Below are 56,519 nucleotides of genomic sequence, written 5' to 3'. Positions count from 1 at the left end.
GGTGAGCGCGTTCGACATCGACGGGTTCGACCTGCTGTCGGTCACCCACCGCGTCGTGGCCCGGATCGCCTCACTGGTGCCGGGGATGCGGCGGACCGCGGTGTTCTACCGGCTGGAGTTCTGAAAGGCGCCGCCATCTAGCTGCGCTCCAGCCGCGCTCTAGCCGGGTTCTAGCCCTGTTCTACTGCCCGGAGCTCTGCGGAGCGCCGCCGTTGTCGCGCCGGTCCAGTGCCATCTGCACGGCCTCGACCGCCTCGTCCTCGTGGTCGTCGGCACGGTTCCAGGCATACATCTCGTACATGTCACTCATCTCATTTCGCGGACGTCGTTCGACTGGGAAGCCGGACTCCGGTCGGGAATCCGACCGGGCCTGATCGCGTGGTCCGGGTCACGGACCGGACGGAGGGACTTGACGGCCGACGCACACGCCGCACACCGCGACGGGTCGTCGACCTGCCCTAACAGGCCCCGCCGCGGCAGGTAATAAGTACGAGAACCTGGCGCATCACCGACAACAGTACCTGAGCATTCTGCTCGGATGTCCTACTATCTCGCATGGTGAGACGCGAAGGGCCGCCCCGTGGAACGGAACGGCCCTTTTCCGCTGATATCAGAAGAGACGCAGGTGTGTCAGTCCGCTGTGTCAGTCCTCCAGGTCCACCGAACGGCCGCTCTCGGCCCCGATCTCGGCGCCGATCTGCTCGACGACCTCGGCCGGGATGGCGGAGTCGACGGTCAGCGCGATGAGCGCCTTGCCGCCCTTGACGTCACGGGCCACCTGCATCGAGGCGATGTTGATGCCGTGCTCGCCGAGGAGGCGGCCCACCACGCCGACGATGCCGGGGCGGTCGGCGTAGGTGAGGAAGCAGAGGTGGGCCGTCGGCTCGATCTCCATCTCGTAGCCGTTGACCTCGACGATCTTGGTGATCTGCCGGGGGCCGGACAGCGTGCCGGAGACCGAGACCGTGCGGCCGTCGGCCAGCACACCGCGCACGGTCACCACGTTGCGCCAGTCGGGGCTCTCGGCGCTGGTCACCAGCTCGACGGCGATGCCGCGGTCCTTGGCCAGCAGCGGCGCGTTGACGTAGGTGACCTGCTCCTCGACCACGTCGGCGAAGACGCCCTTGAGCGCGGCCAGCTCGATCACCCGCACGTCCTGGGCGGCGATCTCGCCGCGCACCTCGATGTCGAGCTTGGTGGCCACCTCGCCCGCGAGCGCGGTGAAGACCCGGCCGAGCTTCTCGGCCAGCGGCAGGCCCGGCTTGACGTCCTCGGCCACGGCGCCGCCCTGGACGTTGACGGCGTCGGGCACGAACTCGCCCGCGAGCGCCAGCTTCACGCTGCGCGCGACCTGGGTGCCGGCCTTCTCCTGGGCCTCGTGGGTGGAGGCGCCCAGGTGCGGCGTGACGACGACCTGGTCCAGCTCGAACAGCGGGCTGTCGGTGCACGGCTCCTTGGAGAACACGTCCAGGCCGGCTCCCGCGACCCGGCCCTCCTTGAGGGCCGAGTAGAGCGCGGCCTCGTCCACGATGCCGCCGCGGGCGACGTTGATGATGCGCACGTTCGGCTTGACCTTGTGCAGCGCCTCGTCGCCGATGATTCCCAGGGTCTCCTTGGTCTTCGGCAGGTGCACCGTGATGAAGTCGGCCTGCTTGAACACCTCGTCGAGGCTCACCAGCTTGACGCCGAGCTGCGCGGCGCGGGCCGGCGGCAGGTAGGGGTCGTGGGCGATGATCTCGACGCCGAACGGCTGCAGCCGCTGCGCCACCAGCTGGCCGATCTTGCCGAAGCCGAGGATGCCGACGACCTTCTCGTCCAGCTCGACACCGGTGTACTTGGACCGCTTCCACTCCCCGTTCTTCAGCGCGGCGTGCGCCTGGGCCGTGTTGCGGGCGCTGGCCAGGACGAGGGCGACGGTCTGCTCGGCGGCGCTGGTGATGTTGGAGGTCGGCGCGTTGACGACCATGACACCGGCCTTGGTCGCCGCCTCGACGTCGACGTTGTCGAGACCGACGCCGGCGCGGGCGACCACCCGCAGCTTGGGCGCCGCGGCGATGGCCTCGGCGTCGACCTGCGTGGCGGAGCGGACGATCAGCGCGTCCACGTCGGCGAGGGCGGGCAGGAACTGGGACCGGTCGGCGCCGTCGGTGTGGCGGACCTCGAAATCCGCACCGAGTACGGCGAGGCCAGCCTCGGACAGCTCCTCTGCGACCAGAACGACGGGCTTGTTCACAGGTGTGGATCCTTTTGGTCACGGCGGCTTGGGAGGGTTCACGTCCATGGATCCCCCCGGCGGTCCCACAGAGTCTAACCGTCGCTTGTGAACGCGTTCACGAGGGACCCACCATGTGAGACGGGGACCGGCGTACCCACCGCGCGGCAAACTCATCCACTCTGGATGCATCTTTGTCTTGATCGGGAGATTTATTGGCCATTAGCCTGATAAGCCGTGGCCGACTACCTATGGTTCGTCATATGAGCATCGGGAATCCTGCGCTTGCCGACGTGCTCGCCCAGCATGGCGCTCCGCATCGCCTGCTGGGCGCTCTTGCCGACGGTGGAGTCCTGGTGGCAGTGCGACCAGATCGTTCCGTCGTCCTGGGGACGACGCAGGCGGGCGACCGAGTGCTGCTCGGATACACCAGCCCCGCTACCTATGCCAGGCACCGCGGCAGCCATTCCCTCTCGGCGTGCGATGCCGACACCATCCTGGACATCCAGCGCGTCACCGGCGTGCGCGAGATCGTCATCGACGCGGCCGGTCCAGCCGCCGCGGCCGTGCCCATCGACGATCTCCAGCGCTTCATCACCACGACGCGCACGGGACCGACGCCCGTCCTGTCGGGGGCCGTGCCGGCCGCCTACGCGACGGGCGCCATGGCCACCGTGTCGCGCGGTGCCGCGCTGGCCCAGGTGGCCCCGCCGACGCCGCACGCCCCCACGCTGCCCTGGGTGCCCGCGCCCAGGCCGCACCTGTCGGGGCCGATGCAGCAGGTGGACCCGGGATACCGGCGGTGCACGCATCCGATCCTGCCCGCGCTGCGGAAGGCGATCGGGTACCTGCTCATGGACTTCCCGCTGGTGCACCACGTCTGGATCTCCGAGGCCCGCACGGCGTCCGGGGCGCCGGGGATCATGCTGCATGTGAAGGTGCACATGTCGGCGGCCGAGGACGTCGTACGCGACCTGCACCGCCTGGTACGCGCCCGGCTGCCGCAGTTCGCCGCCTCCGGCGCGCCGATCCTCATGGCCAGGGTGGCCGACTCGCGCAGCGAGCAGCGGATGATCGAGATCGGCGCGCACGTGGTCTGCGCCAACGTCTCGGACTGAACCTGCCGTCCTGAACGGGCGGGCCCGCGAAAAGTGGGCCCTCCCGAACAAGGCCTCGCTCGGCTTCAATGAGGGAATGATCACACCGGCGACCGGCACGGCCACCGTTCCGAAGGGCGTGCGCCTCGGTTACGGGGTGGGCTCGTTCTGCACCGCCACGGTCAACGCCGTGCCGGGCCTGCTGCTGCTGTTCTACATGACCAACTTCCTGGCCGTGCCCGCATGGCTGGCCGGCGTGGTCGTCACCGCGCCCAAAATCTGGGACCTGATCATCAACCCGCTGGTCGGACGCTGGTCCGACCGGACCACCTCGCGCTGGGGGCCGCGCCGGCCGTGGCTGCTGGCCGGGGCGTGCACGCTGCCGGTCGCGTTCTTCCTGGTCTTCGCCGGGCCGCCGCTGACCGGGGTGCCGGCCGCGCTGTACGTCGGGCTCTGCTTCCTGGCCACGGCGACCGCGTACGCGCTGTTCGAGGTGCCGTACAAGGCGATGCCCGGCGAGATGACGCACGACTACCACGAGCGCACGTCGCTGCTGCAGTGGCGGATGGTGTTCATCGGCGCGGCCACCGCCATCAGCGGCGTGCTGGCCCCGGCCATCGCCCACAGCGAGGGCACGGACGGCACGCTGAACAGCTACCGGCTGATGGCGCTGACGATCGCGATCGTGCTGTTCGCGGCCATGCTCGGCTCCTTCTTCGGCACCGCCCGCGCCCCCATGACCGGCGCCCCGGAAGGGGATCGGGGCACGTGGCGGGAGCAGTTCGCCGCGATCAAGGGCAATTCGGCGTTCTTGTGGCTGACCGTGCTGGCCTGCGTCCAGATGCTGGCGGTCAGCATGATGCTGGCGGCGGCGCCGTACTTCGCCACGTACACGCTGGGCTCGTCGGCGGCCACGCAGACGCTCTTCGCCGTGCTGGTGGGGCCGATCCTGCTGACGATGCCGCTCTGGGTGCGGGTGGCCAAGCGCCTGGACAAGCGCGGCGCGATGGTGGTGGCGGCGCTGCTGTTCGGGGCCGGCACGACGGCCGCCATGGCGACGCCGCTGTTCGGCCCGATCTGGGCGCACGTCACGATCCTGGTGGTGGGCATCGGGTACGCGGGCGTGCAGCTCATGCAGTTCTCCATGCTCGCCGACGTGATCGCGGTGGACGCGGCCAAGACGGGCAAGCGGCGGGCCGGCGTGCTGACCGGGCTGTGGACGGCCATCGAGAGCGGGTTCAGCTCGTTCGGCGCGCTGATCTTCGGGGTGATCCTGTCGATCAGCGGCTTCGTCGAGTCCCAGCCGAGCAAGCCGGTCGAGCAGCCGGACAGCGCGGTGACCGCGGTCCTCATCGGGCAGACCACGGTCCCCGCGCTGATCATCTTCGCGTCGGTGCTGATAACGCTGAAGTACCGCCTCACGCCACCCGTCGCGCCGGAGCCGGCCGCGTCCGAGTGAACGCCCCGGCGATCAGCGCCGCCAGCAGGGGCAGCCCCAGCACGAGCGCGGCCAGGAACGGCCACGGCAGGGCGAGGTCGCCGGACCCGCGCACCATCCGCATGCCCCGCGTCACGGCCGTGGCGGTCACCAGGCCCGCCACCAGGCCCGTGACCGCGCCCAGCCCCGCGATGTAACCGGCCTGGGCCGCCACCACCAGCCTGCGGGTCAGGGGACGGCCGCCGACGGCCGACAGGGTGTCGAGATCGCGGCGCATGTCCGCCGCGGCCAGCCCCGTGGCCGCGAACGTGCCGCCGAGCACCAGGATCACGGCCGCGGCCAGCAGCGCCCCGAGCATGAGGGCGTACTCTTCGTCGCTGCCGTCCTCGACGACGACGACATACGCGCCGATCGTCAGCTCCTGCAGCTCCGGCCCCAGACGATCCGGCACGGGCCGGAGCAGCGTGGCGTACAGCCTCCGCTCGACGGTCTCGAACCCGGCCTGCTTCAGCGCCGACGCGGGGATCACGGCGCCGCCCTGGCCTGCCTGGGCGCCCTCGGCGGGCACCGCCGGGACGCGGATCCGGACCTCGTCGGCGTCCTCTCCTCCCACGACGCCCACGTCTATGGCACCGTCGCTGATCAGCCGGGAGTCGAACACCACCGCCCGGCCGGCCGCCAGCGCGGCCTCGGCTGACGGGTCTCGCCGCCCCTGGAGGAGGGCGAGCAGCCGGGCGTCGCCGGTGATCGGGAAGTCGAGCGGAGATCCGTAGGAGGTGGGGGAGGTCGCATCCGCCGGTGAGCGCACGGAGATCGCCAGCTCCCGTCCCTGGTCGTCCACCGCCGCGAGCGCGGGGACGAAGGTCGCCGCCGGCAACCGCGCGCGCATGGCGGCGCGCACCTCCGACCAGCCGTGATCGTCGACGTTCTCACCGTGGACGATCAGGGTGCCTTCGGGCGCCGTGAGTCTGAAGTCCTCGCGGCGCTCGACGTACGCCGAGTTGTACGCGATGCCGACCGTGACCGCCCCCATCGTGGCCGCCATGACGGCCGCCACCGCCGAGGCCGTACGGCCGCCATGACGGCCGCCACCGCCGAGGCCGTACGGCCGCGATGGCGGGCGCCGTCACGGATCGACAGCCGGGCCGGCAGCGGCAGCCGGGCGGCGAGCCGTCCGGTGCGGCCCACGAGCCACGGCGTCAGCGCGATCAGCCCGAAGAGCGTCACCGTGGCCGAGGCCACCACGCCGAGGTCGTCCCTCGACGCGACGGTGAACATCAGGGCCACGCCCAGCAGCACCAGCACGAGCCCGAGCACCGGAACGCCCGCACGCTCACGCGCCTTCGCCGCGCCCGGCGAGCACCTGGGCCGGGCTCTGCCGCGCCGCGCCGACGGCCGGGGCCACGGCCGCCACCAGGGCGCTGACCAGGCCGAGCGCGGCCACACCGAGCACCTGCCACCACGGAATGTCCGGTGACCCGCTGGTCCAGTCGAGCTGCCTGGCCACGACCGACACCACGGCCAGGCCCGTGCCGGCGCCCAGGCCAGCGCCGATCAGGGCCGCGGCGCCGCCCAGGAGCAGGCCGTCGGCCAGCACGATCGTGCGCAGGTGACGCGGCGAGCCGCCCTGCGCGGCGACGGTGACCAGCTCCCTGGCGCGCCGGCGCAGCCCGACGGCGAACGCGGGCCCGGCCAGCAGCACCGTCTGCGTGACGACGAGCAGGACGGCGATGGCCAGCCACAACCGCTGGTCAGGGCGGATGGGAGCCGCGTCGAAGGCGTCCGCGCGCGGGCTCTCGACGACGGCGCGGGAGGCCACGCGCACTCCCGCCCGGTTCAGCCGTTTCACCTCCTCCCAGGTGACCGGGGCCGGGGTGTCCGCCAGCCAGCCGGGGCCGCGCCAGGTGCCGTCGGGCGGACGTACGGAGTCGTACAGGGCGACGACCTCGCTGATGCCAGGGCGGTTCGGGTGCTCGACGACGCCCACCACGCGCTTCGGCTCGCCGCTCCTGGCCACCTGGAGCGTGCCTCCGACGGTGACGCCCGCGTCGAGCAGCGCGGGCGTGACGGCGATCTCCTGCGGCGTCGCGGGGTGGCGGCCTCGCACGAGCGGCCTGAGGCCGCTGCCGAGCGGGTCGCGCAGGTCGATCTCCAGCAGCTCCACCCGGCCGAAGCCCCCCGGCAGGCGGGCCCCGGTCGTGTACTGGTGGAAGGGCAGCAGCCGGCCGCCGGTCAGCGCGGTGATCTCGGCGGTGGTCCAGCCGGGCGGTCGCGCCCCCGTCTGCTGCTGGTCGCCGTACCTGCCGGCCGGGTCCTGGGTGACGAGGGTCCTGCGCAGGTGCGCGTAGACGGCGGCGTCGGCGACCGGGCCCAGCAGGGAGGGCAGCTCGTCGCGCGCGGACAGCTTCGTCGTCTGCGACAGCGTGAGCAGCCCCGTGATGAGCAGCACGGGCAGGCCGATCATTACCATGATCAGCGCGCTGCGGCCCTTGGCGCGGGCGGCGTCCCTGCGGGAGATGCGCAGCGCGGCGCGGAACGCGCTCACCTGGCGCTCTCCAGCCGCACGGCGTTCGCCTCGGCGATGCGGCCGTCGCGCAGGTAGATCACCCGGTCCGCCCAGGCGGCGTAGCGGGGCTCGTGGGTGACGAGCAGCACCGCCGCGCCCGCGTCGGCGCGCGTGCGCAGGAGCTGCAGGATCTCGTCGCCCGTGGCCGTGTCGAGCGCGCCGGTCGGCTCGTCGGCCAGCAGCAGCCGGCGCTCGCCCGTCAGCGCCCTGGCGATGGCCACGCGCTGGCGCTGCCCGCCGGACAGCTCCTCGGGGAAGCGGCCCGCGACCTCCTCCGCGCCCACCTCGGCCAGCGCCTCCAGCGCCTCCGCGCGGGCCCGGCCCGTCCTGACGCCGTCGAGCTCTCTCGGCAACATCACGTTCTCGGCCGCCGTCAGCGACGGGATCAGGTTGAGGTCCTGGAAGACGTAGCCCACGCTGGTACGTCTCACAGCGGCCAGGTCCTTCACCCCCGCGAGGTCCCTGCCCTCGATCGTCACGCTGCCCGAGGTCGGCCGGTCGAGGCCGCCCGCCAGGTTGAGCAGCGTGGACTTGCCCGAGCCCGAGGGCCCCATGACCGCGACCAGCTCACCGGCCGTGACCTCCAGGCTCACCCCGCGCAGGGCGTGCACCGGGCCGTGCTCGCGGGTCACCTCCCGCAACTCCACCACAGTCATCGGTTCTTCTCCTTGGATACGGCCTCGCAGTGGTCCAGCCAGCGCTGCTCCGCCTCGGCCTTGAAGATCAACGAGTCGAGCACGAGCCGCTGGGCGAGCCCTTCGGCCGTTCGCTTGGCCTTCGTGAGCCGCTGCAGCGCGCGCATGGTGGCCACCCGCTGGGTCTGGACGACCTCGGCGACGTTCACACCGGAGGCCACGGCCATCGCGATCTTGATGGCCAGCTCGTCCCTGGGCCGGTCGGTCTGGGCGACGGGGGTGCCGAACCAGCGCTCCAGCTCCTCCCGGCCGGCCTCGGTGATCGTGTAGACCGCGCGGCCCTGGTCGTCCTCGCCGCCGGGCGCGACCAGCCCATCGCGCTCCAGGCGGGCGAGCGTCGTGTAGACCTGGCCGATGTTGAGGGGCCAGGCCGCCCCTGTGGACGCCTCGAACTCCACCCGTAGCTGGTAGCCGTAGCGTGCCCCGCCGTTCAGCAGCGCCAGCAGTCCGTGTCTGATCGACATGGATACCGAGTATGCATACGGAGTATGTCCATCGCAAGTGATCCGCGTATTCTGGACACGAAGCGAGGTTCAGGCCGATACTCGCTACATGAGCTCCACGCATCCGCCCTTTCGCGCCTCAGACGGAGAGCGTGACCGTGCGATCGACGAGCTCAGAGACCGCGCCGTGGAGGGCCGGATCTCCCACGACACCTTCGTGGGCCGGGTCGACCAGGCGCTGCGCGCGCAAAACCGGCGCGAGCTCGACGAACTCGTGGCCGACCTGCCACGGCGGCCCACGTTCCGGCAGCGGCTGACCGACGCCGTCGCCTCGGTGTCGGAGTTCACCACCCGGGTGCAGTCCGCGTGGCGGCGTCCGCGCCTGCCGCGCCTGGCTCTGCCCGACGACGACCGGCTGCGTTACGTGGTGGGCCGGGGGTCGGCCTGCGATCTCGTCCTGTCGGACCTGACCGTCTCCCGGGTCCACGCCGAACTGCGCCGGGAGGGCGACGGCGCGTGGCTGCTGGTCGATCTCGGCTCGCTCAACGGCACCCGGCTCAACGGGTGGCGCCTGATGGGGCCGGCGCGGGTGAAGTCGGGCGATGAGGTCTCGTTCGGCGACTGCGGCTTCATGGTCACCTCGCACCAGCCGTCCTGACCGCCGCACGAGCGGGCCTGGCCACCACACGAGCGGGCCTCGGCCGCCGGGAGGCGGCCTGGGCGCCGGATCGGTGCGCTGATCTCGGCGCTTGGTGCCGATAAATACGGATATTTGCGGATTACAGGGTGACTGTGGTGATCCATGCTTCCAGGCGATCCCCCAGTCACTTGGAGACCCCATGCGGCGCACCTCAGCATCCCTCGTCGCGGGCGCGCTCGTCGCGGCCCTCGCGTGGGCGTCAGGACCCTCCTCCCCCGCCGTGGCGCTCGACCCCTCCGTGGGCGCGGCGGACCTGACCCAGGACATCAACCAGATCCTCAGCGACTCCCGGCTCACCATCGCCAGAGCCGGCGTCGTCGTCAAGAGCGCTCAGACCGGCGAGGAGCTGTACGCCACCGACGCCGGCAAGCAGCTCATCCCGGCCTCCAACACCAAGCTGTTCACCTCGGCGGCGGCGGTGGAGACCCTCGGTCTCGACTACCGCTTCCCCACCACCGTGCTGAACACCGGCCGCAAGGCGGGCTCGGTGCTGGCCGGCGACCTGGTGCTGCGGGGCACCGGCGACCCGACCATGCTGGCCGAGGACTACGACGCGCTGGCCGCCGACGTCGCCAAGGCCGGCATCAAGGTCGTCACCGGCAAGCTGGTGGCCGACGACACCTGGTTCGACGACCGGCGCCTCGGCAACGACTGGGCCTGGGACGACGAGACCGCGTACTACGCGGCGCCGATCTCGGCGCTGACCGCCTCGCCCGACCGCGACTACGACGCCGGCTCGGTGATCGTGGCGGTGTCGGCCGAGAACGGCAAGGTCAAGGTGTCCACCACGCCCGCGACCGACTACCTGAAGATCGTGAACAAGGCCACGGCGGGCGCCGAGACCGACGTGCTCATCGAGCGGCAGCACGGCACGCGCACGGTGGTCGTCACCGGCACGGTCGCCGACCCCTACCAGGAGTGGGTGGCCGTGGACGACCCCACGGCGTACGCGACCTCGCTGTTCCGCAAGGCGCTGGGCAAGCACGGCGTCAAGGTGCTCGGCACGACCGAGTCCGGCGCGGCTCCGGCGAACGCGAAGAAGCTGGCCGAGCACCAGTCGATGACGCTGGGCGAGCTGCTGGTGCCGTTCATGAAGCTGAGCAACAACATCCACGCCGAGATCCTCACCAAGGCCATGGGCCGCAAGGTGTCCGGCCAGGGCACGTGGTCGGCCGGGCTCAAGGTCAGCACCGACTTCGCCAAGGCGAACGGCGTACAGGTGATCAACATGCGGGACGGCTCGGGGCTGTCGCGCCGCGACGGCTTCTCGCCGGGCTCGATCGTGCAGCTCCTGTCGGCCGTACGCGCCAAGCCGTGGTTCTCCACCTGGTACGAGTCCCTGCCCATCGCCGGCAACGCCGACCGGTTCACCGGCGGCACCCTGCGCAGCCGGATGCGCGGCACGCCGGCGGCGGACAACGTGCACGCCAAGACTGGTTCGCTGACCGGCGTCACCTCGCTGTCCGGCTACGTCACCAGCGCCGACGGCGAGCCGCTGATCTTCTCGATCATGCTCAACCAGTACCTGTCCGGCTCCCCGAAGGACATCGAGGACAAGATTGCCGTCCGGCTCGCCCAGTTCTCCAGGACGGCCGCCGCGGGCGAGACCGCGCAGCTGCGCGCCACGGACGCGGGCCAGGCGGGCGACCTGGAGTGCTCGTGGCTCAAGCCGGTCCAGTGCTGACGACAGTGCTGACGACCACGTGAGATCGTGCTTCAGCCGGTGGGAGCCGCCGGCTGAAGCACTCAGCCAGTACGGCCGGCCATCAGCCGGCTTCGAGCACGAAGAACAGGAAGCTCAGGAACCTGGTGCCGGTGCGCTCGCGGAACTCCTCGGGGAACAGCTCGCGGGCCTCCGGCGCGTACGGCGGCTCGCTGATGGCGCTGATGCGGAAGCCGGCCCCGGTGAAGGCCTCGGTCATCGCGTGCAGCGGCCGGTCCCAGAAGCTCATCGTCGCGCTCTGCCCGCCCATGGTCCACTCTTCGACCCGGTTGCGGACCTCGAAGTACTTCGGCCTCTTCTCCCCTGCCATGGCACTGAAGAGGGTCACCACGAAGGGATGGTCGACCGAGGCGAACAGCCGGCCGCCCGGCCGCAGCACCCGGCGCAGCTCGGCCAGCGTCGGCCCCCAGTCCCGCAGATAGTGCAGCACCAGGGACGCGACGACGTCGTCGAACGCGTCGTCGGGGAAGGGCAGCGGGGCGGCCAGGTCAGCGACCCGCAGATCGGCGTCGGCGCCCAGCCGCTTTCTGGCCAGCTCCAGCATCCCGGCGCTCGCGTCGACGCCGGTCACGACGGCGCCTCGATCGCGCAGCTCGGCGAACAGGGGGCCCGAGCCGCAGCCGGCGTCGAGGATCCGCCGTCCGGCCACGTCGCCGGCCAGCTCCAGCATCGCGGGGCGCTCGTAGTACGCGTTGACGAGGCTGCGCTCGTTCTCGGTCGAGTAGCCCTCGGCGATCCCGTCGTAGTCGTTGAGCGGGGCGGGGTTCGCGGTCTCGATCTGATCTTCGGGCGTGGTAGGCATGCGGGCCATTCTGGACCAAGAACCCGATCATGAGCGCTGCCGGCGAGCCACGTGAGTTCACGGCCCCGACGCGCGGAGGGCCGCTCTGGTTTACCGGCCGCAACCAGGGGCGTATTACGATTCAGCTACCTGGAACTCCAGGTATGGCGCGGAATTTCCGTACAAAGCCGACTTGGGGGTACCAGAATGCGGTTCGACGCGGTGTCGAGCCCCCGACCGGAGGACTGAAATGCGCAGACAGCTCCAGGCGATGGCCTGCCTCGGAAGTCTGGCGGCATTGAGCATCCCCGCCCCGGCCGCGGCCTCCAGCGACCGAAACGCCCAGCGGACCGCCCAGCAGACCACGCAGCAGACCGCCCAGCAGAGCACCCAAGTGAGTGCACAGCAGAGCTCGCAGGCGTGCCGGGTGGTCGCGCTCAAGCCGTTCGTCTCCAAGAGCAGGGTGCGCGGCACCGTCGCCAGGACGGGCTGTGCCGACCAGGCCCGGCTGCGCGTGCGCATCAAGGTCTCCGCGGCGGGTCCCGACCGGGTCGTGAAGAGCGGCTCCAAGGTCGTCGGCAACGGCCGGATCACCGCCAACGTGAAGTGCGGCAGCACGCCGCGCCGCTACTACGTGGTCGCGCTCGACTCGCAGGGCCGGACGAACACCTCCCGGGCGCTGAAGCTGGCCTGCGGGCGCCCGGCCTCCAACTCCGGCTCCAGCGGCTTCGCCTCCGCCGCCGAGACGGCCGTGGTCACGCTCACCAACCAGGCCAGGGCCAGGAACGGCTGCCGTCCCCTCGTCCACGACGCCAAGCTGCACCGCGCCGCCGAGCGGCACTCGGCCGACATGGCGCGCAACAACTACTTCGATCACGAGTCGCAAGACGGCCGCACGTTCGACCAGCGGATCAAGGCCGAAGGCTTCGACTTCCGCCTGGCCGGCGAGAACATCGCCAAGGGCCAGCCCAGCGCCGCCGCCGTGGTCAGGGCCTGGCTCGACAGCCCGGGGCACCGGGCCAACATCATGAACTGCTCCTTCACCCACATCGGCGTCGGGCACGCCGGTCAGGGCCCCACCTGGACGCAGGACTTCGCCGCCCGTTAGGGCACCTCTCCCTGGACCAAGGGAGCGTCGGGCTTACACCGGCCACACCCCGAGCCGGTTCCCCACCGCACGCCCACGCGCTCCCCTTCCGGGCGGACCCGGCCGCGCCTCCCCCCGCACAAAGGACCGCGGCCGGGTCCGCACACCTCCCACCGCACGCCCGTCCACACGAGCCGCCGCACGCCACTCGGGCCGCCACGCGTCCGCCCCGGCAGGCCGCCGTACGCCGCCCGCGCCGCCTATTGGGCCGGCCGGTCCGAGAAGCGGGCCAGGACGAGCGCCTCGACGACGCCGACCACCGCGTACGCCAGGATGGACACCCCCGTGACCACCACGATGTCCGCCCACACCTCGTCGTAACGGAACCCGCCGATCGCCCGCAGGATCTCGGCCCCGATGCCCTGCCCGGTGGCCAGCCACTCCGCGATGAGCGCGCCGATGATCGAGGCGGGCACGGAGATCCGGGCCGAGGCGAAGATCGAGGGCATCGCCGTCGGCACCGCCACCTTGCGCAGCACGGTCAGCCGGGTGCCGCCGTACGCCATGATCAGATCGGTGGCCTGCGGCGAGGCCGATCTCAGCCCGAAGGCGATGTTCACGAGCGCGGGGAAGAACACCACGACGCCGCCGATGACGGCGACGCCGACGAGATCGCGGCCGAAGATGAGCGTGATCAGCGGCGTCATGACGACGAGCGGCACCGAGCGCAGCAGCATCGCGACCGGCATGAACGTCTGCTCGACGGTCCTGAACAGCACGAACGTGACGGAGACGACGGTCGCGGCGATCATCCCCGAGGCGAAGCCGACGGCGGCGTCCCTGACCGTGATGCCCAGCGCGCCGAACACGGCCTCGCGGTGGGCCGCGGACGACGTCAGGTACTCCCAGACCTGCGGCGGACGCTTGCCCACCAGCGGGCTGATCCCGAACGCCTCCAGCGCCAGCCACCAGGCCGCCACGACGATGACGACGGAGGGCGCGAGCGGCCCCACGATCCGCAGCACGATCCGGCCGATCACCGCGACGCCCCTCTCGACCAGGGGGTGACCACGCGGGCGACGAGCGCCACGAGCGCGTAGCCGAGCCCCGCGATCAGGCCGGCCACGAGCGCCAGCCCCCAGGTGCGCGGCACCTGGAACTGCTGCTGGGAGATCATCAGCGACACGCCGAGCCCCTGGTCGTTGCTGCCCAGATACTCGCCGATGATGGCGCCGAGCAGCGCGGACGGCGCGGAGATCTTCAGGCCGGCGAACGTGCTGGGAAGAGCGGAGATCACCTGTACGTAGCGCAGCCGCGCCAGGCGTCCGCCGCCGTACACGGTGACGAGGTCGAGGCTGGCCCGGTCGGCCGAGCGCAGCCCGAGCAGGGCGCCGATGAGGGTGGTGAAGAAGACGGAGATGGCCGCGAGGAAGACCACGGTCGCCTCGCCGCCGAAGACCACCAGCACGATCGGCCCGATGGCCAGCAGCGGAACGCAGTAGCTGATCACGGCGAGCTGGGTGGCGACGGCCTCAAGCCGGGGCACGAGCAGCACCAGCAGCGCCACGCCGATGGCCAGGCCGTTGCCCCACAGGAAGCCCTGGACGGCCGCGGTCAGGGTGGCGGAGGCGTTCGGGCCGTAGAAGGCCCAGCCGTCGCGGCCCATGGACGCGAGCACCGCGGCGGGGGTGGGCACCGCGCCGCCCTCGGCGAACACCGTCGCCGCCAGCAGCCACCAGAGCGCGACGAGGGCGACGACCCCGATCAGCCCCTGGACTCGTCTCATGCGCCGTGCCCGAACAGCAGGTCGCTGAGGTGGTCATGGATGGCGTGGAACTCGGGCGTACGCATCATCTCCGGCGTACGCGGACGCGGCAGGTCGATCTCCACCATCTCGATCACCCGCCCAGGCCGCGGGCTCATGACCGCCACCACGTCCGACAGGAAGATCGCCTCGCCGATGCCGTGGGTGACCATGAGCGTGGTGGCCGGCTTCTCGGTCCAGATGCGCAGCAGCTCCAGGTTGAGCCGCTGGCGGGTCATGTCGTCCAGGGCGCCGAACGGCTCGTCCAGCAGCAGCACGCTGGGCTTGACCACGAGGGCGCGGGCGATCGAGACCCGCTGGCGCATGCCGCCGGACAGCTCGGCGGGGCGGGCCTTCTCGAAGCCGTCGAGACCGACCAGCTTGATCAGGTCCTCGATCACCCCTGGCTCGGGCCTGATCCCGGCCACCTCCAGCGGCAGCCGGATGTTGGCCGCGACGCTGCGCCAGGCGAGCAGCGCCGAGTCCTGGAAGGCGATGCCGAGGTGGTGGCTCCTGCGCAGCTCCTGGGGCGTCTCGCCGTTCACCGAGACCTCGCCCTCGGTGGGCTCCTCCAGGCCGGCCAGGATGCGCAGCACCGTGGACTTGCCGCAGCCGGACGGGCCGAGCAGCGACAGGAACGCGCCCTTCGGCGTGCTCAGGTCCACGCCCTCGACGGCGGTCAGGCCCTTGCCGAACGTCTTGCTCAGCCCGGTGACGCTGATGCCGCTCATGCCAGTTTGAGGCTCGGGTCGGCCTGGTAGATCTCATTCAGGATCGACAGGTCGAACAGCTGCTCGGCCTTGATGTCCAGGCCCGCCTTGGCCAGCGACTCGATGTTCTGCGCGATCAGCTCGGGCGTCATCGTGAACAGGCCGTTGGCCTTGGCGTCGGGGGTGACGACGAGCTCGTTCTGCATCTTCGCCTCCTCCGTCTGCTCCTTGACGTCGAGGTTCTGGTCCTTGCCGTAGACGGTGGCGGCCAGCTCGGCGGACTTGGCCGGGTCGGCGACGGCGTCCTTCCAGCCCTTGATCTCGGCGGTGAGGAACGCCTTGAGCTTGTCGCGCTCGTTGTCGATGGTCTCCTGCGTGACCGTGAACGTCTCGGCGACCAGCGGCAGCCCGGCGTCGGCGAGCAGCAGGTACGCCGGGTCGTGGCCCTGCATGCGCAGGTTGACCGGCCCGCTGGTGACGAAGCCCACGTACCCGTCGAGCTGCCCGGAGGTGAGCATCGACGGGTCGGACTGGAACGGCACCCGGGTCACGCTGGACGCGTCGAGGCCGTTGGCCTTGAGCAGCGCGTTCCAGACCAGCTCGTTGGAGTCCTGCACACCGATCTTCTTGCCGGCCAGGTCCTTGGCCTCCTTGATCGGGTTCTTGTTCAGGGAGACGATGGCGAACGGGTTCTTCTGGAACGTCGCGCCGACAATCTTCAGCGCGGCGCCCTGGAGCACGGCGGGGGCGGTGATGGTGGGCGCCGACAGGCCCGCCCAGCAGCGGCCGGTGGCCAGGCCCGACTCGACCGAGGTGCCGGAGCCGCCGCCGGACAGCAGCTCGACCTGGCTGAACCCGGCGTTCTTGAAGTGGCCGTTGGTGTCGGCGAAGTACTCGCCGGCGAACTCGACGTTCTTCTTCCAGGAGAGCTGCAGCTTGATCGCCCCGAAGCCGCCGCCCGCGGCGCCCGTCGCGCCGCCCGTCGCGCCTCCAGTGGCGCCGTCGTCGCCGCAGGCGGCCAGACCGAGCGCCAGACCGGCCAGACCGGTTGTCCGCAGGAACGCGCGACGGTCGAGGGTAGCCATAATTCTCCTTGAACGGCCTAGACGTGCAGGTCAGGAAGCTATCTCCCGATTATTACCATCGTGTGACGGTCATTTCGGACTGCGGGCCGATCCGGCCGTGGAAGGCGGACAAGCCGGGAAAAGCGCTGGCGGGCCCTGTAGGTCCCTACGAGAGGGCGGCATCAGGACCGTAGATCCCTCCAGCGGCCCAGGGGCTCGGGTAGCGTCGGGCCTTGAGATGAGACTCGACGGAATCCCCCTTTGGGACGGTACCGAATATCGCGGCCCGGTCGATCTGGCCTGGGAGCCCGACCGGATCACGGACCTCAGCCCGGCGGCGCAGCGCCACGGCGACCTGTGCGTGCTGCCCGGCCTGGTCGACACGCACGTTCACCTGGTCGGCTACGCCGGCGACGGCGCGCCGCCCGACTTCGCGACCTGGCCGCTCACCACGACCCGCGACGAGCAGGTGCTGCACGGCGCCGCCCACGCCCAGCAGGCCATGCGGCACGGCGTGACGACGCTGCGCGACCTGGCGGGCGACGAGGCCCAGGTCGCGCTGCGCCGGGTCTTCGACGCCGGGGTGCTGGCGGGGCCGCGCATCCAGGTGCACGGCGTGGTGGGGATGACCGCCGGGCACAACGACCTGTTCGTGCCGCCCGCCGTGCCGCTGCGCAAGCCGACCGCCGACGGGCCCGACGAGTGCCGCAAGCTCGTCCGTACCTGGGCCAGGGCCGGCATGGACGGCATCAAGCTCACCACCAGCGGCGGCGTGCTGTCGATCGGCGACAGGAACGTCTGGCGCAACTACACCCGCGACGAGATCAGGGCCGTCGTGGACGAGGCCCACGCCCTCGGCATGCCGGTCGCCTCCCACGCCCACTCCGAGGACGGCATCAGGGTGGCCGTCGAGGAGGGCGTCGACTCCATCGAGCACGGCACGCTCATGAGCCGCGACCTGGCCGAGACGCTGGCCGCGCGGCGCACTCCCGTGGCCCCCACGCTGCTCATCAACGAGGCCATCGCCGAGGGCCGGGTGCCGGTCACCCGCGAGGCGATGGACAAGGCCGCCGAGCTGGTCGCCACCCGCAACGTGCTGCTGGCCCAGGCCGCGGCGCTGGGCGTGCGGTTCGTGCTCGGCACCGACGCCAACGGCCACCACGTGCGGTTCGGCGACCAGCTCGCCGAGGTCGTGCACATGACGCGCATCCTGGGCATGGACGCGGAGTCGGCGCTGCGGGCGGCCACCTCCGACGCCGCCGACGCGATCGGCATGCCCGTCGGCCGCCTCGCGCCCGGCCTGGGCGCCGACCTGATCGTGCTGCGCGGCCGCCCGTGGGAGCGCATCGAGGACCTGGCCACGGAGAACATCGTGGCCGTGGTCTCACGTGGCCGGCTCGTCGCGGGCCGGCTGCCCTGAGCGCAGCGCCAGATACAGGTCCGTACGGTCGCGCATCGACGTCATCCGCCGCCCGGTCAGCTCCTCGATCCGCTGCATCCGGTAGCGCAGGGTGTTGACGTGCACGTACAGCTCGTCGGCGGTGCGCTGCCAGGATCCGCACGTCTCCAGGAAGATGTCCAGCGTGCGCAGCAGCTCGGAGCCGTGCCGGGCGTCGTACTCCTCCACCGGCCCGAGCAGGTGGTCGCGGAAGGAGCGGCGGGTGGCGGCGGGCAGCGAGGCCAGCAGCAGGTCGAAGCTGTCGATGTCGGCCAGCGACATGATCGACACGGGGCCCGGCCCGGTCCTGGCCGACTCCATGCCGCGCCTGGCCGTCTCCAGCGCCTCGCCGAGCTGTGACACGCTGGCCGCCATCTCGCTGATCCCGGCCGCGATGCTCGTGCCCCGCCGCCCGGCGACCAGGTCGCGCAGCTCGTCGGCCAGGCTCTTGCGCGAGGCGCGGCCGTTGACCAGCACGATCGCCTCGTGCGGGGTGCCGCCGACGATCAGGTGCCGGCCCTTCCTGGCCAGGCCCTCGTGCAGCAACTCGGGCAGGTCGAGGTCGGGGCCGCCGGTCAGGGTGACCGCCATGGCGGCGGTGGGCAGCCCCGGGTCTGCTCCGAGCAGCCGCAGGTGTGCCGACACCTCGCCCGGCGGAATGCGGCCGAGCACGTCGAGCAGCGTCTGCGCCCTGACCCGTTCGGCCCTGCGCTGCTCGGCGGCGAACCCTTCGGCGGTCACCACCTCGGTGATCGCGCCGAACGCCTGGTCGGGGGCGGCCAGCAGGAGCGGCAGCCGGCGGCGTTCGCACGCCTTGACCAGCTCGCCCGGCAGCTCGCCGAGCACGATCAGGCCGACGACCAGGCCGGCCGCGTCGCTGGCCCACAGCGCGTCGGCGAAGCGCTCGCAGTCGGACGGCTCGGCGTACCAGACGCCGCTGGTGAGCACGAGATCGCCGGAGCGCAGGTAGCGGCGGGGGTCGGGCAGGTCCGTCGGGTACGCGCGGCGGATCTCGCGGTCGAGGGCGCCGGCCCCGGTCACCAGCGTGAGCCGCAGGTCCTCGCGTGCCAGCAGATCCTCCAGCGTCATGAAATCTGATGTTATGCCAGCTCACGGGGTGAGAGTTCAGAGGTTCGCACGATACCTCGCACTACGTGGGTCCGGTTTACTCGTTGCCATGCGTCCCAAAGCAGAACTCCACCTGCATATCGAGGGCACCCTTGAGCCCGAGCTCGTCGTCGAGCTGGCCCGGCGTAACCGGATCGACCTGCCGACCTACGACGTGGAGGCCATCCGCTCCCGCTACTCCTTCACGGATCTGCGCTCGTTCCTGGACGTGTACTACGAGAACCTCGCGGTCCTGCGCACCGAGCAGGACTTCTACGACCTGGCCAGTGCCTACCTGCGGCGGGCCGCCGGGCAGGGGGTGCGGCACGCGGAGATCTTCTTCGATCCGCAGGCGCATCTGAGCAGGGGCGTGGCTCTGGAGACGGTGTTCGGCGGGTTGTCGGCGGCGATCAAGGACTCGGGGGCGTCGGCCGCGCTCATCCTGTGCTTCCTGCGAGACAGGGGCGCGGAGGAGGCCGAGCAGGTGCTGCGCGCGGCGCTGCCGTTCCGTGACCGCTTCATCGGGGTGGGGCTGGACTCGGCGGAGGTGGGATATCCGCCGTCGTTGTTCCGGCGGGTCTTCGACATCGCCGCGGCGGAGGGGCTGCGCCGGGTGGCGCACGCGGGCGAGGAGGGCGGGCCCGACTACGTGTGGGAGGCGCTGGACGTCCTGGGCGTGGAGCGGGTGGACCACGGGATCAGGGCGATGGAGGATCCGCAGCTCGTGGCCCGCCTGCGGGAGGAGCGCATCCCGCTGACCGTCTGCCCGCTGTCGAACGTACGGCTGCGGGCGGTGCCGTCCCTGCGTGACCACATCCTGCCCGCGATGCTGGACGAGGGCCTGGTCGTGACCGTCAACTCCGACGACCCGGCCTACTTCGGCGGCTACGTGGAGGACAACTACGCGGCGCTGCGGCGCGAGCTGGGGATGACCGACGAGCAGCTCGACCGGATCGCCCGCAACTCCTTCGACGCCGCGTTCGCCTATGAGGGCTGAACAACGAGGGGCGAACATGGTGTAGGGGCCCACCCGGCGGATGGGCCCCTGGATAACGCTGCTCAGCTGCAGAGGAATGACGTTAGCTGATGGAGCACTTCGTGTCTTCGCTCTTGATGCCGAGGATCTGGCTCAGGATGTCACCGGTCTGAACGACGAGGACACCGCTCGTGCTGTTGTCGACCTCGCCCTGGGCGAAGATGTTCTCGTCGCCGCAGAAGAAGAAGGTGCGCTGCGCGTCTTCGTTGGCCCGGGGCCACTCGGCCGTGGCAGCTACCGCGGAGCCGCCGAACATGACCATCCCGCCGACGAGACCGGCCAGGACGAGTCCTGATTTGTACATGTGATTCTCCCTGATACCTCTCGACTACTCTCCGTAGCTATCGGGAGAAGATCTGCCCTGCCCCCAAGTTCGACAAACGCCGATAATTTCCGGCTTGACCAGGGAAAACCCGCCACATTACCGAACAGGTGAAGAAGAACTCCCGGCTTGGCGCAGGTCTGCGGGTGACTGAAGGGCTGCCCGCCCCGCTCATGAGGCTTCCATGACCGTGCCAGGCGCCCTCTCAGGGCTTTGAAAGGGGAGCAGTGTGGGCAGACTAGTCGTGACTCCGCGTAGCGGATCATCATCGCCCGGATAACCACAGAACGGCACCCATCCGACCGCCGCTACGGCAGGGTCAGGATGACGGGGCCGTCCTCGGTGATGGCCACGGTGTGCTCGACGTGCACGCTTCTGCTTCCGTCGGCAGAGCACACCGACCAGCCGTCGTCCGCCATGTAGTAGTCGTCGCCGCCACCGGCCATCAGGCTGGGCTCGATCGCGATCACCAGCCCGGGCCGCAGCCGCAGCCCTCTGCCGGGCCTGGCCTCGTTGGGCACCCACGGCGACTCGTGCATGGACCGGCCGATGCCGTGGCCGCCGAAGTCGTTCTGCATGCCGTAGCCGGCGCCGCGCCCGACCGTCGACATGGCGTGCCCGATGTCGCCCATCCGGCCGCCGGGCACGGCCGCCTCGATGCCCGCGGCGAGCGTCTCCTCGGCCACCCTGATCAGCTTGAGGTCCTCGGCGCGGGGGTGGCCGACCGTGAAGCTGACGGTGCCGTCGGCGTGCCAGCCCTCGACGATCGCCCCGCAGTCCACGCTGAGCAGGTCTCCGTCCCGCAGCCGGTACGACGTCGGCAGCCCGTGCAGCATGGTGCCGTTCACGCTGGTGCAGATGACCCCCGGATAGGGCGTGGCGCCGAACGACGGGTGGTATCCGAGGAACGACGCCCCGGCCTTGGCCTCCTCAAGCACGGTCCTGGCCACCTCGTTCAGCTGCCTGAGCGTCACCCCGATGTCCGCCCGCTCGCGCACCGCGCTGTGTATGGCGGCGACCACCCTGCCCGCCTCCCGCATGGCGGCGATCTCACCGGCCGACTTCAGTTCGATCATGACTCCTCCTGAGCGATAACTATACCGGTATTTTTATCACGCCCAGTGGAGTGCTCGCGCGGGTCAGTCCAGGCCCTTCCTCCCGGGGGTCCAGAACGGCTTCGTCCGCACGTCCCTGCGGTGCCACCCGCGCTCGCCGACCAGGTGGGCGCGCACGGCCTGGATCGTGCGGGCCTCCCCCGCCAGATAGGCCACGCCGGGAGTGTCGGGCAGGTCCAGCTCCCTGACCGCGTTCACCAGCGCCTCCGACCGCGCCGCGGACGCGCCGCCCCGGCACACCTCGACCAGGTCGCCGGGCAGGCCGAGGTGGTCGCCCGGCCCCTCCGCCTCCACCGCCCCGTACGCCCGCGCCCCGGCGGGCAGGGCCCGCAGCATCGCCCCGAACGCCACGGACGCCGTCTCCTCCCCCGCGAACAGGTGGTACGGCGCCTCCTCTCGCACCACGAAGCTCCCTTCCGGGCGGGTGAAGGACACCCGCTGCCCTGGCGCGGCGTTCCTGATCCAGGAGACGCCCGGCGAGTCGCCGCCGTGGTCGTAGCCGACGAGGTCGAGGGCCTCCCAGGAGGGGTCGTGCCACCAGATCGAGTACGTCCGCAGCACGCCGCCCAGCGGGCCGCCGCCCTCGATCAGCAGCCGGATGTGCTGGCCGGGAGTCCACCGCAGGTACGCCAGAGCCGGCCCGCCGATCCTGACCCGCCGCATGCGGGTGGTCAGCTGCTCGGCCTCGATCACCTCCCCCTTGAGGAAGAACCGGTCGAGCAACCTGCGGGCGACACTGGGGCTCATGACCGGCTCCTCTCGGCATCGAGGTCCTCGATCCGGCGGCGGGCGTCCACGAAGATCTCCTGGATCCGCTCGACCACCCGCGGATCGCCGTGGGCGTGGGCGAGCGCCTTCACCGCGGCCTTGACCAGGCGCAGCGCGGGGCCGACGATCTCCGCCGCCTCGGGCTCGCGGAACATCCCCCACTCACCCCGGCCCGCGGCCCGGCCCCACAGGCGCTCGATCTCCTCGGCCTTCTCGGCGGCCACCCGTCCGCCCTCGTCGGTGACGTGGTAGACCTTGCGGCCGTCCGTGGACTCGGCGCGGACGAGGCCCTCGTCCTCCAGCAGTTGCAGGGTCGGGTAGATGGAGCCGGCGCTCGGCTCGTAGGTGCCGTTGAAGCGGTCGGCGAGCCGGCCCATGAGCTGGTAGCCGTGGCCGGGCGCCTCGGCGACCAGGGCGAGGATGGCCAGCCGCAGCTCACCCGGCCCGAAGAAGCGCCCCGTGGGGCCCATGCCGCCGACGCCTTGGTTGCGACGTGCGTTCATCATAGATCGGATGCTATATCGAACGATATATCGGAGCAAAGACGTACTATCTCGACTTTATCGCTCAGCGGCGCGGATCCGGGCCCTCGGTGACGCCCCAGGTCTCCGCGAGCCGGCCGTCGTCGATGCGGAAGATCTCGATGAGCACGGGACGGGCATCGCCTTGGGCGCCCATTCCCTCGACGGACGAGCGGACGGCCACCTTGTCACCGTCGATCAGAATGTCGTCGGCGACCACCCGCATCTCCGGAAACCGGGCGACGACCTGGACCCAGGCCGCCCGGCCCGCCTCGAACCCGGTGGCGCCGAGCGGATGGTTGCGGAAATCGGGCGTGAACAGCTCGGCGGCCTGGTCGAACCGCCGGGTGTTGAAACAGTCCTGCATCCGCCGCACCAGGGCGCCGGCTTCCTCGCGGGTGGTCATCGAAGGCCCCTCCTCGTCCTCGGCCGGCTCACCTGACGGCCAGACGGCCAGCTAACCGGGGCGTCGCCCCGCTTATCCGATGAGCATACGGGGCGGCGCCCCGGTTAAGCTAGGGCGGTGAGACGTCCAGCCACGGACCCGTGCCGGCCGAGCCGCCGGCGGATCCCGTGACCGACCGGGAGCCTCGGGCCGACGCGCGCCGCAACCGTGAGCAGGTGCTGGCGACCGCACAACGGCTGTTCGCCGCTCAGGGCCTCGGCATCTCGCTCGACGAGATCGCCCGCCGCGCGGGGGTCGGCCCTGGCACCGTCCACCGGCACTTCCCCACCAAGCAGGCGCTCTACCTGGCCGTCGCGATCGACCAGATCAGGCGGCTGGTCGCCGAAGGAGAGGCGCTCGCCGCCACAGACGATCCGGCCGCGCTGTTCACGCTGCTGTCCCGGATGATGGCCTCGGGGGCGGAGAACGCGGCGGTGAAGAGCGCGCTCACGGCCGCCGAGTTCGACCTGCGCGACGCCGCTCCCGACGCCGCCGCCGGCCTCACGCACCAGGTCGCGCGCCTGCTCGATCGCGCTCGTCAGGCCGGCGTCGTACGCGAAGACGTGACCGTCGACGAGGTGATGGCGATCGTCGCCGGCGCCTTCGCCGCGATCCGGCACGCCGGCGCGGACACCAGCCCCGAACGCTCCACCCACCTCGCCCGGATCATCCTCGACGGGCTCCGGCCCCCTCCCCGGCGGTAAGGCTCCGCCCGCCGCCTGGCGGCGCTCGTCAGCGCGTGATGACGACCTTGCCTCTGGCGTGGTCGTCAGAGCGTGATGACGACCTTGCCCCTCGCGTGGCCCCCTTCGAAGTGGGTGATGGCTTCCGGGACCTCACTCAGCGGGTGGGTCCGGTCGATGACGGGGGTGAGCTTGCCCGTCTCGACCAGCTCGCGCAGGGTGTCGAGGTCCGCGGCGTTCTCCTTGGTGACGAAGGTGACGAACGTGTGGCGGACGAACGGGGACATCGCCTTGAGGCGGATGAGGCGGCCCATCACCCCGAACCAGGGCCCGCCGCCGGTGCCGCTGTTGGGGATGAGAATTCCGTCGGGGGTGAGCGCGCGCCGCAGGTCGGCCACCGAACGGTTGCCCACGTTGTCGAGAATGAGGTGGTATCGGCGGCCGGTGCGGGTGAAGTCCTCTTTGCCGTAGTCGATGACGTGGTCGGCGCCGAGCGAGCGGACCAGGTCGGCGTTCCCGCGGCTGCACACGCCCGTCACCTCGGCCCCGTACGCCTTGGCGAACTGCACCGCGCACGTGCCGATGCCGCCCGAGGCCCCGTTGACCAGCACCCGCCGCCCCGCCCGCCCTTCCCCGCGCAGGGCCCGCAGCGCGGTCAGCCCCGAGGTGGGCAGGGCGGCGGCCTGCTCGAACGTCAGCCCGGCGGGCTTGCGCGCCAGCGGCCCGTCCGCGCGCACGGTGACGTATTCGGCGAAGGCGCCCTGGGCGCAGCCGAAGACCTCGTCGCCGGGCTCGTACGCCGTGACGCCCCCGCCCACCGCCTCCACCACGCCGGCCAGGTCCTTGCCGAGCCCGGGCTGCTTCGGCCGGGCCGGGCCCGCCATCGCGCGCAGGATGTACGGGCTGCCTCTGAGCAGGTGGTGGTCGCCCGGGTTGACCGCGGCCGCGCGGACCCGGACCAGCACCTCGCCGTCACCCGGCACGGGCTTGGCCACGTCACGCAGCTCGATGACGTCAGGCGGGCCGTAAGCGTGGTAGCGGATGGCCTTCATCGTCATGGTGTCTCCTCTGACACGTGAAAGAAATTTCTGACATATGAAAACCATACCTCCTATATGGGTGTTTGTGCGGGGGTCGCGGGCGACAAAAAACCGCGGCGGCCGGAGGAGATCCTCCAGCCGCCGCGGCTCGCGTTCGTTCAGGCATCCGGCCGTTCAGGCGCTCGGCCGTCCAGGCCGTTTCACCCGTTCAGGCACCCAGCCGTTGAGCAGTTCAGCCGTTGAGCGGTTCAGGCGTTCAGGCGGTCAGGCCTTGAGCCAGCTCATCATCGGGCGAAGCTTGGCGCCGGTCTTCTCGATCGCGTCCTCGGACAGCTCACCGCGGTAGCGCTGGAACTCCTTCTGGCCGCCGTCGAACTCCTCGACCAGCTGCCGGGCGAAGGTGCCGTCCTGGACCTCGGACAGAATGCGGCGCATCTCCTGACGGGTCTCGTCGGTGATGACGCGCGGGCCGCGGGTGTAGCCGCCGTACTCGGCCGTGTCGGAGACCGACCAGTACATCTTGGAGATGCCGCCCTCGTACATGAGGTCGACGATGAGCTTCATCTCGTGCAGGCACTCGAAGTAGGCCACCTCGGGCTGGTAGCCGGCCTCGATGAGGGTGTCGAAGCCCGCCTTGATCAGCTCGGAGACGCCGCCGCAGAGCACGGCCTGCTCACCGAACAGGTCGGTCTCGGTCTCCTCCTTGAACGTGGTGCGCAGCGCGCCGGCGCGGGTGCCGCCGATGCCCTTGGCGTAGGAGAGCGCGAGGTCGAGCGCCTTGCCCGAGGCGTCCTTCTCGACGGCGACGAGCACCGGGACGCCGCGCCCCGCCTCGAACTGGCGGCGGACGAGGTGACCGGGGCCCTTGGGGGCCACCATGCACACGTCGACGCCCTCGGGGGCCTCGATCAGCCCGTAGCGGATGTTGAGACCGTGGCCGAAGAACAGCGCGTCGCCCTCGACCAGGTTGGGGGCGACGTGCTCGGCGTAGAGGTGGCGCTGGATGTGGTCCGGCGCGAGGATCATCGTGAGATTGGCCTCTTCGACCGCCTCGGAGGGCGTGAGCACGCGCAGGCCGTCGTTCTCGGCCTTCTCGCGGCTCTTGGAGCCCTCGGGCAGCCCGACGCGCACGTCGACGCCGGAGTCACGCAGGGAGAGCGCGTGGGCGTGGCCCTGGCTGCCGTACCCCAGCACGGCCACGTGGCGCCCCTGGATGATCGACAGGTCGGCCTGGTCGTCGTAGTAGATCTCGGTCACTTGCTAAAACCTTTCAGGCGGTACGGTCCAGTGCCCTGAGGGACCGGTCGGTGATGGAACGGGCGCCGCGGCCGATGGCCACCATGCCCGACTGGACGAGTTCTTTGATCCCGAACGGCTCCAGCACCTTGACGAAGGCCTCGAGCTTGTCGGGAGTGCCGGTGACCTCGATGGTCACCGCGTCGGCCGCCACGTCCACGCAGCGGGCCCGGAAGAGCTGGACGAGCTCCAGCACGTGGGAGCGGCTCTCGGAGTCGGCCTTGACCTTGATCAGCATCAGCTCGCGCTGCACCGACTGCGAAGGGTCCAGCTCGACGATCTTGAGCACGTTCACCAGCTTGTTGAGCTGCTTCGTGACCTGCTCAAGCGGCAACTCCTCCACACTGACCACGATCGTGATGCGGGAGATGTCGTCGTGCTCGGTCGGCCCGACGGCCAGGGAGTCGATGTTGAAGCCGCGCCGGCTGAACAGCGCCGACACGCGTGCCAGGACGCCGGGGCGGTTCTCGACCAGCACCGACAGCGTGTGTCTACTCATCCTCGTTCTCCCACTTCGGCGCCATGTCACGGGCGATCTTGATGTCGTCGTTGCTGGTGCCCGCCGCGACCATGGGCCAGACCATCGCGTCCTGGTGGACGACGAAGTCGACCACGACGGGCACGTCGTTGATCTCCATGGCCTTCTTGATGACGGCGTCCACGTCCTCGGGACGTTCGCATCGCAGGCCCACACAACCATAGGCCTCGGCCAGCTTGACGAAGTCCGGGATGCGGCGTGCCGTCTGCAGGTCGGTGTTGGAGTAACGCTGGTCGTAGAAGAGCGTCTGCCACTGGCGGACCATGCCGAGGTTACCGTTGTTGATGACGGCGATCTTGACCGGCACGCCCTCCAGGGCGCAGGTGGCCAGCTCCTGGTTGGTCATCTGGAAGCAGCCGTCGCCGTCGATGGCCCACACGGTGGCGTCGGGGCGGCCCATCTTCGCGCCCATCGCGGCCGGGACGGCGAAGCCCATGGTGCCGAGGCCGCCGGAGTTGATGAACGTGCCCGGGTTCTCGTAGCCGATGAACTGCGAGGCCCACATCTGGTGCTGCCCGACCCCGGCCACGTAGTACGTGTCGGGACCGGCGATCGCGCTCAGCCGCTCCATGACGTACTGAGGGGCCAGCGAGCCGTCCTCGAACTCGTCGTAGCCCAGCGGGTAGGTCTGCTTGTAGCCGTTGAGCATCGTCCACCAGTCGGCGTAGTCGCCCTTCTGGCCGGACGCCTCGATGGCGGCGATGAGGTCGGTGATGACCTCTTTGCAGTCGCCCACGATCGGCACGTCGGCGTGGCGGTTCTTGGAGATCTCCGCCGGGTCGATGTCGGCGTGCACGATCTTCGCGTAGGGGGCGAAGGACGCCAGGTTTCCGGTGACCCGGTCGTCGAAGCGCACGCCCAGGCCGATGATCAGATCGGACTTCTGCAGCGCGCCGACGGCCGAGACGCTGCCGTGCATGCCCGGCATGCCCATGTGCTGGGGGTGGCTGTCGGGGAAGGTACCCCTGGCCATCAGGGTCGTGATGACGGGGATGTTGGTCAGCTCGGCCAGGTGCAGCAGCTCGGCCGCGGCGCGGGCCTTGTGGACGCCGCCGCCGACGTACAGGACGGGCCGGCTCGCCTCCGTGATCAGCTTGGCGGCCTCGCGGATCTGCTTGGAGTGGGGCCTGGTGACCGGGCGGTAGCCCGGGAGCTGCATGGTGGGCGGCCAGCTGAAGGAGGTCTCGGACTGCAGCGCGTCCTTGGAGATGTCCACGAGGACCGGGCCGGGACGGCCGGTGGAGGCGATGTGGAAGGCCTCCATGATCGTACGGGCGATGTCCGCAGGATCGGTCACCAGGAAGTTGTGCTTCGTGATCGGCATGGTGATGCCGGAGATGTCCGCTTCCTGGAAGGCGTCCGTGCCGATGGCGGCGCTGGCCACCTGCCCGGTGATGGCCACGATCGGCACCGAGTCCATATAGGCGTCGGCGATCGGGGTCACCAGGTTGGTGGCGCCGGGGCCACTGGTCGCCATGCACACCCCGACCTTGCCGGTGGCCTGCGCGTAGCCCTCGGCCGCGTGCCCAGCCCCCTGCTCGTGGCGTACGAGCACGTGACGGACCTTGGTCGAGTCGTAGAGAGGATCGTAGGCCGGCAGAATGGCACCGCCCGGGATCCCGAACACTGTGTCGACTCCCACGTGCTCCAGCGCCCTGACCAGGGCCTGTGCACCTGTCATCCGTTCGGTCATCGGCTCGTTCCTTGCGTGGCTACTCGCTTAAGGACATAAAAAATGCCCCGTCCCGCCAGGTGGCGGGTCTGGGGCGGCGCGCAGGTCGTCGTGCTTCGCTATCGGCCTGCGCGCCGGCGAAGTACTACGAGAATCTCACTGCGAAGCATGGCTTACACCATAGCCGCTCCGAACGCCCCAGTGTCAACTTGGTGGACACATGTCTCAAACGGTGAGACTCGTCCGCCGCAGCGAGTCGACTCCCCGCGCCGCCATCGGCCGCGCCACCAGGAACCCCTGCCCGCGCGTGCAGCCCATCTGCTTGAGCAGTTCGAGCTGCTCGGGGCGCTCGATGCCCTCGGCCACCACGATGAGCCCGAGGTCGTGGCCGAGCCGCACGATCGTGCGGGTGAGCAGGGTCAGCGTGTCGTCGCGGCCCAGCCCGGACACGAACGACGGGTCGATCTTGATCATGTCGACGGGAAGCTGCCGCAGGAAGGCCAGCGAGGCGTAGCCGGTGCCGAAGTCGTCGATGGCCAGGCGCACCCCGAGCGCGCGCAGCTCCGACAGCCGCTTGATCGTCTCCTCGGCGTCCTCGACCAGCATCTCCTCGATCACCTCAAGGGTGAGCGCGGCGGCGGGCAGCCCGCTCTCGGCCAGCGCCTCCTCCACGGTCTCGACGAACCTGGGCGCCATGATCTGGCGCGCCGACAGGTTGAGCGACAGCCCGATGTCCCAGGAGGAGGCCCGCCAGGCGGCCACCTCGCGGCACGACTCGCGCAGGATCCACTCGCTCAGCGGCACGATCAGCCCGGTGTCCTCGGCCGGACCGAGGAACTGCTCGGGCGGCACGAACACCGACCCGCGCCACCACCGCACCAGCGCCTCGACGGCCGTCACCCGCGAGGTGGCCAGGTCGACCACCGGCTGGTACTCGATCGCGAACTGCTGCTCGATCAGCGCCCGCTGCAGGTCGGCGGCCAGTTCGAGGCGGCGTACGACGTCGGCGTGCATCTGCGCGGCGAACACCTCGACCCGCCGCCCGCCCAGTTCCTTGGAGCGCGCCATCGCCACATCCGCGTTACGCATGAGGTCGCCCGCGGGCTGGTCGTCCTCCGCGAAGGCCACGCCCACGCTCGCGGTGATCGCCACGTCGCGGTCGGCGACCCGGAACGGCTCCTGCGAGACGGCGCCGACCAGCCGCTCGGCCAGATCGACCGCCACCTGCGCCTCGCCGCCGGTCTCCACGAGCACGGCGAACTCGTCGCCGCCCCACCTGGCCAGCGTGTCGTCGGGGCGCACGGCCCCGCGCAGCCTGCGGGCCGCCTGCCCGAGCAGGTAGTCGCCGCTGGCGTGGCCGACCGAGTCGTTGACCGAGGTGAACCCGTCGAGGTCGAGGAAGATGACCGCCACGTTGGCCGTGCCCGAGGTGCGCCCGGCCAGCACCTCGCGGGTGCGCTCCTCGAAGTAGGCGCGGTTGGGCAGGCCGGTGACGCCGTCGTGGAAGGTGAGGTGGGCGACCTGGTTGCGCAGCGCCTCCTGGTCGCTGACGTCTCTGGTCGTCACCAGCATCCGCTCGTCGCCGCCGACCCTGCGGGTGGCCACGGACTCGGTGGGACGCCAGGTGCCGTCGGCCGCGCGCACCCGGCAGGCGATGAGGCAGGTGCCGGGCGCGGCGTTCTCCTCGTCGAGGTGCATGGCGCGCATGGCGGCCTGGATGCCCGGCACGTCCTCAGGGTGGATGTAGTCGAAGATCGAGCCGCCGATCAGCTCGTCGGGGCAGTAGCCGTAGGTGACCTCGACCCCCGGGCCGATCTCGCGCACCACGCCCTGGTAGTCGCAGGCGAAGACCACGTCGCCGGTGCTCTCGGCCAGCTCCCTGAGCTGGCGGTCGCCCAGCTTGACCAGGCCGCGCAGGCGTACGTTGACCGCGGAGAGCACGAACAGGCGCACCAGCAGGAGCAGCACTATGGAGACGGCGACCAGCACGACGCCGGTCACCGCCGGCCCCGCCTGCCCGCCGGCCTGGTGCGCCAGCAGCGTGACGGCGGCCACGGCGACCAGCGCCAGCGGCGCCACCCCGACCGCGTGGCCGACGCCAGGGCGGGCGGACTCACCGGCCTTCGGGCCCCACGGGACGGCCGCCAGCAGCAGCAGCGCGACGGGCGCGAGCAGGACGCTCCACAGCTGCGGATCACCGTCCATCAGCCGGGCCACCGCCTGCCCCACGCCGGCCACGGTCATCGTGGCCAGCACGCCCACCCCGGCCAGGCCGAGCAGCCAGGACGATGACCTGCTGCTCACCACCGAAGGGATCACGGCGCAGGTCACCAGCAGCGCGATCATCGGCGGCAGCATCACCAGCGTGAAAGCGGGCGGATCGGCCGTCTCGGCGTAGACGTGGCGCAGCGCGACCACCCAGCCGACGAGAAACAGTGAAGCGGCGCTCAGATAGGCGTCCGTGAGCTGCCGTAAAGCGACTCTGGCCGGAAATCTGCGGTCGGCGGCGATCAGCGCGCCGCCCGCCGTGACCACCGTGCCGAGCAGCACGAACATGTCGGCGAAACTGGCCACGAAGCCTTCGGCGACCGTCTGCAGCGCCACCCCGGCGGCCCAGATGACCGACCCACCGCCCATCCAGCGCGCGCCCATCGCCGTCGGCCGGTGATCGGCCTGCTTCACCGAGGCGAACAGCAGGGAGCCCGCGGCGATCAGCGCCGCCAGCCCTCCGGCGACCGCGCCGGTGACCAAGGCCGGGGCCTGCGCCAGGACGGCAGCGGCGAACACCACCGCTCCTGCCGCCGCCGCAGCGGCCGGCGGCACCCGTGGATCACGCCAGCGGATCACAGTCGTTGCCCATCCCGTCTCGAACCCTGCACCTGCGACCGCCGAAGCCCGGTCGATCACTTCGCCAGTGTGTGCGGTCTCGGGTGCGCGGGTGGTGACAACGCCGATGTCGTCACCGATCTGATAACCACACAGACCATTTGCCGCCAAGAGTCCCTTGACAGTCAGTCAGGAACTCCCTGCAAACGCAACCGTACGCACCGAAGGTCACGGACCAGCCACGTTCCGGGATCCTCTCAATATGCGTCGGTGATGACGTTGACCAGCGATTCGCCGGCGAGATAGCGCTGCAACTGGGCCCTCATGAGGCGCAGCATCCGCCGCTCCGACGCGGGCGTGCTGCCCGCGACGTGCGGCGTGATCAGCAGGCCCGGCGCGCCCCAGAGGGGGTGTCCCTCGGGCAGCGGCTCGGGCGCGGTCACGTCGAGCGCGGCGCGCAGCCTGCCGTTCTTGAGCTCCGCGAGCAGCGCGTCGGTGTCGACGATCCCGCCGCGGGCGGCATTGACGAGCACGGCGCCGTCCTTCATCCGCGCCAGGAACGCCGCGTCCACCATGCCGGCGGTGGCCGGAGTGGCGGGCACCAGCAGCACGACGACGTCCGCCTCCGGCAGCAGCGCGGGCAGTTCGTGCATGGCGTGCACGCCGTCGCGGGCGCCGCGCGCCACTCGGACGACCTCCACCTCGAACCCGTCGAGCCGGCGCTCCAGCGCGGCGCCGATGGAGCCGTAGCCCACGATGAGCACGCGCGAGTCGGCCAGCACACCGGTGTGGTGGTAGGTCCACTCCCCCCTGCGCTGCGCGTCCACGAACCCGGGGAACTCCCTGACGACCGCCAGCATGGCGCCCACCGCCCATTCGGCGGTGCCCGCGTCGTGCACCCCGCGCGCGTTGCACAGCACCGCGCCCGGGGGCATGTGGGGCCGGTACGCCTCCACGCCGGCGGTCACGGTCTGCAGCAGCTTGAGCGAGCCCATCCTGGCCAGCGTCCCCGGCACGTCGGGCACGGGGATGAGCGGCGGGATCCACACCTCCACGTCGCCCACCCCGTCCGGCATCGCGGACGTGCCGTCATAGACCGCACATTCGACGCCGGGGAGGTCGGACAGTACATCGGCCACCGAAACATACGGAACCCAGGTCTTCATGCCGAGAACCTTACGACTCCGGGGTCAGTATGGAACACATGAGGAAGCTCTGGACGATCGCGCTGCTGGCGGCGCTCACCGGCTGTTCCGGCTCCTACGGCGGCGGCGCTGAGGCGCTCCCCACGGCGGCCGTGTCCGCCGGGGCCGCCCCCGGCGACCCCAAGGACGTTGTGACCGGGCTGGCCGTCCCGTGGGCAATCGCGTTCCTGCCCGGCGGCGACGCCCTCGTGACCGAGCGCGACTCGGCCCGGCTGCTACGGGTGAGCCCGGCGGGCGCGGTGACGGAACTGGGCACGATCGAGGACGTACGGCCGGACGGCGAGGGCGGCCTGATGGGCATTGCCGCCAGAGAGGGACAAATCTTCCTTTACCACACGGCAGATCAGGACAACCGGATCGTCCGCTACCGCCTCGACGGTGACCGCCTCACCGACCGGCGCGTCATCGTCGAGGGCATCCCGAAGGGCGGCATCCACAACGGCGGCCGGCTCGCGTTCGGCCCCGACGGCTTCCTGTACGCCACCACCGGCGAGACCGGCGACCGCGACATGGCCCAGCGGCGGGACTCGCTCGGCGGCAAGATCCTGCGCATGACCGCGGACGGCGCGCCCGCGCCCGGCAACCCGTTCGGCACGCTGGTCTACAGCTACGGCCACCGCAACGTCCAGGGCCTGGCCTGGGACGACTCCGGCCGCCTGTACGCCTCGGAGTTCGGGGCCAGCACCTACGACGAGGTGAACCTGATCAAGCCGGGGGCCAACTACGGCTGGCCGCAGGTCGAGGGGCGCGGCGACGACGACCGCTACACGAACCCGATCCTCACCTGGCCCACCTCCGACGCCTCGCCGTCGGGGCTGGCGTACGCGAAGGGCTCGCTGTGGATGGGGGCGCTGCGGGGCGAGCGGCTGTGGCAGATCCCGCTGAGCGGCGACGGCTCGGCCGGCACGCCCGCCGCCCACTTCACCGACCGGTACGGCCGGCTGCGCGCGGTCACCACGGCTCCCGACGGCACGCTCTGGGTCGGGACCAGCAACAAGGACGGGCGCGGCTCGGTCAGGGACGGCGACGACCGGATCATGTCCGTCACCCCGTCATGACCCCGTCATGACCCCGTCCTGACCACGGGCGTACGTCCGCGCGGGCCCTCGGCGATCTGAGCGCCGAGGACCCGATCTCTCAGCGCGGGACGCCGGTGCAGGCGATCTGGGGTTGCGGGCGGTACTTGGTGGTCAGCTTCTTGTCCTTCTTGGCCACTTTGCCGTCCTTGTGGAACACGCGGGTCACGTCGATCGTGAACCCCTGCTGTCCCGTGGTGGGCAGGCAGCCGGGCGCGGAGCTGGTCTCGCGCCGGAACGGCGTGAAGTCCCTGCGCTCCGACTCCACGGCCTCGACCTTGTCGAAGCGCTTGGTGCTCCACAGCGTCACGGTGACGGACGTCTCGGTGAAGGCGGTCTTGATCAGCACGCCCTGGTCGGAGTCGTTGCGCCACTTCAGGTCCACGTCCGGGTAGAGCAGCGCCACGCTGCGCCCCGCCGGATAGCGCTCGGCGAAGTAGTCCATCGCCTGATGCTCGACGTCCTCGAACCCGCCGAAGAACGCCGCGTTGTAGAGGGCCGTCGCGAACTGCGACTGGCCGCCGCCGACCACGTTCACCGTCCGGCCGCCGACGACCTGCCCGGCCTCGACGTATCCGTCCTCGATCGTCCGCTCACCGAGGAAGTCGTTGAGCGAGAACGTGTCACCGCTCTTGACGATGTGCCCGTCGAGCTCCTGCGCCATCCGCTGGATGTTCTTCACCCGGGGCTGGCAGCAGTCGAACGTCGAAGTGAACTGGCCCACGACCTCCCTGATGCCGAGCCCCTGGATCTCCGAGGTCTGCACGGCGGGCGCGACGGTGCCGAGCCGGACCGGGATCGTCCGGACGCCGCCCTGGTCGAACACCTTCTCCGCGTCCCTGGCCAGCAGCTTGTCGTTGATCCCGCGTCCGACGCGCGCGGGGACCAGGACCGGCTTGCCGTCCACGATCCGGTACGTGGCGTCGCGCGGCTGCTGGGCCGCGTCCACAAGGCTGCTCTGCGCTGCGGCCAGTACGGCCTTGGCGTTGAACTCGGGCACGAGCGCGCCGTCACCGCCGGCCACGTAGGTCAGGTTGGCGGCGATCGTGGCCGGGGGGATCTGCGTCTGCTTGTCGTCGAGCGTCAGGGTCAGGGGGGCGGCGACCGCCGCCTTCGCCTTCTCGACCGCCGTCTCGACGGACTCGGGAGTGGTGACGGGCTTGGCCGGCCTGAGCGTGAGGACCACCGTGCCGCCGCCGTTGAGGAAGGCGTCGCTGATCCGCTTGACGGCGTCGTCCCGGTCGAGCAGCACGCCGTCCTGGGGCAGGTGCGCCTTGGGCACCAGGCCGGTGAACGTCACCCGGCCCTCGCGCGCGCGCTTGTCCGCGGCCTCCGCCATGCCGTCGACGGTCCTGGTGAGCTGGGAGGCGTCGACGGAGATCTTCGGCTGGAGCTCGGTCGTGCCGGTGAGCCCGCGCCACACCTCCTGCGGGCTGGGGAACCCGCTGGGCGCCTGCCCGATGGTGCCGACCACGTCCAGCTCTAGCCCGGCCTCGTCGGCCTGAATGGTCTCCCTGTTGTCGCCGATCTCGGCCACGACGGGCTTGCTGAGCTTGGTGGCCAGTTCGCTGCGGAGCTTGTCGGCCGCCTGCGTCACGGTGAGGCCGCCGATGTCCACCCCGGCCACGTGCGTGCCGCGTAACACCGAACCGGACATGAGCACGGCGGGCACCACGTAGGCGAGCGCCGCCAGCATCAGCACGACCGTGATCACCCCGGGCAGCACCCGGCTGCGCTTCGGCGGCTCGGGCTCGTACGCGGGCGGCCGCTCCGGCGAACCCCCGAACGCCGGGGGCGGCGACTCCTTGCCGACCATGGGCCAGGGTTGGGCGGGCGGCGCCACCGGCGGTAGCGCGTTCTTGCCCGAAGGTCCGCCCGGGGCGCTCGGGCCCTGGGCCGGCCGCGCCTCCTGTCTGCCCGGCGGGCCGAAGATGTCCCGGGAGACTCCCGGAGGCAGCCCTTCGATCCGCGGCTTCTTGGAGACGCCCGACGTGGGGAGTGGCACCGAGGCGAACGGGTCGGTTGGTGATTCGATCGGTCCGGCGTTACGCACGCCTCAATCTCCTCCCGGTCCGCAGCCAAGTCTCAGGCAACAGTAAGGCACGCGGATCCGCATATGTCACGGGAATCGGCTACGGAAGTGTGTCAACCTAGCCACCGGTAGCGATGTTCCGGTCGTCCGGCCGTGCCGTAACGCGGCCGGAACTCCGCCTGTCCCACCGCGCAGAGGTGTTCGAGATAGCGGCGGGCGCTCACCCGCGACAGGCCGGTGAGCTCGGCGGCCTCCGCCGCCGACAGGTCGCGGCCGGCCTCACGCAGGGTGTCGGCGACCAGCGCGCACGTGGCCGCGGACAGCCCTTTGGGCATGGCGGCCGGGCTCTTGGCCGTGCCGAAAAGCCGGTCCACGTCGTCCTGGCGCGCCTCGGCGCCGATCGCGGTCAGGCGCCGGCGGGTGTCGGCGTACTGCTGGAGGCGCTCGGTCAGGGCGGCGGCGGTGAACGGCTTGATGAGGTAGTTGACCGCGCCGCCGCGCATCGCCTCCCTGACCGTGGGCATGTCGCGGGCGGCGCTGATCATGAGGACGTCCACGTCGTGCAGGGCCTTGAGCACCTCCAAGCCCGACATGTCGGGCAGGTAGATGTCGAGCAGCACGAGATCGGGCCGCAGCTCGGCAACCGCGGCGAGCGCGTCGGCCCCGGTGTGCGCCGTCGAGACGACGGTGAAGCCCGGCACGCGGGCCACGTAGCCGCTGTGGATGCGGGCCACCATGAAGTCGTCGTCCACGACCACCACGCGGATCGGCGTGCGTGTCACCGTCTCGCCCCGTCCACAGCCTCGTCCTTCGCCCCATGCGCAGCCTCGTTCGCGGCGCCGGTCGCAGCTCCGTTCTTGGCGCCGTTCTTCGCCCCGTTCGCCGGGAGCAGGGCGGTGAAGACGGCGCCACCCGAGTTCTGTACCCGGACCCAGCCGCCTCTGCGCAGGCACGCCTGCCTGGTCAGCGCCAGCCCGAGCCCGCGCGGCCCCGAATGGGCGGCCTTGGTGGTGAAGCCCTCCCTGAAGACCTCCTCCACCAGGTCGGGCGCGATGCCGGGGCCGGAGTCGCCGACCCGGACGCGCAGCCCGCCGGCGTCGGCCTGCAGCGACACCTCGATCGTGCCCTCGGCGCCGTCGAGGGCGTCGATGGCGTTGGCGACCAGGTTGCCGACCACCAGCACCGCGTCCCTCGGGTCGCCGATCAGGCCCTCGGGCACCGAGGAGTCGTCGGAGAGCACGAGCCGGGCCCCGCGCTCGGACGCCTCGGCCGACTTGGCCATGAGCAGCGCCGCGAGAGTCGGGTCCTGGATGCGTTCGCGCAGGTCGGTGGCGTACGTGCTGCCGGTCGTGCGGGTGATGAAGCCGATCGCCGCATCGTGCTCGCCCAGTTCGAGCAGGCCCACCACGGTGTGCAGCCGGTTGGCGAACTCGTGCGCCTGCGCCCGCAGCGCGTCCGTGGCGCTGCTGGTGTCGTCGAGCTCGCGGGCCAGGCGGACCAGCTCGGTGCGGTCGCGCAGAGTGACCACCCAGCCGCGGTGGCGGCCGCGTACCCAGACGGGGGTGCGGTTGAGCACCAGCACCCGCTCGCCGTGCAGCACGACGCGGTCCTCGCCCGGGTCGGCGCCGCCGAGCACGTCGCGCATGCGCTCGGAGACCGGCATCTGCGTCAGGTCCGCGCCGACGTCGCCGAGCAGCTCGCGGGCGGCGTCGTTGACCAGCGTGACCCTTCCGTTCAGATCGAGCGCGAGCACGCCCTCCTTGACGCCGTGCAGCACGCCCTCGCGCTGCTCCAGCAGCGCGGCGATCTCGCGCGGCTCCAGCCCGAACGTCTGCTTGCGCACCCGCGCGGTGATCAGCGCGGCCAGTGCGAGCCCGGCCAGCAGCACGGCCAGCGCGGTCCAGATGAGCGGCGGCAGGGCGTGGGTGAGCTGGCTGTCGACCGTGGTCTCCAGCACGCCGACGGAGACGAGGCCGATGACCGTGCCGTATTCGTCGCGGATGGGCGTCTTGCCCCTGACCGTGGTGCCGATCGTGCCGGTCTCCGTGCCCACCCAGCTCCGGCCCGAACGCAGGACGAGGGTGCCGTCGGTGGACAACGTCTTGCCGATCAGCGCGGCGTTGGGGTGGGCGTAGCGCTTCTGATCGGTGTTGGCGATCACCACGTAGTCGGCGCCGGTCTCCTGCTGGACGCTCATCGCCAGCGGTTGCAGCACGGTCTCCGGGCTCGCCAGCTTGAACGCCTCGCGTACCTGCGGCAGCGCGGCCACCGACTGCGCGATGGCCAGCGCCCGCTGCTGGTAGAGCGAGTCGAGCTGATTTCTCGTGTGCTCGGCCCACACTCCCGCCGTGCCCCCGGCGGCGAGCAGCACGATCACCATCTGGAGCACGAAGAGCTGCGTCCCGAGGGACGCGTCACGCACTCGTCTCACCCTGCTCATGGAAACAAACGGAGGTCACGGCCTGGTCGCGGCCGATACCCACGTTCCGTCCGCGGCTCTTTCGCCTCTTTTGCCTCTTTCGCCGCTATCCGACGCGACCAATACGACCACTACGACGGCAACCGCGCAAAGGCTCGACGCCTCGCGCGCCGGAAATCACCATGCCAGTCCAACCTATGTGAGCACACCCCCTGGAGTGATCATGCGCTTGCGCGTATTCGCCGCACTCGCGGCACTCTCCCTCGGCGCGATGACCGGCTGCGGCGCCTCCGGCGGCACCTCCGCCGGCGCCTCCGCCTTGCGGATCATGGCTCCGGCCGCCCCCGGCGGCGGCTGGGACCAGACCTCTCGCGTGGCGGAGCAGGCGTTCAAGAGCGCCGACCCGAAGCGCAAGGTCGAGGTGTTCAACGTGCCCGGCGCCGGCGGCACCATCGGGCTGGCCCAGCTGGCCGGCGAGAAGGGCAACGGCAACCTGCTGATGACCATGGGCCTGGTCATGGTGGGCGCCATCGAGCAGAACAAGTCCAAGGTCACGCTCTCCGAGACCACGCCCATCGCCAAGCTGACCGAGGAGTACGAGCTGGTCGTGGTGCCGGCCGCGTCCCCGTTCAAGTCGCTGGCCGATCTGGTGGCGGCCTGGAAGGCCGACCCGGCGAAGGTGTCCATCTCGGGCGGCTCGGCCGGCGGCACCGACCACATCGTGGCCGGCCTGATGGCCAAGGCCGCGGGCGTGGACCCCAAGCAGGTCAACTACATCGCCCACTCCGGCGGCGGCGAGGCCCTGAACGAGCTGCTCGGCAACAAGGTCAGCGCGGGCATCTCGGGCGTGGCCGAGTTCGCTGAGCACGTGAAGTCCGGCAAGCTGCGCGCCCTGGGCGTCACCTCGGGCGAGCGGCTGCCCGACCTGGACGCGCCCACGCTGAAGGAGGGCGGCCTGGACGTGGAGCTGGCCAACTGGCGCGGCTTCGTCGCCCCCGCCGGGCTGTCCGAGGCCGACAAGAAGGCCCTGACCGACCTGGTCACCAAGATGCACGACGCGCAGCCGTGGAAGGACGCGGTGGCCAAGAACGGCTGGATCGACTCCTTCCAGACCGGGCAGCAGTTCACCGACTACCTGGCGTCCGAGCAGACCCGGGTGAAGGCGATCATCGCCGAGATGGGGCTCGTTTCCTGATGACCCGCTGGTGGCGGCCCGAGCTCGGGCTGGCGATCGTCGTACTGGTGCTGGGCGTGCTCGTCGTGGTGGGCACGCTCGACGTCTCCGCGGCGGCCTCCCAGCTCGGCATCGGGCCGAGGTTCTTCCCCATGCTGGTGGGCGGCGCCATGGTGCTCATCGGCCTGTTCTACGTCGCCGACGTCCTGCGCGGCGGGCACGGCGACCCCGAGGAGAGCGAGGACGTGGACGTCGAGGCGCCCACGGACTGGCGCGGCGTCGGGCTGGTCAGCGGCATCTTCCTGGCCTTCGCCGCACTGCTGAACGTGCTCGGCTGGATCATCGGCGCGAGCCTGCTGTTCTTCGCCCTGTCGGTGGCGCTGGGCGCCGAGCACAAGTCCCGCGCGGCCGTGGTCGCGGTGGTCATGGGGGTGACGACGTACCTGCTGTTCGTCAAGGGGCTCGGCGTCACGCTGCCCGGCGGGCCGCTGGAGGGGGTGATCTGAGGTGACCTCGTTCCAGCTGCTGCTCGACGGCTTCGCCGCCGCGCTCACCCCCGTCAACCTCATGTACGCGCTCATCGGCGTCACCCTCGGCACCCTCGTCGGCGTGCTGCCCGGCATCGGGCCCGCGATGACGGTGGCGCTGCTGCTGCCGATCACCTTCACGGTGCCGCCGGCCAGCGCGTTCATCATGTTCGCCGGCATCTACTACGGCGGCATGTACGGCGGCTCGACCACCTCCATCCTGCTCAACACCCCCGGCGAGTCCGCGTCCATGATCACGGCGCTGGAGGGCAACAAGATGGCTCGGCGGGGCCGGGCCGCCCAGGCGCTGGCCACGGCCGCGATCGGCTCGTTCGTGGCCGGCACCATCGCCACGGCGCTGCTGGTCGTGGCGGCGCCCGCCGTGGTCGACTTCGCCATCTCCTTCGGTCCGGAGGACTACTTCGCCCTGGCCATCCTGGCCTTCACCGCCGTCTCGTCGGTGCTGTCGCGCTCGATCGTGCGCGGCCTGGCCTCGCTCGGCCTCGGCCTGGTGATCGGTCTGATCGGCATCGACCAGCAGACCGGGCAGGCCAGGCTCACGCTCGGCATCCCGCAACTGCTGGACGGCATCGACGTGGTGATCGTCGCCGTGGGCCTCTTCGCGCTCGGCGAGGCCCTCTACGTGGCCTCCCGGCTGCGGCACGCGCCTCCGGAGGTGGTGCCGGTCGGGCGGGCGTGGATGGGCCGTACCGACTGGCGCCGCTCCTGGTTCCCGTGGCTGCGCGGCACCGCCCTGGGCTTCCCGTTCGGCGCCCTGCCGGGCGGCGGGGCGGAGATCCCCACGTTCCTGTCGTACGCGGCCGAGAAGCGCCTGGCGCGCGGCACGGCCCGCGAGGAGTTCGGCAACGGGGCCATCGAGGGGGTGGCGGGTCCCGAGGCGGCCAACAACGCCTCGGCGGCCGGCACCCTCGTCCCGCTGCTCACTCTGGGCCTGCCCACGTCCGCGACGGCCGCGATCCTGCTGGCCGCCTTCCAGCAGTACGGCCTGCAGCCCGGCCCTCAGCTCTTCGACCACAACCCGGCGCTGGTCTGGGGCATGATCGCGTCGCTGTTCATCGGCAACACGATGCTGCTGGTGCTGAACCTGCCGCTGGCTCCGCTGTGGGCCAAGGTGCTGCGCGTGCCCCGGCCGTACCTGTACTCCGGGATCGTGCTCTTCGCCGCCCTCGGCGTCTACGCGCTGAACGGCACCGTGGTGGACCTGTTCGTGCTGTACCTGCTCGGCCTGCTCGGCTACGCCATGCGCCGCTTCGGCCTGCCCGTCGCCCCCGCGGTGATCGGCATGATCCTGGGGCCGATGGCGGAGATCCAGCTACGCCGGGCGCTGGCGATCGGGGCAGGGGACGTGAGCGTGCTCGTCGGCAGCCCGGTGGCGGTCGTGCTGCTGGTGCTGGCCGCCCTCGCCCTGCTCACCCCGCTGTTCAGAAAGCTAGCCGGCCGCCGCCGCCAGACCGCAGCCACGTCGGCCGGGGAGTAACGGACGCCTCCCCCGGCTGACCACCCGGCCCCGTCGATCCACCAGGACCGACGGGGCCGCCTGCTGCCGTACCGAAACGCCCGGAAATCCACCCCAGAACACCCGTGCGAGGACGGGTACCCCAACCCGGGCTCTACTCCTGGACGCCGAGCTTCTCCAGGATCAGCTGCCGGGCGCGGGCCGCGTCGGCCTTGCCCTTGCTCGCCCGCATCACGCCACCCACCAGCGCACCAGCGGCGGCGATCTTCCCGGACCGCACCTTCTCGGCCGCGTCGGCGTTGTCGGCCAGCACCTGGTCGATGATCGCCGACAGCTCGCCCTCGTCGTTGACGATCTTCAGCCCGCGGCTCTCGACCACCTCGTCCGGCGTGCCCTCACCGGCCATCACGCCTTCGAGGACCTCGCGCGCCAGCTTGTCGTTGAGCGCGCCTGAGGCCACCAGCTCGGTCACCCTGGCGATCTGCTCGGGGGTGATGGGCAGGTCGGACAGCGGCGTGCTGGTCTCGTTGGCCCGCCGCGCCAGCTCACCCATCCACCACTTGCGCGCGTCGGCCGCAGGCGCGCCGGCCGCGACCGTGGCCTCGACCAGCTCGATGGCGTCGGCGTTGTGCATCGCCTGCATGTCGAGGTCGGAAAGGCCCCACTCGGCCTGCAACCGCTTGCGCTTGACCGACGGCAGCTCGGGCAGCGCCGCCTTCAGCTCCGCCACCCAGGCGCGGTCGGGCGCGATCGGCACCAGGTCGGGCTCGGGGAAGTAGCGGTAGTCCTGCGCCTCCTCCTTGGACCGGCCGGACGTGGTGCCGCCGGTGTCCTCGTGGAAGTGGCGGGTCTCCTGAACGATCTTCCCGCCTCCGGCGAGCACGGCAGCCTGCCGCTCGATCTCACTCCTGACGGCCCGCTCGACGCTGCGCAGCGAGTTGACGTTCTTGGTCTCCGTACGGGTGCCCCACTCGGACGAGCCGCGCGGCATCAGCGAGACGTTGACGTCACACCGCAGCGACCCCTCCTCCATGCGCACGTCGGAGACGCCCAGCGAGCGCATGACCTCCCGCAGCTCGGTCACGTAGGCCTTGGCCACCTCGGGCGCCAGCCGGTCGGTGCCGGGGATGGGCTTGGTCACGATCTCGACCAGCGGGATGCCGGCCCGGTTGTAGTCGACGATCGAGTAGTCGGCCCCGTGGATACGACCCGTCGCGCCGCCCACGTGCGTGGACTTGCCGGTGTCCTCCTCCAGGTGCACCCGCTCGATCTCGATCCGCACGGTCTTGCCCTCGATCTCGACGTCGAGGTAGCCGTCGAAGCAGAGCGGCTCGTCGTACTGCGAGATCTGGTAGTTCTTCGGCATGTCCGGATAGAAGTAGTTCTTCCGGGCGAAGCGGCACCACTCGGCGATGGAGCAGTTGAGCGCCAGGCCGATGCGGATCGTCGACTCGATCGCGGCGGCGTTGGCCACCGGCAGCGCCCCGGGGAACGCCAGGCAGGTCGGGCAGACCTGCGTGTTGGGCGGGGCGCCGAAGGTCGTCTTGCAGCCGCAGAACATCTTCGACTTGGTGCCCAGCTCGACATGCGTCTCCAGGCCGAGCACCGGCTCGAACCGGTCGAGCGCTTCGTCGTACGGCATGAGCGTACCGGCAGTCATGGTGAGGTCCTTAGTTCAGATCGTTGCGTTTCAAGCTATCGCTTCGGCGCTCAGAGAAAGCCATGGTTCCTCAGCGCCTTGGAGGTGGCGTCCACCCATGCGGCATACGCCACGAACCTGCCGCGGGGAGACGAAGGTGCCCGGCTCGCCTTCCTGGCGTACCGGCTTGGCCACGGTGACGCGGGAACGGGGGTTGCCGCCGCCCGTCCGCCAGACCGAGTCGAGGAAGACCAGCGCGTCGGGTGCGGTCCGGTAAAGGCTCGACACCGCGACGGGCGAGTGGGTCGTCAGGATGACCTGCCGCCACAACCTCCCTGATCGTCCGACCCGCTGCGAGATCCTTTCGAGCAGCTGCCCGAGCCTGCTGGGGTGCAGGCCGTTCTCGATCTCCTCCACCATGAGCAGGCCGGCGGAGGACTCGTCGTATAGCGCCGCCAGCAGGGCGAGCACCCGGAGCGTGCCGTCGGAGGCCAGCCGGCCCGGCATGGGCTCGTGATCGACGAGGATGTCGAACGACCACTCCTGCTCACGCTCGTCCAGCATCGGGCGCACACCTGTGGCGTCCGGCACCAGAGCGGACAGATCCACCATCAGATCGTCCAGCTCACCTGTGACTTCCATCCGGCCCAGCACGGCCGCCAGGTTGCCGGCGTCCTCGGTGAGCGGCCGCTGGTTGAACGCCGTGACCGGCCGCCGCATGGCCTGCGGATCCGGGACGTGGAAGTGCCAGGACGCCACCTCGTACGGCCACACCTTCTGGCGTGCCCCCTCGGGCGTCACTTCGAGGGACCAGTCGCCCGATTCGCGACGGGCTTCCATGACGGCGCGTACGTCCTCGCTCCGGCTCTCGACGCTCACCTCAGCCTCCACCCGGACGGCGAACCGCGACACCGGAGGGCGCCCCGCCGGCTGGTGGAAGTGCTCCTGCGGCTTGCCCCGCCGCGCGTCGAGCAGCGGGTCCTCACCGCCGCGCGTGTGCGGCAGTCCTGCGCCGATCGCCGCGCGAGCGAAGGCCAGGGCGTCCAGCAGGTTGGACTTTCCGCTCGAATCGGGCCCGACCAGGGCGAGGAACGGCGGCACGTCGAGGGTGAAGTCCAGGAAGGACTTGAAGCCGTCGATCTCGATGCGCGTGAGCATGCCGCCGTCCCCCTCTCGTCCTACAGTTCCGGCGCCCTGGACAGCAGGCCGCCGCCCCAGTGGCTTTCCAGGGCCTGCTCCACGGCGGCGCCGACGCGGTAGCAGCGGTCGTCGCCCAGGACCGGGGCCATGATCTGCAGGCCCACCGGCAGGCCGTCCTCGTCGGCCAGGCCGCACGGGACCGACATGGCCGCGTTGCCCGACAGGTTGGACGGGATGGTGCACAGGTCGGCGAGGTACATCGCCATCGGGTCGTCGGTGCGCTCGCCGATCGGGAAGGCCGTGGTGGGCGTGGTCGGCGAGACCAGGACGTCGACCTGCTGGTAGGCGGCCTCGAACTCGCGCGAGATGACCGTGCGCACCTTCTGGGCCTGGCCGTAGTAGGCGTCGTAGTAGCCGCTGGACAGCGCGTACGTGCCGAGCATGATGCGCCGCTTGACCTCGGGGCCGAAGCCGGCGGCCCTGGTCAGCGCCATGACCTCCTCGGCGCTGCGGGTGCCGTCGTCGCCCACGCGCAGGCCGTAACGCATGGCGTCGAAGCGGGCCAGGTTGGACGAGCACTCCGAGGGCGCGATCAGGTAGTACGCCGGCAGCGCGGTCGTGAACGACGGGCAGGAGACCTCGACGACCTTGGCCCCGAGCGACTCCAGGAGGTGCACGGCCTCGTTGTAGCGGGCCAGGACGCCGGGCTGGAAGCCCTCGCCGGCGAACTCCTTGACGACGCCGATCCGCATGCCGGAGACGTCGGGGTTTCTGGCGGCCTCGACCACCGAGGGCACCGGGGCGTCGACCGAGGTGGAGTCCATCGGGTCGTAGCCGGAGAACGCCTCGTGCAGCAGCGCCGCGTCGAGCACGTTGCGGGCGAACGGGCCCGGCGTGTCGAGCGAGCTGGCGAAGGCGATCAGGCCGTAGCGGGAGGAGCCGCCGTAGGTCGGCTTCATGCCCACGATGCCGGTCACCGAGGCGGGCTGCCTGATGGAGCCGCCGGTGTCGGTGCCGGTGGACAGCGGCGCCTCGTAGGCGGCCACGGCGGCGCTCGACCCGCCGGACGAGCCGCCGGGCACCTTGCTCAGGTCCCACGGGTTGTGGGTCACCTGGTAGGCGGAGTTTTCCGTGGAGGAGCCCATGGCGAACTCGTCGAGGTTGGTCTTGCCCAGGATGACCAGGCCGGCCTCGCGCAGGCGCGCGGTGACGGTCGCGTCATAAGGGGGCCGCCAGCCTTCGAGGATCTTGGAAGCGGCCGTCGTCGGCATGTCGCGCGTGGTGAAGATGTCCTTGTGCGCGATCGGCACCCCGGCCAGCGGGCCGAGCTTCTCGCCGGCCCTGAGCCTGGTGTCGACGGCGCGCGCCTGCTCGATCGTCGTCTCACGATCGACGTGCAGGAACGCCTTGACCTTCGGCTCGACCTCGGCCATCCGGTCGAGGTGGGCCTCGGCCACCTCGACGGCCGACACCTCGCCCGCGGCGATCAGCGAGCCCAGCTCGGCGGCGGTCTTACGGATCAGACTCATGCCTCCTCCCCGAGGATGCGCGGCACACGGAAGCGGTCGTCCTCGACGGCAGGGGCGCCGGAGAGCGCCTGGTCGGGCGTCAGGGACTGTCGCACCTCGTCGGCACGGAAGACATTGGTCAGCGGAAGCGCGTGCGACGAAGGCGGCACGTCGTCGGCGGCGACCTCGGACACCTTGGCGACCGACTCGATGATCTGGTCGAGTTGGGTGGCGTAGTGGTCGAGCTCGTCGTCGGTGAGCGCCAGCCTGGACAACCGGGCCAGGTGTGCGACCTCGTCGCGGGTTATGGCGGACATGAGTCGTTGAACCCGTTTCGTGGATGGAGTCTGTGGACACTGCCATCCTAGGGGGCTTGACGTATTGAGCCCGAACGGTTAACTCGACGGCAACACGCGGCGTCGCACGAGGCAACGCGTCCGGCGGTCGCGCCGGAGTGGCGCGTCAAGCGGATCAGGCGCGTCCAGCACGTCCGGCACGTCCGGCACGTCCGGCACGTCCGGCACGTCCGGCACGTCCGGCGTGTCAGGCTTGTCAGGCTTGTCAGGCTTGTCAGGCTTGTCAGGCGGAGCTGCTTACCTCGGGCTGGTAGCCGTACTCCACCGACGGGTCCGCCTGCTCGCGCAGCCAGGCGGTGGCCTCGGCGGCCGGCAGGGGGCGGCAGAACAGCCAGCCCTGGCCGACGTCGCAGCCCATCTCCGCCAGCCGGATCGCCACCTCGTCCGACTCCACGCCCTCCGCGACGGACCTCAGCCCGAGCGAGCGGACCAGGTCGACGATGGAGCGGACGATCCGGTAGTCGTCCTCCGACTCGGCGATCCTGCGGACGAAGGAGGAGTCGATCTTGACCTCCGACACGGCCAGCCGCTGCAGGCGGATCAGCGAGGAGTAGCCGGTGCCGAAGTCGTCGATGGCCAGCGGGACGCCGAGGGTGGCCAGTGCCTTGATGGTCTCCTGGGTGTAGGCCTGGTCGCCGGTCAGGATGCGCTCGGTGACCTCCAGCTGGACGGCCGCGGGCGGCAGCCCGTAACGGGCCAGCCCGACCTCCAGCTGATCGGGCAGGGCCGAGGCGAGCAGGTCGCGGGCGGAGATGTTGACCGAGATCTGCACCCGCAGCCCGCTGTGCCACCAGGCCGCGGCCTGCTTGAGGGCCTCCTCGATCACGTACGCGGTGAGCTGCCGCATCAGGTACGACTGCTCGGCCAGCGGCACGAACTCCGACGGCCCGATCGGCCCGTGTACCGGATGCCGCCAGCGCACCAGCGCCTCCACGCCCTGGACGTCCCCGGAACGCAGCCCGACCTTGGGCTGATAGTGCAGGCGCAGCTCGCCGTTGTCGATGGCGCGGCGCAGGTCGCCGAGGAGCGTGAGGCGTTCGGGGGAATTGCGGTCTTTGTCGGCCTGGTAGAGCTCGACGCCGGTGCGTCCCTCCTTGGCCAGGTACATGGCCACGTCGGCACGCTGGAGCAGCAGCTCGAAGTCGGGCGCGTGGTCGGGGTAGAGGGCGATCCCGACGGAGCCGTCGAGGTCGAAGGTCATGCCCTCCAGGCGCACCGGCTCGGTCAGCGCCGCCCGCAGCCGGGCCGCCACCTCCCTGGCGGCGTGGGCGTCCCTGATCGAGGGCAGCAGCACGGCGAACTCGTCGCCGCCCAGCCGGGCCACGACATCACCGGGACGCACGGAGTGGGTCAGCCGATGGGCGACCATCTGCAGCAGCCGGTCGCCCACGGGATGGCCCATCGTGTCGTTGACCTCCTTGAACCGGTCGAGGTCGAGCAGGAACAGGCCGACCCGCTCGTCCTGGCGCACCTCGGCCAGCGCCTCCTCGGTGCTGACGATGAGCATCTTGCGGTTGGGCAGGCCGGTCAGCTCGTCGTGCAGGGCCTGGTGGTCACGGCGCATGGACAGCGTGGCGGTGAAGTAGACGGCGGCCAAGGGGGCGACGAACAGGGGCACAAGGCCGGGCGAGTGGTTCATCACCACGACGACGAGGGGCGCGAGGCCCAGCAGCCCGGCGTACACGAGGCTCTGGGGGCCGGCGGTTGCCCGCAGCACGCGCGTGATCGACCGCCGCTCGTGCAGCGCGACCGCGCCGGAGACGAGGGCGGCCCTGGTGACGAAGTACGCCACCCCGGCCAGCCCGATCGGCAGCAGGTCACCGCCGCCCGGCACCCACGGCCTGGCCGGGCTCGGCATGATCCCGAACGTGCCCAGCACCACGGCGGCGGCGGTCAGTGCGAGCGTGGATTGAGCGATGTTGAACATGACCCGATGCCACGACCTGCGGGTCACGACGCCGTTGATGGTCACCGCGACGGCCTGCATCAGCACCGCCACCGGCAGCCCGAAGTGCAGCAGCACGGCGAAGGTGAACATGGTGGACGGGTACGTGCCGCCCACGGTGGTCGCGGACGACACCATCACGGGCCGCAGCTCGCCCAATATCACCAGCACCGCGAGCACCCAGAACAGCGGTCCGCGTGCCAGCTCGGCCAGGCCGGCGGGGTCGAGCCTGAGCATGGCCACCAGCAGGGCGGTGAAGCCGATCACGGTGATGCCCGCGAGGAACCCCCACAGCGGCGTGCCGACGCGTGGTCCGGTGTCGCGGGTGTCGGTTGGGTCAGTCATCGGTAACAGAACCCCCATTAGGTCACTATGGGAGGGTACGACCTTCACCCCACTTCGCGAAACCAAGCGGGTACGTTCCGTAGTGTCTCTTATCCGACATATACCCAAAAAGCACCCTCAGTAGCAAGCCGTGCACGCTACGACCCGGTAACCCCCGGAAACACCGATGGGGCCCGCCCACGTACGGACGAGCCCCTCCGGCCGAAAGGGAGCGCTGGAGCTCCTACGCGCTGGAATTCCTAGGGCTCCGGTGTGACCGCCACCTCCGCCGCAGCCTCCGGCCCCTCGTTGAGCAGGACCTCGAAGCCGGCCCCGTCGAGGATCGGCACCCCCAGACTGACCGCCTTGTCGTACTTCGACCCCGCGTTCTCACCCGCCACCAGGAACGACGTCTTCTTCGACACCGACCCCGACACCTTGCCACCCCTGCTGGTGATCGCGTCGGCCGCCGTGTCGCGCGTGTAGCCCTCCAGGGTGCCGGTCACCACGAACGTCATCCCCTCAAGGGTCTGCGGCCCCTTCTCGGGAGCAGGCTCGTCCTCCATCCGGACCCCCGCGGCCCGCCACCGCTCGATGATCTCGCGGTGCCAGTCGACCTCGAACCACTCCTTGATCGTGGCCGCCACCCTGGGCCCGATGCCCTCGACCGCGGACAGCTCCTCCTCGGAGGCGTTCATGATGGCGTCGATCGAGCGCATGGCGTCGGCCAGGGCGCGGGCCGTGGGCGGGCCGACGTGGCGGATCGACAGCGCCACGAGGACCTGCGCGAGCGGAACCTGCTTGGCCCGCTCCAGCTCCTCCATCAGCCGCAGGGCGTTCTGGCTGGCCTCGCCGTTGACGTTGGAGAAGAAGGTGACGACCTTCTCCTCGCCGGTCTTCGGGTCGATCTTGGGCAGGCCGGTCTCCTGGTCGCGGACCACCGACTTGATCGGGATGAGCTGCTCCAGCGTCAGATCGAACAGGTCGGCCTCGGTGCGCACCACCGGCTGCTGCGGCGGCAGCGGCTGGGTGAGCGCCGTGGCCGCGACGTAGCCGAGCCCGTCGATGTCGAGCGCCCGCCGCCCGGCCGCGAAGAAGACGCGCTCACGGATCTGTGCCGGGCAACCGCGCGCGTTGGGGCAGCGCAGATCGGCGTCGCCCTCCTTCTCGTACGCCAGCTCCGTGCCGCACTCGGGACAGTGGGTGGGCATGACGAACTCCCGCTCGGACCCGTCGCGCAGCGCGGTGACCGGCCCGACGATCTCGGGGATGACGTCGCCCGCCTTGCGCAGCACCACCGTGTCGCCGATGAGCACGCCCTTCTTCACCACGATGGCCGCGTTGTGCAGCGTGGCCCGCTCGACGGTCGAGCCCGCCACCACGACCGGCTCCATCACCCCGAACGGCGTGACCCGCCCCGTGCGCCCCACGCCCACCTGGATGTCGAGCAGCTTGGTGTTGACCTCTTCCGGCGGATACTTGTACGCGATGGCCCAGCGCGGCGCCCGCGAGGTCGAGCCCAGCTCCCGCTGCGTGCGGAAGTCGTCGACCTTCACCACGACCCCGTCGATCTCGTAAGGGGGGTCGTGCCGGTGCACCCGGTAGTGCTCGATGAACGCGTTGACCTCGTCGAGCCCCGCCACCACCTTGGTCAGGTCGCTGACCGGCAGCCCGAACTCGCGCAGCCGCTCGTAGACCTCCGACTGCGCCTTCGGCTCGGCCGCGCCCTCCCAGACGCCGATGCCGTGCACTAGCATGCGCAGCGGCCGCTGCGCCGTGACGCGCGGGTCCTTCTGCCGCAGCGTGCCCGCCGCCGAGTTGCGCGGATTCGCGAACGGGGGTTTGCCCTGCTCGACCAGTTGCTCGTTGAGCCGGGCGAAGCCCTCGACCGGGATGTAGACCTCGCCGCGCACCTCGACCAGGCTCGGGACGTCGTCGCCCTTGAGCCGGTGCGGGATGCCCTTGATCGTGCGTACGTTGGCGGTCACGTCGTCGCCGGTGCGCCCGTCGCCGCGGGTCGCGCCGCGCTCCAACCTGCCGTCGCGGTAGACCAGCGCGATGGCCAGCCCGTCGATCTTCAGCTCGCACAGGTACGGCCCAGGATCGCCCTCGGCCAGCCGATCGGCCCGCGCCATCCAGGCCGCCATGTCCTCGGCGTTGAAGGCGTTGTCGAGGCTCTCCATCCGGTTGAGGTGCTGAACCTTGGCGAAATCGCCCGAGACCGGCGCGCCCACCTTCTGCGTGGGCGAGTCGGGCGTCTGCAGCGCCGGATGCGCCTCCTCCAGCGCCAGCAGCTCCCTGAACCAGGCGTCGAACTGGGCGTCGCTGACCGTGGGCTGGTCGAGCACGTAGTAGCGCCAGCGCGCGTCCTCGACCAGCTCGCTCAGCTCGGCGTGCCGCTTGAGCGCGGTCACCGGCACGCCTCCGACCTCCGCACTAGACTCGCTCACGCAGCTCTCCTCCCGTACGTCAACCTGTGCAAACGCTACCGCCGGGCACCGGCGGGAGCACGCCTCAGCCGGTCCCCAGTCCGGCCCTGTGCGTCTCAGCCCGTCTCCATTCCGTTCGCGGGGTCGTCCCTGAGCACCTGAGCCGCCTTCCTGCACGCCGCCAGCGCCGCCCGCGCGTACGCAGGCGACGCCCCCGCCAGCCCGCACGCCGGCGTCAGCACGACCTGCTCGGCCAGCCGGTCGGGCGCGAACCCGAGCCGCCGCCACAACCCCACTGCGGGCCTGGCCACCACCCCGGCGTCGGCCAGCCGCGTGTCCCTGCCCGGCACGACCCCCATCAGCAGCGTCATCCCGGCCTCGAACAGCTCCCCCAGCGCCTCATCGTCCCTGCGCCGCAGCAGCGCGCCGTCCACGGACACCCCGCGTACGCCCGCCCTGCGCAGCAGGTCGAAGGGCACCCCGGGTGCGCAGCAGTGCACCACCGGCTCGGGGAACAGCCGCAGCGACTCCTCCACCCGCCACTCCTCGACCGCCGCCAGCCGCCCGAACCCGGACGCGGTCGGCACGGTGCCGGCCAGCACCCCCGGCAGCCCCGGCTCGTCGAGCTGCAGCACGATCTCCGTCACGCCGGGCACCCTCCGCCGCACCTCGGCGCAGTGGTCGGCCACCCCCTGCGCCAGCGAGGCGGTCAGATCCCGCACGGCACCCGCGTCGGAGAGCATCTTGTCGCCGAACTTCAGCTCGATCGACCCCGCCAGCGTCCACGGCCCGCACACCTGCAGCTTGAGCGGCCCCGCGTAGTCGTGCGCGACCTCCTCCAGCCCGTCGAGGTCGCGCCGCAGATGATCGACGGCCCGCCGATGGTCGCGGCCCGGCCGGTCGCTCAGCCGCCACCCCGACGGCTGCACCTCGACGGGCAGCTCGACCAGCAGCCCCGCCGTGCGCCCCACCATGTCGGCCCCGACACCTCTGGCCGGCAGCTCGGGCAGATACGGCAGACCGGGCACCTCTCCGAAAACGATCCTGGCCGCTTCGAGATGATCCTCACCCGGATGCGAGCCCAACCCGGTGGCTTCCCACGTAGACATGGGCACAAGCGTAGGCTCTGCGGAATGGAGCTCACGAAATTCGATCACGCATGCGTACGCTTGGAGAAGAACGGCAAGGTCCTGGTCATCGACCCGGGCGCGTTCGCGCAGAGCGATGTGCTCGACGGCGCCGACGCGGTGCTCATCACGCACGAGCACTTCGACCACATGGACGCCGACAAGCTGAAGGCCGCCTCGTCCGAGCTTGAGATCTACACGTGCGAGGCCGTCGCGGCCCAGCTGGGCGAGGTGCCGGGCAAGGTTGAGGTGGTACGGCACGGTGACGGCTTCGAGACGGCCGGGTTCCGGGTGAAGGCGTTCGGCGAGCGGCACGCCGAGAACCACCCTGACATGGCGGTGGTGCAGAACATCGGCTTCCTGGTGGACGACGAGGTGTTCTACCCGGGTGACGCGCTGACCGTGCCGGACGCGGAGGTGCCGACGCTGCTGGTGCCGACCGGCGCCCCCTGGCTCAAGCTCATGGAGATGGTGGCCTACCTGCGCACGATCCGGCCGGCGCGGGCGTACTCGACCCACGACGCCCTCTACAGCGAGATCGGCCTGGGACTCGTGGACAACTGGCTGCGGATCGAGTCGGAGAAGCAGGGCGCCGACATCCGCCGCCTCGCCGTCGGCGAGTCGACGACCCTCGGCTAGGCCGACCGGCGCCGGCCTTCTCGCGCCGGTCTTCTCGACCAGGTCGGCGGACGGCCTTCGGCCGGCCGGCCGACCGGCCGGTGCTCAGGCGGCGGAGACGATGGTGGCCGAGCCGATCACGGTGGCCCCGGAGTAGAGGACGGCCGCCTGGCCTGCGGCGACACCCGTGGCCGGGCGGTCGATCTCGATCGTGAGCCCGCCCTCGCTCTCCTCGAACCGGCACGGATAGACCTCCCCGTGCGCACGCAGCTGCACCGTGAGGTCGTCTCGGGAGCCCTCATCGGGGCCGTTCCAGATCGGGCGGGCGCAGGTGATCGAGGTGACCTCAAGGGCCGAGCGCGGGCCGACCGTGACCGTGTTGGACACCGGCTCGATCGACAGCACGTAACGCGGCCTGCCGTCGGAGGCCGGCCGGTCGATGTGCAGGCCCTTACGCTGGCCCACTGTGAACCCGTGGGCGCCCTGGTGACTGCCCACGACCTCACCGCTCTGATCGACGATGGGCCCCTCGGCCGCGCCGAGCCGCTTGGTCAGGAAGCCGCGCGTGTCACCGTCGGCGATGAAGCAGATGTCGTGACTGTCGGGCTTGTCGGCGACGGTCAGGCCGCGCCTGGCGGCCTCTTCGCGTACCTCGGCCTTGGTCGAGTCGCCCAGCGGGAAGATCGCGTGGCCGAGCTGCTCGCGGGTGAGCACGCCGAGCACGTAGGACTGGTCCTTGCCCTGGTCGACGCTCCTGGACAGCACGCCGTCGACCAGCTTGGCGTGGTGGCCGGTGGCGACCGCGTCGAAGCCCAGGGCCAGCGCCCGGTCCAGCACCGCGGCGAACTTGATCTTCTCGTTGCAGCGCAGGCACGGGTTGGGCGTGCGGCCGGCGGCGTATTCGGCGACGAAGTCCTCGATCACGTCGCGCTGGAAACGTTCGGCCATGTCCCAGATGTAGAACGGGATGCCGATCACGTCGGCGGCGCGCCGGGCGTCGCGCGAGTCTTCGACCGTGCAGCAGCCCCTGGCTCCCGTGCGGTGGGATTGGGGGTTGGCGGACAGGGCAAGGTGGACACCAGTGACGTCGTGACCGGCCTCGGCGATCCGAGCGGCGGCCACGGCTGAGTCGACGCCGCCCGACATGGCGGCAAGCACACGCAGTCCCATGGTCGTTCCAGCGTACTGTCCGTTGAGGAGTGCGCGACCAGGCCCCCGGTCTGGAAGTATTCGACCATGCGACTGTTCGGGCGCAAGGACGCTGACGAAGAGGCGGGCGGGCCCGACGAGGCCATCGCCGGATTCTGGACGTGGTGGCAGGAGACCCGGCCGAATCTCGACTCGCTGGTGGCCGCCGGCGAGGCCGAGGGGCTGGAGGAGTGGCTGGCCCCGGCGGTCGCCGCGATCCATCCGGGCCTGGTCTGGGAGGTGGCGCCGGGCCGGGCGGCCGCGCACGCCCTGGTGGTGACCGCGGCGGGCGACGCCGAGCTGCGTTCGCTCGCGCACCGCTGGGCCAAGGCGGCGCCGCCGGCCGACCTGCTGTGGGAGTTCCATCCGTCGCGGCAGGCCAATCCGCAGGCGATGGAGCTGACCCTCGACGTGGGCGGCTTCGAGTTCGCGCTCGACAAACTCATGCTGGGCCTGCGCGTGCCGCGCGACCAGGCCAGGGTCGACGTCTCCGCTTACCATCCGATCTTCGGCGAGCTCGACGAGGACACCCGGCTGGAGGCCGTGCTGCTGGCCCTCGACTGGCTGCTCGGTGAGGACGACGTGGCCCGGTGGGTGGGCGAGATCACGGCGGCCACGTTCCAGCCGATCGACGCCGTGGCCGCCGTGCACCTGCCGGCCGTGGTCGCCGACGTGGCCTCGGGGCACTCCGAAGAGGAGTGGCTGCTGATGGAGGGCCAGACCGGGGGCGGCGCGCCGCTGGTCGCCACCGTCCGCCATCCGTTGCGGCCGGTGGACCATCCGCTGTTCGACCAGCACATCATGATCACGCTCCCGTACGCGCACCGCGACGAGAACGGCCTGCCCGTCGGCGACTCGCTGGCCGCGCTGCGCGACTTCGAGGAACGCCTGGCCGCCCGCCTGCTCAAGCTGCGCGACGACGCGGTGCTCGCGGCGCACCTGAGCGCGGAGGGGCACCGGATCATCCACGTCTACGCCGACCCGACCGGTGAGGCGGCGATCCACGCCAAGGAGCTGATCGTGGGCTGGGAGGAGGGCGAGCCGAGGGTGGACGTGTCGGCCGACCCCGCCTGGACCGCGGTCGTCCCCTTCCTGACCTGATCGCGCCTGGACCGCGGTCGGCCCTTTCCTGACCGGACCCGCCTGGACCCGCGGTCGGCCCTTTCCTGACCGGACCCGCCTGGACCCGCGGTCGTCCCCTCCTGACCTGGCCGCCGGCTGTCGGCGGACCGGCGCGTCGGCACGGCCCTCCGGCCGGCGGCACGGCCGGCGAGGCCGGTGCGTTCGCCGGTCTCAGATCAGCTGAGGCCGGCCCGGCGGGCGCGTTCGACGGCCGCGGGGAGCACCTCGATCAGCCGGTCGACGTCGTCGGGCGTCGAGGTGTGCCCCAGCGTGAAGCGCAGCGAGCCGCGCGCCGCGGCGGCGTCGGCGCCCATGGCCAGCAGCACGTGGGACGGCTGCGCCACGCCCGCCGAGCAGGCCGAGCCGGTCGAGCACTCCACGCCCTTGGCGTCGAGCAGCATGAGCAGCGCGTCACCCTCGCAGCCGGGGAAGGAGAAGTGGGCGTTGCCGGGCAGCCGGTCGCCGGGGTCGCCGTTGAGCACCACGTCGGGCACGGCCTCGCGGACGCGCTGGATGAGCTCGTCGCGCAGCGCCGACAGCCGCGCGTGCAGGGCCTCCTGCTCGCGTACGGCGGTGCTGACGGCGGCGGCCAGGCCCGCGATGGCGGGCGCGTCGAGCGTGCCGGAGCGCACGTCGCGTTCCTGCCCCCCGCCGTGCTGCACGGACACCGGCGTCAGCCCTCTGGCCAGCAGCAGCGCACCGGCTCCCATGGGGCCGCCGACCTTGTGGCCGGTCAGCGTGAGCGCGTCGGCCCCCGAGCCGGAGAAGGACACGGGCAACTGCCCGAGCGCCTGCACCGCGTCTGTGTGGAACGGGATGCCGTGGTCGTGGGCGATGGCGGCCAGCACGTGGATCGGCTGGACGGTGCCGACCTCGTTGTTGGCCCACATGATGCTGATCATGGCCACGTCGTCCGGGTCGCGCTCGATGGCGGCGCGCAGCGTCTCGGGGTGGACCCGGCCGAGCTCGTCCACCTCCAGCAGCTCCACCTCGGCGCCCTGGCTGTCGGCCAGCCACTGGGCCGGGTCGAGCGCCGCGTGGTGCTCGACGGAGCTGATCAGCACGCGCCTGCGCGGCCTGCGCGCCCAGTAGAGGCCCTTGATCGCCAGGTTGTCGGCCTCGGTGCCGCCCGAGGTGAACACGACCTCGCTGGGCCGGGCGCCGAGCGAGTCGGCGATCGTCTCGCGCGCCTCCTCGACCACCCTGCGCACCTGGCGGCCGGCGGCGTGCAGCGAGGAAGCATTTCCGACGCGTTTGAGTTGCTCCGTCATGGCCTCGATCGCTTCGGGCAGCATGGGGGTGGTCGCCGCATGATCAAGGTAGGCCGACGGTCTGGTCACGTGCTCAGGGTATCTCGTTTGCGACTGTACCGTCCGGACGGTACAGTTGAGGCATGCGAAGGGACGAGCTTTTGGACGCCGCGGAGGAGCTCCTCTGCGACCAGGGCTCGACCGCGCTCACCCTGGCCGCCGTGGCGGACCGGGCGGGCGTGAGCAAGGGCGGCCTGCTCTACCACTACGCCTCGAAAGAGGCGCTGATCAAAGGCATGGTCGAGCGGCTGATCGCCGATTTCGACGAGCTGCTGGCCGCCCAGCCGGGCGAGACCTACACCGAGCGCTACCTGGGCGCGACGCTGGCCGCCGTCAGATCCGGCCGCCTGCGACGCTGGGCGGTGGTGACCAGCGCCTCGGGCAACCTGTTCCTGCTCGCGCCGCTGCGCGAGGCGATGACCCGCTGGCATCGCGAGGGATTGAGCGAGGAGCCCGATCCGCTGGCCGCGCAGATCGTCCGGCTGGCGTGTGAGGGGCTCTGGGACGTGGCCAGTCACGATCCCGAGCTCAACACCGAAGCGGATCTCCAGGCCCTGGAGCGCCGGCTGAGAGCGCTCATCACGCCCGCCTGAAGCCCTGCCGAAGCCCGCGCCTCAAGCCCGTGCCTGAAGTCCCCGTCCCAGCCTGATCTGCCCGCCCGCGCCAACGGGGCTCGTCCTCACGAAACTCCGGCCTGACCATGGCCGCAGCGCCGCACCCCTTGGTGCGGCGCCTTTCGTGCGGCGAAGCCCTCGCGGTCCGGCACGCCCCTCCCC

Annotated in this window: 50 protein-coding genes (1 of these 50 running past the window's edge); 16 read left to right on the top strand and 34 right to left on the bottom strand. The window is 71.0% G+C overall.

Annotation, left to right across the window (positions count from 1 at the left end):
* A protein-coding gene (locus AB0C28_RS49630; protein WP_357848493.1) for a class I SAM-dependent methyltransferase crosses the window boundary here: on the top strand, window positions 1-124 show its end. Its footprint begins 692 nt before the window's first position; only the last 124 of its 816 coding nucleotides appear in the window; the start codon falls outside the window, past its left edge; the stop codon is at window positions 122-124.
* A gap of 519 nt (window positions 125-643) precedes the next feature.
* Here AB0C28_RS49630 and serA read toward each other — a convergent pair.
* Window positions 644-2,233, bottom strand: a complete 1,590-nt coding sequence (gene serA, locus AB0C28_RS49625; protein WP_358083501.1) for a phosphoglycerate dehydrogenase — start codon at window positions 2,231-2,233, stop codon at window positions 644-646.
* Between the two features lie 242 nt (window positions 2,234-2,475).
* Here serA and AB0C28_RS49620 point away from each other — a divergent pair, with 242 nt between their 5' ends.
* A complete protein-coding gene (locus AB0C28_RS49620; protein WP_358083498.1) occupies window positions 2,476-3,330 on the top strand; it encodes a hypothetical protein in 855 nt (284 codons plus the stop codon).
* A 76-nt stretch (window positions 3,331-3,406) separates the two neighbouring features.
* Window positions 3,407-4,768 (top strand): MFS transporter, encoded by a 1,362-nt coding sequence (locus AB0C28_RS49615; RefSeq protein ID WP_357848497.1) that lies wholly within the window; start codon window positions 3,407-3,409, stop codon window positions 4,766-4,768.
* Here AB0C28_RS49615 and AB0C28_RS49610 read toward each other — a convergent pair.
* The 4 genes from AB0C28_RS49610 to AB0C28_RS49595 form a co-directional block, all read right to left on the bottom strand.
* Window positions 4,728-5,804, bottom strand: a complete 1,077-nt coding sequence (locus AB0C28_RS49610) for a hypothetical protein (RefSeq protein ID WP_358083495.1) — start codon at window positions 5,802-5,804, stop codon at window positions 4,728-4,730. The two genes, AB0C28_RS49615 and AB0C28_RS49610, sit on opposite strands and share 41 nt — an antisense overlap.
* 276 nt (window positions 5,805-6,080) lie before the next feature.
* Entirely contained in the window at window positions 6,081-7,292 is a 1,212-nt protein-coding gene (locus AB0C28_RS49605) for an FtsX-like permease family protein (protein WP_358083492.1), read from the bottom strand.
* A complete protein-coding gene (locus AB0C28_RS49600) occupies window positions 7,289-7,969 on the bottom strand; it encodes an ABC transporter ATP-binding protein (RefSeq protein ID WP_358083489.1) in 681 nt (226 codons plus the stop codon). The genes AB0C28_RS49605 and AB0C28_RS49600 overlap by 4 nt, the downstream gene beginning before the upstream one ends.
* Window positions 7,966-8,472: a helix-turn-helix transcriptional regulator gene (locus AB0C28_RS49595; RefSeq protein WP_357848503.1), complete on the bottom strand. Its 507-nt coding sequence runs from the start codon at window positions 8,470-8,472 to the stop codon at window positions 7,966-7,968. Before AB0C28_RS49595 ends, AB0C28_RS49600 begins: the two co-directional genes overlap by 4 nt.
* An 88-nt stretch (window positions 8,473-8,560) precedes the next feature.
* Here AB0C28_RS49595 and AB0C28_RS49590 point away from each other — a divergent pair, with 88 nt between their 5' ends.
* Together AB0C28_RS49590 and dacB are read left to right on the top strand one after the other, a co-directional pair.
* Window positions 8,561-9,109 (top strand): DUF1707 and FHA domain-containing protein, encoded by a 549-nt coding sequence (locus AB0C28_RS49590; RefSeq protein ID WP_346114026.1) that lies wholly within the window; start codon window positions 8,561-8,563, stop codon window positions 9,107-9,109.
* A 181-nt stretch (window positions 9,110-9,290) separates the two neighbouring features.
* Entirely contained in the window at window positions 9,291-10,835 is a 1,545-nt protein-coding gene (dacB, locus tag AB0C28_RS49585; RefSeq protein WP_357848506.1) for a D-alanyl-D-alanine carboxypeptidase/D-alanyl-D-alanine-endopeptidase, read from the top strand.
* 82 nt (window positions 10,836-10,917) lie between these two features.
* Here the strand turns inward: dacB and AB0C28_RS49580 are convergent, their stop codons facing one another.
* A complete protein-coding gene (locus tag AB0C28_RS49580; RefSeq protein WP_358083486.1) occupies window positions 10,918-11,685 on the bottom strand; it encodes a class I SAM-dependent methyltransferase in 768 nt (255 codons plus the stop codon).
* A gap of 220 nt (window positions 11,686-11,905) precedes the next feature.
* Here AB0C28_RS49580 and AB0C28_RS49575 point away from each other — a divergent pair, with 220 nt between their 5' ends.
* On the top strand, window positions 11,906-12,763 hold the full coding sequence (locus AB0C28_RS49575; RefSeq protein ID WP_358083483.1) for a CAP domain-containing protein: 858 nt from the start codon (window positions 11,906-11,908) through the stop codon (window positions 12,761-12,763).
* Window positions 12,764-13,002: 239 nt separating this feature from the next.
* Here the strand turns inward: AB0C28_RS49575 and AB0C28_RS49570 are convergent, their stop codons facing one another.
* From AB0C28_RS49570 to AB0C28_RS49555, 4 genes are read right to left on the bottom strand one after another with little or no spacing between them, the layout of a single operon-like run.
* Entirely contained in the window at window positions 13,003-13,782 is a 780-nt protein-coding gene (locus tag AB0C28_RS49570) for an ABC transporter permease subunit (RefSeq protein ID WP_358083480.1), read from the bottom strand.
* Window positions 13,779-14,528: an ABC transporter permease subunit gene (locus AB0C28_RS49565; protein WP_358083477.1), complete on the bottom strand. Its 750-nt coding sequence runs from the start codon at window positions 14,526-14,528 to the stop codon at window positions 13,779-13,781. Before AB0C28_RS49565 ends, AB0C28_RS49570 begins: the two co-directional genes overlap by 4 nt.
* Window positions 14,525-15,277, bottom strand: coding sequence for an ABC transporter ATP-binding protein (locus AB0C28_RS49560; RefSeq protein WP_357848516.1), 753 nt, complete (start codon window positions 15,275-15,277; stop codon window positions 14,525-14,527). The genes AB0C28_RS49565 and AB0C28_RS49560 overlap by 4 nt, the downstream gene beginning before the upstream one ends.
* Window positions 15,274-16,341, bottom strand: a complete 1,068-nt coding sequence (locus AB0C28_RS49555) for an ABC transporter substrate-binding protein (protein ID WP_358083475.1) — start codon at window positions 16,339-16,341, stop codon at window positions 15,274-15,276. Before AB0C28_RS49555 ends, AB0C28_RS49560 begins: the two co-directional genes overlap by 4 nt.
* Before the next feature lie 217 nt (window positions 16,342-16,558).
* Here AB0C28_RS49555 and AB0C28_RS49550 point away from each other — a divergent pair, with 217 nt between their 5' ends.
* The gene (locus tag AB0C28_RS49550; RefSeq protein WP_357848520.1) at window positions 16,559-17,740 is read left to right on the top strand and encodes an amidohydrolase family protein; all 1,182 of its coding nucleotides are present in this window, start codon (window positions 16,559-16,561) and stop codon (window positions 17,738-17,740) included.
* On the opposite strand, the gene AB0C28_RS49545 is transcribed toward AB0C28_RS49550, so the two are convergent.
* Window positions 17,705-18,847, bottom strand: a complete 1,143-nt coding sequence (locus tag AB0C28_RS49545) for a helix-turn-helix domain-containing protein (RefSeq protein WP_357848522.1) — start codon at window positions 18,845-18,847, stop codon at window positions 17,705-17,707. The two genes, AB0C28_RS49550 and AB0C28_RS49545, sit on opposite strands and share 36 nt — an antisense overlap.
* A gap of 88 nt (window positions 18,848-18,935) precedes the next feature.
* Here AB0C28_RS49545 and AB0C28_RS49540 point away from each other — a divergent pair, with 88 nt between their 5' ends.
* Window positions 18,936-19,862 carry an adenosine deaminase gene (locus tag AB0C28_RS49540; protein WP_357848524.1) on the top strand — a complete coding sequence of 309 codons (927 nt, stop codon included), beginning with the start codon at window positions 18,936-18,938 and terminating at the stop codon, window positions 19,860-19,862.
* A gap of 82 nt (window positions 19,863-19,944) precedes the next feature.
* Here the strand turns inward: AB0C28_RS49540 and AB0C28_RS49535 are convergent, their stop codons facing one another.
* From AB0C28_RS49535 to AB0C28_RS49515, 5 genes are all read right to left on the bottom strand, one after another.
* Complete coding sequence (locus tag AB0C28_RS49535) at window positions 19,945-20,205, bottom strand: hypothetical protein (protein WP_346114012.1); 261 nt, start codon at window positions 20,203-20,205, stop codon at window positions 19,945-19,947.
* 326 nt (window positions 20,206-20,531) lie between these two features.
* Complete coding sequence (gene map / locus AB0C28_RS49530; protein ID WP_358083472.1) at window positions 20,532-21,299, bottom strand: type I methionyl aminopeptidase; 768 nt, start codon at window positions 21,297-21,299, stop codon at window positions 20,532-20,534.
* 63 nt (window positions 21,300-21,362) lie between these two features.
* Complete coding sequence (locus AB0C28_RS49525) at window positions 21,363-22,085, bottom strand: siderophore-interacting protein (protein ID WP_358083469.1); 723 nt, start codon at window positions 22,083-22,085, stop codon at window positions 21,363-21,365.
* Window positions 22,082-22,612 (bottom strand): PadR family transcriptional regulator, encoded by a 531-nt coding sequence (locus tag AB0C28_RS49520; RefSeq protein WP_358083466.1) that lies wholly within the window; start codon window positions 22,610-22,612, stop codon window positions 22,082-22,084. Before AB0C28_RS49520 ends, AB0C28_RS49525 begins: the two co-directional genes overlap by 4 nt.
* Before the next feature lie 61 nt (window positions 22,613-22,673).
* Window positions 22,674-23,033, bottom strand: a complete 360-nt coding sequence (locus AB0C28_RS49515; RefSeq protein ID WP_346114007.1) for a nuclear transport factor 2 family protein — start codon at window positions 23,031-23,033, stop codon at window positions 22,674-22,676.
* A 140-nt stretch (window positions 23,034-23,173) separates the two neighbouring features.
* Between AB0C28_RS49515 and AB0C28_RS49510 the strand changes: the two genes are divergently transcribed.
* A complete protein-coding gene (locus AB0C28_RS49510; RefSeq protein ID WP_358083463.1) occupies window positions 23,174-23,776 on the top strand; it encodes a TetR family transcriptional regulator in 603 nt (200 codons plus the stop codon).
* A gap of 65 nt (window positions 23,777-23,841) precedes the next feature.
* Here the strand turns inward: AB0C28_RS49510 and AB0C28_RS49505 are convergent, their stop codons facing one another.
* The 6 genes from AB0C28_RS49505 to AB0C28_RS49480 form a co-directional block, all read right to left on the bottom strand.
* Window positions 23,842-24,813 carry an NAD(P)-dependent alcohol dehydrogenase gene (locus AB0C28_RS49505; protein WP_358083460.1) on the bottom strand — a complete coding sequence of 324 codons (972 nt, stop codon included), beginning with the start codon at window positions 24,811-24,813 and terminating at the stop codon, window positions 23,842-23,844.
* 246 nt (window positions 24,814-25,059) lie between these two features.
* Window positions 25,060-26,043, bottom strand: coding sequence for a ketol-acid reductoisomerase (gene ilvC, locus AB0C28_RS49500; protein ID WP_357848899.1), 984 nt, complete (start codon window positions 26,041-26,043; stop codon window positions 25,060-25,062).
* Window positions 26,044-26,065: 22 nt separating this feature from the next.
* Window positions 26,066-26,590, bottom strand: coding sequence for an acetolactate synthase small subunit (gene ilvN, locus AB0C28_RS49495; RefSeq protein ID WP_346112063.1), 525 nt, complete (start codon window positions 26,588-26,590; stop codon window positions 26,066-26,068).
* Window positions 26,583-28,322: an acetolactate synthase large subunit gene (locus tag AB0C28_RS49490; RefSeq protein ID WP_357848537.1), complete on the bottom strand. Its 1,740-nt coding sequence runs from the start codon at window positions 28,320-28,322 to the stop codon at window positions 26,583-26,585. Before AB0C28_RS49490 ends, ilvN begins: the two co-directional genes overlap by 8 nt.
* Before the next feature lie 204 nt (window positions 28,323-28,526).
* On the bottom strand, window positions 28,527-31,088 hold the full coding sequence (locus AB0C28_RS49485) for a sensor domain-containing phosphodiesterase (protein WP_357848539.1): 2,562 nt from the start codon (window positions 31,086-31,088) through the stop codon (window positions 28,527-28,529).
* A gap of 296 nt (window positions 31,089-31,384) precedes the next feature.
* On the bottom strand, window positions 31,385-32,293 hold the full coding sequence (locus AB0C28_RS49480) for a 2-hydroxyacid dehydrogenase (RefSeq protein ID WP_357848541.1): 909 nt from the start codon (window positions 32,291-32,293) through the stop codon (window positions 31,385-31,387).
* A 38-nt stretch (window positions 32,294-32,331) separates the two neighbouring features.
* Here AB0C28_RS49480 and AB0C28_RS49475 point away from each other — a divergent pair, with 38 nt between their 5' ends.
* Entirely contained in the window at window positions 32,332-33,390 is a 1,059-nt protein-coding gene (locus AB0C28_RS49475; RefSeq protein WP_358083457.1) for a PQQ-dependent sugar dehydrogenase, read from the top strand.
* Window positions 33,391-33,469: 79 nt separating this feature from the next.
* Here AB0C28_RS49475 and AB0C28_RS49470 read toward each other — a convergent pair whose 3' ends face one another.
* From AB0C28_RS49470 to AB0C28_RS49460, 3 genes are all read right to left on the bottom strand, one after another.
* Window positions 33,470-35,461, bottom strand: a complete 1,992-nt coding sequence (locus AB0C28_RS49470) for a VanW family protein (protein ID WP_357848545.1) — start codon at window positions 35,459-35,461, stop codon at window positions 33,470-33,472.
* A 92-nt stretch (window positions 35,462-35,553) separates the two neighbouring features.
* Entirely contained in the window at window positions 35,554-36,222 is a 669-nt protein-coding gene (locus AB0C28_RS49465) for a response regulator (protein ID WP_358083453.1), read from the bottom strand.
* On the bottom strand, window positions 36,219-37,862 hold the full coding sequence (locus AB0C28_RS49460; RefSeq protein WP_358083450.1) for a sensor histidine kinase: 1,644 nt from the start codon (window positions 37,860-37,862) through the stop codon (window positions 36,219-36,221). Before AB0C28_RS49460 ends, AB0C28_RS49465 begins: the two co-directional genes overlap by 4 nt.
* A 220-nt stretch (window positions 37,863-38,082) precedes the next feature.
* Between AB0C28_RS49460 and AB0C28_RS49455 the strand changes: the two genes are divergently transcribed.
* The 3 genes from AB0C28_RS49455 to AB0C28_RS49445 are packed head-to-tail and all read left to right on the top strand — an operon-like array spanning window position 38,083 to window position 41,058.
* Window positions 38,083-39,054, top strand: coding sequence for a tripartite tricarboxylate transporter substrate binding protein (locus AB0C28_RS49455; RefSeq protein WP_358083447.1), 972 nt, complete (start codon window positions 38,083-38,085; stop codon window positions 39,052-39,054).
* Complete coding sequence (locus tag AB0C28_RS49450; protein ID WP_357848553.1) at window positions 39,054-39,539, top strand: tripartite tricarboxylate transporter TctB family protein; 486 nt, start codon at window positions 39,054-39,056, stop codon at window positions 39,537-39,539. Before AB0C28_RS49455 ends, AB0C28_RS49450 begins: the two co-directional genes overlap by 1 nt.
* A gap of 1 nt (window position 39,540) precedes the next feature.
* Window positions 39,541-41,058, top strand: a complete 1,518-nt coding sequence (locus tag AB0C28_RS49445) for a tripartite tricarboxylate transporter permease (protein WP_358083444.1) — start codon at window positions 39,541-39,543, stop codon at window positions 41,056-41,058.
* A 133-nt stretch (window positions 41,059-41,191) separates the two neighbouring features.
* On the opposite strand, the gene gatB is transcribed toward AB0C28_RS49445, so the two are convergent.
* From gatB to AB0C28_RS49410, 7 genes are all read right to left on the bottom strand, one after another.
* Window positions 41,192-42,697 (bottom strand): Asp-tRNA(Asn)/Glu-tRNA(Gln) amidotransferase subunit GatB, encoded by a 1,506-nt coding sequence (gene gatB / locus AB0C28_RS49440; RefSeq protein WP_357848557.1) that lies wholly within the window; start codon window positions 42,695-42,697, stop codon window positions 41,192-41,194.
* A 30-nt stretch (window positions 42,698-42,727) separates the two neighbouring features.
* Entirely contained in the window at window positions 42,728-43,834 is a 1,107-nt protein-coding gene (locus AB0C28_RS49435) for an AAA family ATPase (protein WP_357848559.1), read from the bottom strand.
* A gap of 20 nt (window positions 43,835-43,854) precedes the next feature.
* Entirely contained in the window at window positions 43,855-45,345 is a 1,491-nt protein-coding gene (gatA, locus tag AB0C28_RS49430; RefSeq protein WP_357848561.1) for an Asp-tRNA(Asn)/Glu-tRNA(Gln) amidotransferase subunit GatA, read from the bottom strand.
* The gene (gene gatC, locus AB0C28_RS49425; protein ID WP_106249377.1) at window positions 45,342-45,641 is read right to left on the bottom strand and encodes an Asp-tRNA(Asn)/Glu-tRNA(Gln) amidotransferase subunit GatC; all 300 of its coding nucleotides are present in this window, start codon (window positions 45,639-45,641) and stop codon (window positions 45,342-45,344) included. Before gatC ends, gatA begins: the two co-directional genes overlap by 4 nt.
* A 262-nt stretch (window positions 45,642-45,903) precedes the next feature.
* Complete coding sequence (locus AB0C28_RS49420; RefSeq protein WP_357848564.1) at window positions 45,904-47,970, bottom strand: EAL domain-containing protein; 2,067 nt, start codon at window positions 47,968-47,970, stop codon at window positions 45,904-45,906.
* Window positions 47,971-48,209: 239 nt separating this feature from the next.
* A complete protein-coding gene (gene ligA, locus AB0C28_RS49415) occupies window positions 48,210-50,399 on the bottom strand; it encodes an NAD-dependent DNA ligase LigA (RefSeq protein ID WP_358083441.1) in 2,190 nt (729 codons plus the stop codon).
* A gap of 95 nt (window positions 50,400-50,494) precedes the next feature.
* Window positions 50,495-51,487, bottom strand: a complete 993-nt coding sequence (locus AB0C28_RS49410) for a methionine synthase (RefSeq protein WP_358083439.1) — start codon at window positions 51,485-51,487, stop codon at window positions 50,495-50,497.
* 24 nt (window positions 51,488-51,511) lie between these two features.
* Here AB0C28_RS49410 and AB0C28_RS49405 point away from each other — a divergent pair, with 24 nt between their 5' ends.
* Entirely contained in the window at window positions 51,512-52,144 is a 633-nt protein-coding gene (locus tag AB0C28_RS49405) for an MBL fold metallo-hydrolase (RefSeq protein WP_358083437.1), read from the top strand.
* An 84-nt stretch (window positions 52,145-52,228) separates the two neighbouring features.
* Here the strand turns inward: AB0C28_RS49405 and mnmA are convergent, their stop codons facing one another.
* The gene (gene mnmA, locus AB0C28_RS49400) at window positions 52,229-53,293 is read right to left on the bottom strand and encodes a tRNA 2-thiouridine(34) synthase MnmA (protein WP_346112082.1); all 1,065 of its coding nucleotides are present in this window, start codon (window positions 53,291-53,293) and stop codon (window positions 52,229-52,231) included.
* 66 nt (window positions 53,294-53,359) lie between these two features.
* Between mnmA and AB0C28_RS49395 the strand changes: the two genes are divergently transcribed.
* Window positions 53,360-54,412 carry a DUF695 domain-containing protein gene (locus AB0C28_RS49395; protein ID WP_357848574.1) on the top strand — a complete coding sequence of 351 codons (1,053 nt, stop codon included), beginning with the start codon at window positions 53,360-53,362 and terminating at the stop codon, window positions 54,410-54,412.
* Between the two features lie 197 nt (window positions 54,413-54,609).
* Here AB0C28_RS49395 and AB0C28_RS49390 read toward each other — a convergent pair whose 3' ends face one another.
* Window positions 54,610-55,773 (bottom strand): cysteine desulfurase family protein, encoded by a 1,164-nt coding sequence (locus AB0C28_RS49390; protein ID WP_357848576.1) that lies wholly within the window; start codon window positions 55,771-55,773, stop codon window positions 54,610-54,612.
* Window positions 55,774-55,826: 53 nt separating this feature from the next.
* Here AB0C28_RS49390 and AB0C28_RS49385 point away from each other — a divergent pair, with 53 nt between their 5' ends.
* Window positions 55,827-56,336, top strand: coding sequence for a TetR/AcrR family transcriptional regulator (locus AB0C28_RS49385; RefSeq protein ID WP_357848578.1), 510 nt, complete (start codon window positions 55,827-55,829; stop codon window positions 56,334-56,336).
* The last annotated feature ends 183 nt before the right edge of the window (window positions 56,337-56,519 follow it).

The sequence above is a fragment of the Nonomuraea sp. NPDC048892 genome (assembly GCF_040649735.1).
GTDB classification, from domain to species: Bacteria; Actinomycetota; Actinomycetes; order Streptosporangiales; family Streptosporangiaceae; genus Nonomuraea; species Nonomuraea maheshkhaliensis.
Note: the sequence above shows the minus strand (reverse complement) of the source record. Positions and strands in the feature narration are given on the sequence as shown.

What these genes read in the sequence shown, in the direction of transcription:
- AB0C28_RS49620 (WP_358083498.1), top strand. Translation starts at nt 2,476, where the DNA reads ATGAGCATCGGGAATCCTGCGCTTGCCGACGTGCTCGCCCAGCATGGC.
- AB0C28_RS49615 (WP_357848497.1), top strand. Translation starts at nt 3,407, where the DNA reads ATGATCACACCGGCGACCGGCACGGCCACCGTTCCGAAGGGCGTGCGC.
- AB0C28_RS49600 (WP_358083489.1), bottom strand. Translation starts at nt 7,969, where the DNA reads ATGACTGTGGTGGAGTTGCGGGAGGTGACCCGCGAGCACGGCCCGGTG.
- AB0C28_RS49595 (WP_357848503.1), bottom strand. Translation starts at nt 8,472, where the DNA reads ATGTCGATCAGACACGGACTGCTGGCGCTGCTGAACGGCGGGGCACGC.
- AB0C28_RS49590 (WP_346114026.1), top strand. Translation starts at nt 8,561, where the DNA reads ATGAGCTCCACGCATCCGCCCTTTCGCGCCTCAGACGGAGAGCGTGAC.
- dacB (WP_357848506.1), top strand. Translation starts at nt 9,291, where the DNA reads ATGCGGCGCACCTCAGCATCCCTCGTCGCGGGCGCGCTCGTCGCGGCC.
- AB0C28_RS49580 (WP_358083486.1), bottom strand. Translation starts at nt 11,685, where the DNA reads ATGGCCCGCATGCCTACCACGCCCGAAGATCAGATCGAGACCGCGAAC.
- AB0C28_RS49575 (WP_358083483.1), top strand. Translation starts at nt 11,906, where the DNA reads ATGCGCAGACAGCTCCAGGCGATGGCCTGCCTCGGAAGTCTGGCGGCA.
- AB0C28_RS49565 (WP_358083477.1), bottom strand. Translation starts at nt 14,528, where the DNA reads ATGAGACGAGTCCAGGGGCTGATCGGGGTCGTCGCCCTCGTCGCGCTC.
- AB0C28_RS49560 (WP_357848516.1), bottom strand. Translation starts at nt 15,277, where the DNA reads ATGAGCGGCATCAGCGTCACCGGGCTGAGCAAGACGTTCGGCAAGGGC.
- AB0C28_RS49555 (WP_358083475.1), bottom strand. Translation starts at nt 16,341, where the DNA reads ATGGCTACCCTCGACCGTCGCGCGTTCCTGCGGACAACCGGTCTGGCC.
- AB0C28_RS49550 (WP_357848520.1), top strand. Translation starts at nt 16,559, where the DNA reads ATGAGACTCGACGGAATCCCCCTTTGGGACGGTACCGAATATCGCGGC.
- AB0C28_RS49545 (WP_357848522.1), bottom strand. Translation starts at nt 18,847, where the DNA reads ATGACGCTGGAGGATCTGCTGGCACGCGAGGACCTGCGGCTCACGCTG.
- AB0C28_RS49540 (WP_357848524.1), top strand. Translation starts at nt 18,936, where the DNA reads ATGCGTCCCAAAGCAGAACTCCACCTGCATATCGAGGGCACCCTTGAG.
- AB0C28_RS49535 (WP_346114012.1), bottom strand. Translation starts at nt 20,205, where the DNA reads ATGTACAAATCAGGACTCGTCCTGGCCGGTCTCGTCGGCGGGATGGTC.
- map (WP_358083472.1), bottom strand. Translation starts at nt 21,299, where the DNA reads ATGATCGAACTGAAGTCGGCCGGTGAGATCGCCGCCATGCGGGAGGCG.
- AB0C28_RS49525 (WP_358083469.1), bottom strand. Translation starts at nt 22,085, where the DNA reads ATGAGCCCCAGTGTCGCCCGCAGGTTGCTCGACCGGTTCTTCCTCAAG.
- AB0C28_RS49520 (WP_358083466.1), bottom strand. Translation starts at nt 22,612, where the DNA reads ATGATGAACGCACGTCGCAACCAAGGCGTCGGCGGCATGGGCCCCACG.
- AB0C28_RS49515 (WP_346114007.1), bottom strand. Translation starts at nt 23,033, where the DNA reads ATGACCACCCGCGAGGAAGCCGGCGCCCTGGTGCGGCGGATGCAGGAC.
- AB0C28_RS49505 (WP_358083460.1), bottom strand. Translation starts at nt 24,813, where the DNA reads ATGACGATGAAGGCCATCCGCTACCACGCTTACGGCCCGCCTGACGTC.
- ilvN (WP_346112063.1), bottom strand. Translation starts at nt 26,590, where the DNA reads ATGAGTAGACACACGCTGTCGGTGCTGGTCGAGAACCGCCCCGGCGTC.
- AB0C28_RS49490 (WP_357848537.1), bottom strand. Translation starts at nt 28,322, where the DNA reads ATGACCGAACGGATGACAGGTGCACAGGCCCTGGTCAGGGCGCTGGAG.
- AB0C28_RS49480 (WP_357848541.1), bottom strand. Translation starts at nt 32,293, where the DNA reads ATGAAGACCTGGGTTCCGTATGTTTCGGTGGCCGATGTACTGTCCGAC.
- AB0C28_RS49475 (WP_358083457.1), top strand. Translation starts at nt 32,332, where the DNA reads ATGAGGAAGCTCTGGACGATCGCGCTGCTGGCGGCGCTCACCGGCTGT.
- AB0C28_RS49455 (WP_358083447.1), top strand. Translation starts at nt 38,083, where the DNA reads ATGCGCTTGCGCGTATTCGCCGCACTCGCGGCACTCTCCCTCGGCGCG.
- AB0C28_RS49450 (WP_357848553.1), top strand. Translation starts at nt 39,054, where the DNA reads ATGACCCGCTGGTGGCGGCCCGAGCTCGGGCTGGCGATCGTCGTACTG.
- gatB (WP_357848557.1), bottom strand. Translation starts at nt 42,697, where the DNA reads ATGACTGCCGGTACGCTCATGCCGTACGACGAAGCGCTCGACCGGTTC.
- AB0C28_RS49435 (WP_357848559.1), bottom strand. Translation starts at nt 43,834, where the DNA reads ATGCTCACGCGCATCGAGATCGACGGCTTCAAGTCCTTCCTGGACTTC.
- gatA (WP_357848561.1), bottom strand. Translation starts at nt 45,345, where the DNA reads ATGAGTCTGATCCGTAAGACCGCCGCCGAGCTGGGCTCGCTGATCGCC.
- gatC (WP_106249377.1), bottom strand. Translation starts at nt 45,641, where the DNA reads ATGTCCGCCATAACCCGCGACGAGGTCGCACACCTGGCCCGGTTGTCC.
- AB0C28_RS49420 (WP_357848564.1), bottom strand. Translation starts at nt 47,970, where the DNA reads ATGACTGACCCAACCGACACCCGCGACACCGGACCACGCGTCGGCACG.
- AB0C28_RS49410 (WP_358083439.1), bottom strand. Translation starts at nt 51,487, where the DNA reads ATGTCTACGTGGGAAGCCACCGGGTTGGGCTCGCATCCGGGTGAGGAT.
- AB0C28_RS49405 (WP_358083437.1), top strand. Translation starts at nt 51,512, where the DNA reads ATGGAGCTCACGAAATTCGATCACGCATGCGTACGCTTGGAGAAGAAC.
- mnmA (WP_346112082.1), bottom strand. Translation starts at nt 53,293, where the DNA reads ATGGGACTGCGTGTGCTTGCCGCCATGTCGGGCGGCGTCGACTCAGCC.
- AB0C28_RS49395 (WP_357848574.1), top strand. Translation starts at nt 53,360, where the DNA reads ATGCGACTGTTCGGGCGCAAGGACGCTGACGAAGAGGCGGGCGGGCCC.
- AB0C28_RS49385 (WP_357848578.1), top strand. Translation starts at nt 55,827, where the DNA reads ATGCGAAGGGACGAGCTTTTGGACGCCGCGGAGGAGCTCCTCTGCGAC.